79 protein-coding genes (2 of these 79 running past the window's edge) are annotated in these 52,565 nt (G+C 47.6%); 45 read left to right on the top strand and 34 right to left on the bottom strand.

All coding sequences use genetic code 11. The features are described from left to right. From IE064_RS00890 to IE064_RS00860, 7 genes are all read left to right on the top strand, one after another. Nucleotides 1-862, top strand: partial view of a beta-ketoacyl-ACP synthase III gene (locus IE064_RS00890; RefSeq protein ID WP_189615598.1) — the 3' portion only. It extends 98 nt beyond the left edge of the window; only the last 862 of its 960 coding nucleotides appear in the window; its start codon lies beyond the left edge, outside the window; it ends in the stop codon at nt 860-862. Between the two features lie 92 nt (nt 863-954). Next, nucleotides 955-1,881, top strand: a complete 927-nt coding sequence (gene fabD, locus IE064_RS00885; RefSeq protein ID WP_189615596.1) for an ACP S-malonyltransferase — start codon at nt 955-957, stop codon at nt 1,879-1,881. A gap of 10 nt (nt 1,882-1,891) precedes the next feature. Then, nucleotides 1,892-2,638 carry a 3-oxoacyl-ACP reductase FabG gene (gene fabG, locus IE064_RS00880; RefSeq protein WP_189615594.1) on the top strand — a complete coding sequence of 249 codons (747 nt, stop codon included), beginning with the start codon at nt 1,892-1,894 and terminating at the stop codon, nt 2,636-2,638. Between the two features lie 161 nt (nt 2,639-2,799). After that, nucleotides 2,800-3,033: an acyl carrier protein gene (gene acpP, locus IE064_RS00875; RefSeq protein WP_006081231.1), complete on the top strand. Its 234-nt coding sequence runs from the start codon at nt 2,800-2,802 to the stop codon at nt 3,031-3,033. A 167-nt stretch (nt 3,034-3,200) separates the two neighbouring features. Next, nucleotides 3,201-4,439: a beta-ketoacyl-ACP synthase II gene (gene fabF / locus IE064_RS00870; RefSeq protein ID WP_133037540.1), complete on the top strand. Its 1,239-nt coding sequence runs from the start codon at nt 3,201-3,203 to the stop codon at nt 4,437-4,439. Nucleotides 4,440-4,615: 176 nt separating this feature from the next. Further along, a complete protein-coding gene (locus IE064_RS00865) occupies nt 4,616-5,095 on the top strand; it encodes an acyl-CoA thioesterase (RefSeq protein ID WP_133037539.1) in 480 nt (159 codons plus the stop codon). 134 nt (nt 5,096-5,229) lie between these two features. Further along, entirely contained in the window at nt 5,230-6,108 is an 879-nt protein-coding gene (locus tag IE064_RS00860) for an NAD(P)-dependent oxidoreductase (protein ID WP_133037538.1), read from the top strand. A gap of 59 nt (nt 6,109-6,167) precedes the next feature. On the opposite strand, the gene cdd is transcribed toward IE064_RS00860, so the two are convergent. Beyond that, nucleotides 6,168-7,058 (bottom strand): cytidine deaminase, encoded by an 891-nt coding sequence (gene cdd / locus IE064_RS00855; RefSeq protein WP_189615592.1) that lies wholly within the window; start codon nt 7,056-7,058, stop codon nt 6,168-6,170. Nucleotides 7,059-7,097: 39 nt separating this feature from the next. Next, complete coding sequence (gene sbcB, locus IE064_RS00850; protein WP_189615590.1) at nt 7,098-8,510, bottom strand: exodeoxyribonuclease I; 1,413 nt, start codon at nt 8,508-8,510, stop codon at nt 7,098-7,100. Between the two features lie 153 nt (nt 8,511-8,663). Here sbcB and IE064_RS00845 point away from each other — a divergent pair, with 153 nt between their 5' ends. Beyond that, nucleotides 8,664-9,899, top strand: coding sequence for a tyrosine-type recombinase/integrase (locus IE064_RS00845; RefSeq protein WP_229799819.1), 1,236 nt, complete (start codon nt 8,664-8,666; stop codon nt 9,897-9,899). Here the strand turns inward: IE064_RS00845 and IE064_RS00840 are convergent. From IE064_RS00840 to IE064_RS00795, 11 genes are read right to left on the bottom strand one after another with little or no spacing between them, the layout of a single operon-like run. Beyond that, nucleotides 9,896-10,102 (bottom strand): helix-turn-helix transcriptional regulator, encoded by a 207-nt coding sequence (locus IE064_RS00840; protein WP_189615588.1) that lies wholly within the window; start codon nt 10,100-10,102, stop codon nt 9,896-9,898. The genes IE064_RS00845 and IE064_RS00840 overlap by 4 nt on opposite strands. Before the next feature lie 3 nt (nt 10,103-10,105). Continuing rightward, nucleotides 10,106-10,357, bottom strand: a complete 252-nt coding sequence (locus IE064_RS00835) for a hypothetical protein (protein ID WP_189615586.1) — start codon at nt 10,355-10,357, stop codon at nt 10,106-10,108. A 13-nt stretch (nt 10,358-10,370) separates the two neighbouring features. Next, nucleotides 10,371-10,829, bottom strand: coding sequence for a hypothetical protein (locus IE064_RS00830; protein WP_189615584.1), 459 nt, complete (start codon nt 10,827-10,829; stop codon nt 10,371-10,373). A 16-nt stretch (nt 10,830-10,845) separates the two neighbouring features. Next, nucleotides 10,846-11,160 carry a hypothetical protein gene (locus tag IE064_RS00825; protein WP_189615582.1) on the bottom strand — a complete coding sequence of 105 codons (315 nt, stop codon included), beginning with the start codon at nt 11,158-11,160 and terminating at the stop codon, nt 10,846-10,848. Beyond that, nucleotides 11,160-11,282 carry a hypothetical protein gene (locus IE064_RS18205; protein WP_268244716.1) on the bottom strand — a complete coding sequence of 41 codons (123 nt, stop codon included), beginning with the start codon at nt 11,280-11,282 and terminating at the stop codon, nt 11,160-11,162. The genes IE064_RS00825 and IE064_RS18205 overlap by 1 nt, the downstream gene beginning before the upstream one ends. Nucleotides 11,283-11,294: 12 nt before the next feature. Further along, the gene (locus tag IE064_RS00820; protein ID WP_189615580.1) at nt 11,295-11,480 is read right to left on the bottom strand and encodes a hypothetical protein; all 186 of its coding nucleotides are present in this window, start codon (nt 11,478-11,480) and stop codon (nt 11,295-11,297) included. After that, a complete protein-coding gene (locus IE064_RS00815) occupies nt 11,477-12,262 on the bottom strand; it encodes an HNH endonuclease signature motif containing protein (RefSeq protein WP_189615578.1) in 786 nt (261 codons plus the stop codon). The genes IE064_RS00820 and IE064_RS00815 overlap by 4 nt, the downstream gene beginning before the upstream one ends. After that, nucleotides 12,249-12,491, bottom strand: coding sequence for a hypothetical protein (locus IE064_RS00810; protein WP_189615576.1), 243 nt, complete (start codon nt 12,489-12,491; stop codon nt 12,249-12,251). The genes IE064_RS00815 and IE064_RS00810 overlap by 14 nt, the downstream gene beginning before the upstream one ends. Before the next feature lie 8 nt (nt 12,492-12,499). Beyond that, nucleotides 12,500-12,976: a hypothetical protein gene (locus tag IE064_RS00805; RefSeq protein WP_189615574.1), complete on the bottom strand. Its 477-nt coding sequence runs from the start codon at nt 12,974-12,976 to the stop codon at nt 12,500-12,502. A gap of 6 nt (nt 12,977-12,982) precedes the next feature. Beyond that, the gene (locus IE064_RS00800) at nt 12,983-14,062 is read right to left on the bottom strand and encodes a DNA-methyltransferase (RefSeq protein ID WP_189615572.1); all 1,080 of its coding nucleotides are present in this window, start codon (nt 14,060-14,062) and stop codon (nt 12,983-12,985) included. Beyond that, nucleotides 14,049-14,234, bottom strand: coding sequence for a hypothetical protein (locus IE064_RS00795; RefSeq protein WP_189615570.1), 186 nt, complete (start codon nt 14,232-14,234; stop codon nt 14,049-14,051). The genes IE064_RS00800 and IE064_RS00795 overlap by 14 nt, the downstream gene beginning before the upstream one ends. A gap of 12 nt (nt 14,235-14,246) precedes the next feature. Between IE064_RS00795 and IE064_RS00790 the strand changes: the two genes are divergently transcribed. Next, a complete protein-coding gene (locus IE064_RS00790) occupies nt 14,247-14,510 on the top strand; it encodes a hypothetical protein (protein WP_189615568.1) in 264 nt (87 codons plus the stop codon). 85 nt (nt 14,511-14,595) lie between these two features. Here the strand turns inward: IE064_RS00790 and IE064_RS00785 are convergent, their stop codons facing one another. From IE064_RS00785 to IE064_RS00685, 21 genes are all read right to left on the bottom strand, one after another. Then, nucleotides 14,596-15,117 carry an HNH endonuclease gene (locus tag IE064_RS00785; protein WP_189615566.1) on the bottom strand — a complete coding sequence of 174 codons (522 nt, stop codon included), beginning with the start codon at nt 15,115-15,117 and terminating at the stop codon, nt 14,596-14,598. Nucleotides 15,118-15,194: 77 nt separating this feature from the next. Continuing rightward, nucleotides 15,195-15,482, bottom strand: a complete 288-nt coding sequence (locus IE064_RS00780) for a hypothetical protein (RefSeq protein ID WP_189615564.1) — start codon at nt 15,480-15,482, stop codon at nt 15,195-15,197. Then, nucleotides 15,479-15,736 carry a hypothetical protein gene (locus IE064_RS00775; RefSeq protein ID WP_189615562.1) on the bottom strand — a complete coding sequence of 86 codons (258 nt, stop codon included), beginning with the start codon at nt 15,734-15,736 and terminating at the stop codon, nt 15,479-15,481. The genes IE064_RS00780 and IE064_RS00775 overlap by 4 nt, the downstream gene beginning before the upstream one ends. After that, nucleotides 15,733-16,485: a hypothetical protein gene (locus tag IE064_RS00770; protein WP_189615560.1), complete on the bottom strand. Its 753-nt coding sequence runs from the start codon at nt 16,483-16,485 to the stop codon at nt 15,733-15,735. The genes IE064_RS00775 and IE064_RS00770 overlap by 4 nt, the downstream gene beginning before the upstream one ends. Further along, on the bottom strand, nt 16,482-17,177 hold the full coding sequence (locus IE064_RS00765) for a hypothetical protein (protein ID WP_189615558.1): 696 nt from the start codon (nt 17,175-17,177) through the stop codon (nt 16,482-16,484). Before IE064_RS00765 ends, IE064_RS00770 begins: the two co-directional genes overlap by 4 nt. Next, nucleotides 17,174-17,497, bottom strand: coding sequence for a hypothetical protein (locus tag IE064_RS00760; RefSeq protein ID WP_189615556.1), 324 nt, complete (start codon nt 17,495-17,497; stop codon nt 17,174-17,176). The genes IE064_RS00765 and IE064_RS00760 overlap by 4 nt, the downstream gene beginning before the upstream one ends. Before the next feature lie 220 nt (nt 17,498-17,717). Then, entirely contained in the window at nt 17,718-18,371 is a 654-nt protein-coding gene (locus IE064_RS00755) for an ASCH domain-containing protein (RefSeq protein WP_189615554.1), read from the bottom strand. Nucleotides 18,372-18,378: 7 nt separating this feature from the next. Beyond that, on the bottom strand, nt 18,379-18,537 hold the full coding sequence (locus IE064_RS00750; protein WP_189615552.1) for a hypothetical protein: 159 nt from the start codon (nt 18,535-18,537) through the stop codon (nt 18,379-18,381). Nucleotides 18,538-18,547: 10 nt separating this feature from the next. Continuing rightward, the gene (locus IE064_RS00745; RefSeq protein WP_189615550.1) at nt 18,548-19,573 is read right to left on the bottom strand and encodes a hypothetical protein; all 1,026 of its coding nucleotides are present in this window, start codon (nt 19,571-19,573) and stop codon (nt 18,548-18,550) included. A gap of 74 nt (nt 19,574-19,647) precedes the next feature. Then, on the bottom strand, nt 19,648-20,163 hold the full coding sequence (locus tag IE064_RS00740; RefSeq protein WP_189615548.1) for a zinc-finger-containing protein: 516 nt from the start codon (nt 20,161-20,163) through the stop codon (nt 19,648-19,650). Nucleotides 20,164-20,172: 9 nt separating this feature from the next. Continuing rightward, entirely contained in the window at nt 20,173-21,045 is an 873-nt protein-coding gene (locus IE064_RS00735) for a transcriptional regulator (protein WP_189615546.1), read from the bottom strand. Continuing rightward, the gene (locus tag IE064_RS00730; RefSeq protein ID WP_189615544.1) at nt 21,042-22,283 is read right to left on the bottom strand and encodes a PD-(D/E)XK nuclease-like domain-containing protein; all 1,242 of its coding nucleotides are present in this window, start codon (nt 22,281-22,283) and stop codon (nt 21,042-21,044) included. The genes IE064_RS00735 and IE064_RS00730 overlap by 4 nt, the downstream gene beginning before the upstream one ends. 15 nt (nt 22,284-22,298) lie before the next feature. Continuing rightward, a complete protein-coding gene (locus IE064_RS00725; protein WP_189615542.1) occupies nt 22,299-22,730 on the bottom strand; it encodes a hypothetical protein in 432 nt (143 codons plus the stop codon). Continuing rightward, on the bottom strand, nt 22,730-23,065 hold the full coding sequence (locus tag IE064_RS00720) for a hypothetical protein (RefSeq protein ID WP_189615540.1): 336 nt from the start codon (nt 23,063-23,065) through the stop codon (nt 22,730-22,732). The genes IE064_RS00725 and IE064_RS00720 overlap by 1 nt, the downstream gene beginning before the upstream one ends. Continuing rightward, a complete protein-coding gene (locus tag IE064_RS00715) occupies nt 23,055-23,429 on the bottom strand; it encodes a hypothetical protein (protein ID WP_189615538.1) in 375 nt (124 codons plus the stop codon). The genes IE064_RS00720 and IE064_RS00715 overlap by 11 nt, the downstream gene beginning before the upstream one ends. Before the next feature lie 388 nt (nt 23,430-23,817). After that, complete coding sequence (locus tag IE064_RS00710; protein WP_189615536.1) at nt 23,818-23,997, bottom strand: hypothetical protein; 180 nt, start codon at nt 23,995-23,997, stop codon at nt 23,818-23,820. Between the two features lie 160 nt (nt 23,998-24,157). After that, on the bottom strand, nt 24,158-24,886 hold the full coding sequence (locus IE064_RS00705; RefSeq protein ID WP_189615534.1) for a DUF1281 family ferredoxin-like fold protein: 729 nt from the start codon (nt 24,884-24,886) through the stop codon (nt 24,158-24,160). 516 nt (nt 24,887-25,402) lie between these two features. Further along, complete coding sequence (locus tag IE064_RS00700) at nt 25,403-25,747, bottom strand: hypothetical protein (RefSeq protein ID WP_189615531.1); 345 nt, start codon at nt 25,745-25,747, stop codon at nt 25,403-25,405. Continuing rightward, on the bottom strand, nt 25,740-26,003 hold the full coding sequence (locus IE064_RS00695; RefSeq protein WP_189615529.1) for a hypothetical protein: 264 nt from the start codon (nt 26,001-26,003) through the stop codon (nt 25,740-25,742). The genes IE064_RS00700 and IE064_RS00695 overlap by 8 nt, the downstream gene beginning before the upstream one ends. 21 nt (nt 26,004-26,024) lie before the next feature. After that, complete coding sequence (locus IE064_RS00690) at nt 26,025-26,630, bottom strand: hypothetical protein (protein ID WP_189615527.1); 606 nt, start codon at nt 26,628-26,630, stop codon at nt 26,025-26,027. A gap of 11 nt (nt 26,631-26,641) precedes the next feature. Further along, nucleotides 26,642-27,301, bottom strand: a complete 660-nt coding sequence (locus IE064_RS00685; protein WP_229799818.1) for a LexA family protein — start codon at nt 27,299-27,301, stop codon at nt 26,642-26,644. A 118-nt stretch (nt 27,302-27,419) separates the two neighbouring features. Here IE064_RS00685 and IE064_RS00680 point away from each other — a divergent pair, with 118 nt between their 5' ends. The 36 genes from IE064_RS00680 to IE064_RS00505 all read left to right on the top strand — a co-directional run. After that, nucleotides 27,420-27,668 carry a helix-turn-helix transcriptional regulator gene (locus tag IE064_RS00680; protein ID WP_189615522.1) on the top strand — a complete coding sequence of 83 codons (249 nt, stop codon included), beginning with the start codon at nt 27,420-27,422 and terminating at the stop codon, nt 27,666-27,668. Beyond that, entirely contained in the window at nt 27,661-28,149 is a 489-nt protein-coding gene (locus tag IE064_RS00675; RefSeq protein ID WP_189615520.1) for a phage regulatory CII family protein, read from the top strand. Before IE064_RS00680 ends, IE064_RS00675 begins: the two co-directional genes overlap by 8 nt. A gap of 1 nt (nt 28,150) precedes the next feature. Beyond that, nucleotides 28,151-29,014: a hypothetical protein gene (locus IE064_RS00670; protein ID WP_189615513.1), complete on the top strand. Its 864-nt coding sequence runs from the start codon at nt 28,151-28,153 to the stop codon at nt 29,012-29,014. Beyond that, nucleotides 29,011-29,739, top strand: coding sequence for a replication protein P (locus IE064_RS00665; RefSeq protein WP_189615511.1), 729 nt, complete (start codon nt 29,011-29,013; stop codon nt 29,737-29,739). The genes IE064_RS00670 and IE064_RS00665 overlap by 4 nt, the downstream gene beginning before the upstream one ends. Next, on the top strand, nt 29,729-30,073 hold the full coding sequence (locus tag IE064_RS00660) for a hypothetical protein (RefSeq protein WP_189615509.1): 345 nt from the start codon (nt 29,729-29,731) through the stop codon (nt 30,071-30,073). The genes IE064_RS00665 and IE064_RS00660 overlap by 11 nt, the downstream gene beginning before the upstream one ends. Then, nucleotides 30,070-30,558 (top strand): hypothetical protein, encoded by a 489-nt coding sequence (locus tag IE064_RS00655; RefSeq protein ID WP_189615507.1) that lies wholly within the window; start codon nt 30,070-30,072, stop codon nt 30,556-30,558. The genes IE064_RS00660 and IE064_RS00655 overlap by 4 nt, the downstream gene beginning before the upstream one ends. Further along, nucleotides 30,555-31,028: a RuvC family protein gene (locus IE064_RS00650; RefSeq protein WP_189615505.1), complete on the top strand. Its 474-nt coding sequence runs from the start codon at nt 30,555-30,557 to the stop codon at nt 31,026-31,028. The genes IE064_RS00655 and IE064_RS00650 overlap by 4 nt, the downstream gene beginning before the upstream one ends. Beyond that, on the top strand, nt 31,016-31,492 hold the full coding sequence (locus tag IE064_RS00645; protein ID WP_189615503.1) for a DUF1367 family protein: 477 nt from the start codon (nt 31,016-31,018) through the stop codon (nt 31,490-31,492). Before IE064_RS00650 ends, IE064_RS00645 begins: the two co-directional genes overlap by 13 nt. A 153-nt stretch (nt 31,493-31,645) precedes the next feature. After that, complete coding sequence (locus IE064_RS00640; RefSeq protein WP_189615501.1) at nt 31,646-31,945, top strand: nuclease domain-containing protein; 300 nt, start codon at nt 31,646-31,648, stop codon at nt 31,943-31,945. A gap of 7 nt (nt 31,946-31,952) precedes the next feature. Beyond that, the gene (locus IE064_RS00635; RefSeq protein ID WP_189615499.1) at nt 31,953-32,480 is read left to right on the top strand and encodes a single-stranded DNA-binding protein; all 528 of its coding nucleotides are present in this window, start codon (nt 31,953-31,955) and stop codon (nt 32,478-32,480) included. A 39-nt stretch (nt 32,481-32,519) separates the two neighbouring features. Further along, nucleotides 32,520-33,212, top strand: coding sequence for a hypothetical protein (locus tag IE064_RS00630; protein ID WP_189615496.1), 693 nt, complete (start codon nt 32,520-32,522; stop codon nt 33,210-33,212). A gap of 15 nt (nt 33,213-33,227) precedes the next feature. Beyond that, nucleotides 33,228-33,803 (top strand): TIGR02642 family protein, encoded by a 576-nt coding sequence (locus IE064_RS00625; RefSeq protein ID WP_487391170.1) that lies wholly within the window; start codon nt 33,228-33,230, stop codon nt 33,801-33,803. Between the two features lie 352 nt (nt 33,804-34,155). Further along, nucleotides 34,156-34,677: a glycoside hydrolase family protein gene (locus IE064_RS00620; RefSeq protein WP_189615493.1), complete on the top strand. Its 522-nt coding sequence runs from the start codon at nt 34,156-34,158 to the stop codon at nt 34,675-34,677. Beyond that, nucleotides 34,670-35,260, top strand: coding sequence for a hypothetical protein (locus IE064_RS18345; RefSeq protein ID WP_189615491.1), 591 nt, complete (start codon nt 34,670-34,672; stop codon nt 35,258-35,260). Before IE064_RS00620 ends, IE064_RS18345 begins: the two co-directional genes overlap by 8 nt. Nucleotides 35,261-35,373: 113 nt before the next feature. Continuing rightward, the gene (locus IE064_RS00610) at nt 35,374-35,604 is read left to right on the top strand and encodes a phage holin family protein (protein WP_229799817.1); all 231 of its coding nucleotides are present in this window, start codon (nt 35,374-35,376) and stop codon (nt 35,602-35,604) included. 71 nt (nt 35,605-35,675) lie between these two features. Then, on the top strand, nt 35,676-36,293 hold the full coding sequence (locus IE064_RS00605) for a putative metallopeptidase (protein ID WP_189615487.1): 618 nt from the start codon (nt 35,676-35,678) through the stop codon (nt 36,291-36,293). Nucleotides 36,294-36,306: 13 nt separating this feature from the next. Next, the gene (locus tag IE064_RS00600; protein WP_189615484.1) at nt 36,307-36,765 is read left to right on the top strand and encodes a DUF2280 domain-containing protein; all 459 of its coding nucleotides are present in this window, start codon (nt 36,307-36,309) and stop codon (nt 36,763-36,765) included. Continuing rightward, a complete protein-coding gene (locus IE064_RS00595; RefSeq protein ID WP_229799816.1) occupies nt 36,752-38,038 on the top strand; it encodes a terminase large subunit domain-containing protein in 1,287 nt (428 codons plus the stop codon). The genes IE064_RS00600 and IE064_RS00595 overlap by 14 nt, the downstream gene beginning before the upstream one ends. After that, nucleotides 38,038-39,573 carry a DUF4055 domain-containing protein gene (locus tag IE064_RS00590; RefSeq protein ID WP_189615480.1) on the top strand — a complete coding sequence of 512 codons (1,536 nt, stop codon included), beginning with the start codon at nt 38,038-38,040 and terminating at the stop codon, nt 39,571-39,573. Before IE064_RS00595 ends, IE064_RS00590 begins: the two co-directional genes overlap by 1 nt. Beyond that, nucleotides 39,573-40,760 carry a hypothetical protein gene (locus IE064_RS00585; RefSeq protein WP_189615478.1) on the top strand — a complete coding sequence of 396 codons (1,188 nt, stop codon included), beginning with the start codon at nt 39,573-39,575 and terminating at the stop codon, nt 40,758-40,760. The genes IE064_RS00590 and IE064_RS00585 overlap by 1 nt, the downstream gene beginning before the upstream one ends. 99 nt (nt 40,761-40,859) lie before the next feature. Beyond that, complete coding sequence (locus tag IE064_RS00580; RefSeq protein ID WP_189615469.1) at nt 40,860-41,627, top strand: DUF6651 domain-containing protein; 768 nt, start codon at nt 40,860-40,862, stop codon at nt 41,625-41,627. Nucleotides 41,628-41,724: 97 nt separating this feature from the next. Then, a complete protein-coding gene (locus IE064_RS00575; protein WP_189615468.1) occupies nt 41,725-42,879 on the top strand; it encodes a major capsid protein in 1,155 nt (384 codons plus the stop codon). Between the two features lie 69 nt (nt 42,880-42,948). Next, on the top strand, nt 42,949-43,119 hold the full coding sequence (locus IE064_RS00570; protein WP_189615466.1) for a hypothetical protein: 171 nt from the start codon (nt 42,949-42,951) through the stop codon (nt 43,117-43,119). Then, nucleotides 43,119-43,529, top strand: a complete 411-nt coding sequence (locus IE064_RS00565) for a hypothetical protein (RefSeq protein WP_189615464.1) — start codon at nt 43,119-43,121, stop codon at nt 43,527-43,529. The genes IE064_RS00570 and IE064_RS00565 overlap by 1 nt, the downstream gene beginning before the upstream one ends. A 2-nt stretch (nt 43,530-43,531) precedes the next feature. Then, on the top strand, nt 43,532-43,909 hold the full coding sequence (locus IE064_RS00560) for a glutamate 5-kinase (RefSeq protein WP_189615462.1): 378 nt from the start codon (nt 43,532-43,534) through the stop codon (nt 43,907-43,909). Beyond that, the gene (locus IE064_RS00555) at nt 43,902-44,291 is read left to right on the top strand and encodes a hypothetical protein (RefSeq protein WP_189615460.1); all 390 of its coding nucleotides are present in this window, start codon (nt 43,902-43,904) and stop codon (nt 44,289-44,291) included. The genes IE064_RS00560 and IE064_RS00555 overlap by 8 nt, the downstream gene beginning before the upstream one ends. After that, a complete protein-coding gene (locus tag IE064_RS00550) occupies nt 44,284-44,682 on the top strand; it encodes a hypothetical protein (RefSeq protein ID WP_189615457.1) in 399 nt (132 codons plus the stop codon). Before IE064_RS00555 ends, IE064_RS00550 begins: the two co-directional genes overlap by 8 nt. Then, entirely contained in the window at nt 44,679-45,098 is a 420-nt protein-coding gene (locus tag IE064_RS00545) for a phage tail terminator-like protein (RefSeq protein WP_189615455.1), read from the top strand. Before IE064_RS00550 ends, IE064_RS00545 begins: the two co-directional genes overlap by 4 nt. Nucleotides 45,099-45,188: 90 nt before the next feature. Next, nucleotides 45,189-46,340, top strand: coding sequence for a phage tail tube protein (locus IE064_RS00540; RefSeq protein ID WP_189615453.1), 1,152 nt, complete (start codon nt 45,189-45,191; stop codon nt 46,338-46,340). Between the two features lie 58 nt (nt 46,341-46,398). Next, a complete protein-coding gene (locus IE064_RS00535; protein ID WP_189615451.1) occupies nt 46,399-46,893 on the top strand; it encodes a phage-derived protein YdaY family protein in 495 nt (164 codons plus the stop codon). Beyond that, nucleotides 46,890-47,126 (top strand): hypothetical protein, encoded by a 237-nt coding sequence (locus tag IE064_RS00530; RefSeq protein WP_189615449.1) that lies wholly within the window; start codon nt 46,890-46,892, stop codon nt 47,124-47,126. Before IE064_RS00535 ends, IE064_RS00530 begins: the two co-directional genes overlap by 4 nt. Continuing rightward, entirely contained in the window at nt 47,123-47,476 is a 354-nt protein-coding gene (locus IE064_RS00525; protein WP_189615447.1) for a phage tail protein, read from the top strand. Before IE064_RS00530 ends, IE064_RS00525 begins: the two co-directional genes overlap by 4 nt. Next, on the top strand, nt 47,473-48,171 hold the full coding sequence (locus IE064_RS00520; RefSeq protein WP_189615446.1) for a phage minor tail protein L: 699 nt from the start codon (nt 47,473-47,475) through the stop codon (nt 48,169-48,171). Before IE064_RS00525 ends, IE064_RS00520 begins: the two co-directional genes overlap by 4 nt. Before the next feature lie 4 nt (nt 48,172-48,175). Further along, on the top strand, nt 48,176-48,955 hold the full coding sequence (locus IE064_RS00515; protein ID WP_229799815.1) for a C40 family peptidase: 780 nt from the start codon (nt 48,176-48,178) through the stop codon (nt 48,953-48,955). 7 nt (nt 48,956-48,962) lie between these two features. Then, on the top strand, nt 48,963-49,547 hold the full coding sequence (locus tag IE064_RS00510; protein ID WP_189615443.1) for a tail assembly protein: 585 nt from the start codon (nt 48,963-48,965) through the stop codon (nt 49,545-49,547). 229 nt (nt 49,548-49,776) lie between these two features. After that, on the top strand, nt 49,777-52,565 hold the 5' portion of the coding sequence (locus IE064_RS00505; protein WP_189615441.1) for a tape measure protein. 103 nt of this gene lie beyond the right edge of the window; 2,789 of the gene's 2,892 nt are visible here — the first part of the coding sequence; the start codon lies at nt 49,777-49,779; its stop codon lies beyond the right edge, outside the window.

Below are 52,565 nucleotides of genomic sequence, written 5' to 3'. Positions count from 1 at the left end.
TGTTGAACGCACAGGTATTTCAGAGCGCCGTATAGCTGCCGGTGACGAAACCGTGGCGACCATGGGCTATAACGCTGCGGTCATGGCCATTGACATGGCTGGTATTGACGCCAGTGAAATCGATTTGATTATTTGTGGCACTACCAGTGCCTCTAATGCTTTTCCTGCTGCCGCCTGTGAAATTCAGGCCATGCTGGGTATAGCGCCGGTGCCGGCTTTTGACGTTGCCGCTGCTTGCTCTGGTTTTATCTACGCTTTATCGATTGCTGATCAATTCATCAAAGCCGGTACTGCACGCAAGGTGTTGGTCATTGGCTCAGACGTGCTATCACGCTTATGTCAACCGGAAGATCGTAGTACGATTATCCTGTTTGGTGATGGCGCTGGAGCAGTGGTGGTTGGTGCCAGCGAGCAACCGGGGGTGATTGCTACGCATTTGTTTGCTGATGGTAGTCAGGGCGATTTGCTTAAATGCTCATTTCCTCCTCGTGCCGGTGAATCGTCGGAAGCTGTTGGCTTTATGACCATGAAAGGCAACGATGTATTTAAAGTGGCTGTGACTCAGTTATCGCATGTCGTGACCGAGACCTTACGTCTTAACAACGTCGATAAATCAGAAATTGACTGGTTAGTGCCGCATCAGGCTAACCTGCGCATCATTACCGCTACTGCCCGTAAGTTAGATATGGCGATGGATAAAGTAGTGATAACCCTTAACAAACACGGCAATACTTCTGCAGCTTCGGTGCCTATAGCCTTGGATGAGGCGGTGCGGGATGGCCGTATTCAACCTGGTCAGTTGTTGCTGTTGGAAGCCTTCGGTGCCGGTTTCGCATGGGGCAGTGCGCTGATCCGTTTTTAGTTGCAGGTATCAATACCGCAATAGGGCAATCTGCTTACATTGGCGGTTGCCATCTATAATCAACCTGTTTTCAATTCAAAAGGTCAATAAATATGAACAGCGTTGCCTTTGTTTTCCCCGGTCAAGGTTCTCAAACCGTGGGAATGCTGGCCGATTTGCCAGAGCAATACCCAGTAGTGGCAGACACCTTTGCCGAAGCCAGCGAAGTGCTGGGTTATGATTTATGGCAGCTGGTACAGCAAGGTCCAGCTGAAACACTGAACGAGACTGATAAAACTCAGCCAGCACTGCTGACCGCTTCCGTGGCGTTGTATCGTGTCTATCTGGCGAGTGGTAAAGCGCTGCCACAAGTGATGGCGGGCCACAGTCTTGGTGAATATTCTGCACTGGTTTGTGCTGGTGTCATCCCGTTTAAGGATGCGGTAAAACTGGTAGAGTTACGCGGCCAATTAATGCAACAGGCGGTGCCTGCCGGAACTGGTGCCATGTATGCCATCATTGGTTTAGCTAATGATTCCATCGCCAGTATTTGTGCTGATTGTGCACAAGGTGCCGTGGTCAGTCCGGTCAACTTTAATAGCCCTGGTCAAGTGGTGATTGCAGGTGAAAAGGCAGCTGTTGAACGTGCCGCTGCAGCTTGTAAAGAAGCAGGGGCTAAAATGGCAGTTGCTTTGCCCGTGAGTGTGCCGTCTCATTGTGCACTAATGAAACCTGCGGCCGAGAAACTCGCTGACGCACTAGCCAACGTGACCTTTTCGCTACCCACCGTTAAGGTCATCAATAACGTTGATGTGGCTTGTCCACACGATGCCAGTGCCATCAAAGATGCCTTGGTTCGCCAATTGTATAATCCGGTACGCTGGACTGAAACGGTTGAGAAAATGGCGGCTGACGGTATTTCTGAACTGGTGGAAATGGGACCGGGAAAAGTGTTGACGGGTCTTACCAAGCGTATCAATAAGTCATTGGCAGCGCAGGCGGTTAATACTGCAGCGTCAATTGCCGCCCTGACGGAATAAGGAGTCGTTCATGAGTATTGCCATTGATTTATCTGGAAAAGTCGCATTGGTTACCGGTGCTAGTCGCGGTATCGGCAAGGCGATAGCCACAACATTGGCGCAAGCTGGTGCCACTGTCATCGGCACTGCCACCAGTGAGGGTGGCGCGGCAGCTATTAGTGCTTATCTTGGCGATAGTGGCTTTGGATTAGTGCTGAATGTCACAGATCCGCAATCTATTGAAGATTTATTTGCATCGATCAAAGAAAAAGTGGGTGATATTGATATTCTGGTGAACAACGCCGGTATCACTCGCGACAACTTGTTGATGCGGATGAAAGATGAAGAGTGGCAGTCTATTATTGATACCAACCTGACATCACTTTTCCGGTTATCTAAGCCTGTTTTGCGGGCAATGATGAAAAAACGCCATGGGCGCATTATCAGTATTGGTTCTGTGGTTGGGACAATGGGTAACGCTGGTCAGGTAAATTACGCTGCAGCGAAAGCCGGTTTGATCGGGTTTACCAAATCTCTTGCGAAAGAGGTTGCGTCCCGTCAAATTACCGTTAATGCTATTGCTCCTGGTTTTATCCAGACTGACATGACGGATGAACTGACAGAAGAACAGCAAAAAGCCATCATGTCCCAAGTTCCGATGGAGCGTTTGGGGCAGGCCCAAGAAATTGCCAATGCCGTATTATTCTTGGCCTCTGATGCTGCTGCTTACATTACTGGGGAAACCTTGCATGTAAATGGCGGGATGTATATGGTTTAATGGCGATTGCAAGGAACTGTCGCAAATTGGGTGGTGATCTGCAGTAATTGGGGCCTTAAATCGTGGTTAGACCACGAAAACGGGGCTTGCAATGTTGGTCAAATCTAATAAACTACTCGCAATCTTACGCAAGTGCGTAATTTGAATAGGAAAGAAAACTAATGAGCAACATCGAAGAACGTGTAAAGAAAATCATTGTAGAGCAACTGGGCGTTAAAGAAGAAGACGTTAAGCCAGCAGCTTCTTTTGTTGACGATCTCGGTGCAGATTCTCTGGACACCGTCGAATTGGTTATGGCTCTGGAAGAAGAGTTTGATACCGAAATTCCTGATGAGGAAGCTGAGAAAATCACCACTGTTCAGGCAGCGATTGATTACGTTTCCAAGAATCAGTAATACTGAATTCCTGAAAACAGGCGGCTAATATGCCGCCTGTTTTTGTTTATAGCTTTATCCCGTGAACTTGTCCTATGACAAAACAGGGCTTTTTCTGTAAAACCCGGTTCTAAGGGGTAAAATTACACCTCTTTCTCCAATTCGTTCACTAAAGAAAGGTGACTACCGTGACAAAACGTCGAGTCGTCATTACCGGCCTAGGGCTGGTTACACCTGTGGGTAATACTGTAGAAAGCAGTTGGCAGGCATTGCTGGCCGGAAAAAGCGGCATCGCCCCCATCACCAAGTTCGATGCAAGCGCATTTGCAACCCGCATCAGTGGTTCCGTCAAAGATTTTGATGTCGAACAGTATGTCTCCAAAAAAGACGCCCGTAAGATGGATCTGTTCATACAGTATGGCATGGCTGCCGGTATCCAGGCGGTTGAAGATGCTGGTTTGGATATGGAAAAAGAAGATCCAACCCGTGTCGGTACGGCGATTGGTGCTGGTATGGGCGGGATGTGGCTCATTGAACAGAACCACACTGCCTTGATGGAAGGTGGTCCGCGAAAGATCTCACCATTTTTTGTGCCCAGTACCATCATCAACATGATTGCGGGTCATCTGTCCATTCGATACGGTATGACCGGACCTAATTTTGCCATCACTACGGCCTGTACTACGGGAGTGCACAATATTGGTTTTGCGGCACGTACCATTGCTTACGGTGATGCTGATGTGATGGTGGCTGGCGGGGCTGAAGATGTGACGAGTCCTCTGGGAGTCGGTGGTTTTTCGGCAGCTAAAGCACTCTCTACTCGGAATGATGATCCTACAGCGGCTAGTCGTCCTTGGGATAAAGACCGCGATGGCTTTGTCATTGGCGATGGTGCTGGCATTATGGTGCTGGAAGAGTATGAACATGCTAAGGCTCGAGGCGCAAAAATATACGCGGAAATCAATGGTTTTGGTATGAGTGGTGATGCGTTCCACATGACTTCTCCTCCAGCTGATGGTGCAGGGGCGGCGCTGGCAATGGTCAATGCCATTAAAGATGCGGGTGTTGCTCTAGATGTGATCGGCTATATCAATGCTCACGGTACTTCGACGCCTGCGGGTGATAAGGCCGAGGCTGCGGCGGTTAAGTCGGTATTTGGCGCGTCGGCCTACAATGTTATGGTCAGTTCTACCAAGTCAATGACGGGCCATTTGCTCGGTGCTGCGGGTGCAGTAGAAGCGATTTTCACTGCGTTAGCGCTCAAAGATCAAGTTGTGCCACCCACCATCAATCTGGATAACCCAGATGAAGGTTGTGATTTAGACTTTGTACCGCACACAGCGCGCCAAACGAAATTGGAATATGCGTTGTGTAACTCTTTTGGTTTCGGTGGTACCAACGGCTCGTTGCTACTGAAACGAATATGATAAGTTTTGAAAGGAAGCGCCTGAGTGGCGCTTTTTTTATCACATTCTTATTAATTTGATGTTTGCTAATGCAATAAACCAGCTTGTTGGCGCTAACAATTTTCTAAAATGTATTTTTCGAATACACTCAGTTGCAGATGTTAATCGGAAGCTGTGATAACCGTGAGAGGATCATAATGGCGGGTTTAGATAGAGAGATTACCCTGCGATTTCTGGCAGAGCCAACAGATGTGAATTTTGGTGGAAAGGTGCACGGTGGGGCCGTGATGAAGTGGATTGACCTTGCCGCTTATGCCTGTGCCGCCGGGTGGAGCGGTAAATACTGTATTACGGCTTATGCGGGCGGTATTCGTTTTGTGCGGCCAATTCTGGTGGGCAACATGGTCGAAGTCTGCGCTAAGGTCATTTATACCGGTCGCACCTCGATGCATATTGGTTTGGAAGTCAAAGCCTGTGATCCCAAATTCTGCCAGCGTGAGACCACCACGCATTGTATCGTTATCATGGTTGCCGTCGATGAGGATGGACAGCCGACGCCTGTTCCTGAATGGGTGCCAGTAACACAGCGGGATATTGAATTACGCGATTCTGCGATGAAACTGATGGAGATGCGTAAAAAGATTGGTGCGGAGATGGAAGCGCATATCCACCCCTGAATCTGTGGACCTGTGCCTTTAACTACTTAGATGACCATGGCACAATGCCAGTCAGTCACTAAAAAACTCATTTCGGACAATAAGCCTGTTATTGTCCATTTATTGCTTATCATTCATTTAGTTAAGGAAGTCTAATGGCCAAGGTTGCATTTTTAGGTATGGGCGTTATGGGATATCCCATGGCGGGTCATCTGCTCAAGCATGGACATGAGGTCACTGTTTACAACAGAACAATGACTAAGGCTCAGGCTTGGGTGAGTGAATATGGCGGACGTTGTTGTGCAACACCAAAAGCAGCGGCAGAAGGGCAAGATATTGTCTTTGCCTGTGTGGGTAATGACGATGATTTACGGCAGGTCGTTGCCGGTGAAGATGGGGCGATTCACGGCATGGCTGCTGGTGCGGTGTTTGTTGATCATACCACTGCATCAGCCGATGTTGCTCGGGAGTTGGCAGCATTGTTGGCGGCAAAAGGTATCGCGTTTCTGGATGCACCGGTTTCTGGTGGGCAGGCTGGTGCAGAGAAAGGTGTGCTAACGGTGATGGTTGGTGGTGATGCTAACGTTTTTGCCGCAGTGAAACCTGTGATGACCGCATACGCTCGCAGTGCAGAGTTGCTCGGCGATACTGGTTCGGGGCAGTTAGCTAAAATGGTAAACCAAATCTGTATCGCTGGAGTCGTGCAAGGTTTGGCTGAGGCGTTGAGCTTTGCCAAGAATGCGGGGCTGGATGGTGAGAAAGTGGTTGAGGTGATCAGTAAAGGCGCTGCTCAAAGTTGGCAAATGGAGAACCGCTACAAAACCATGCTCAAAGGTGAGTATGACTTTGGTTTTGCGGTTGATTGGATGCGTAAAGATCTTGGCATTGCCCTTAATGAGGCTCGTCGCAACGGTTCGACGCTGCCACTGACGGCTCTAGTTGATCAGTTTTACGCAGAAGTACAGGCCATGGGCGGTAGCCGCTGGGATACTTCTAGCTTGATGGCTCGTTTGCAGAAATGCCAAGATAAATAAATGGTTACTGTAACCTAATTGGGATGACACTGGGCTACGTTACTGTAGCCCATTTGTATTTACAGCGGTGATACCACCACGTGCTCTAGTTCAACATTGGCTACCGCATGTAATGCATCCATACTCATATCCACCAAGGACAGCTTGCCTGCCGATGATTCCAGCAACATCGCCCGCTTGATATCGGCAAAATCGCGATTGTGGCGGATCAAATTAGCAAGAGCCATCTGCATTGGCATCATGGAAGGGTTAAATGCGGCATTTTCGGCATAACGACCGCAAAAAGTCACCCCATCGGTCATTTCTAGGACAACCGCACTGTGACTGAGACTGTAGGGCGCATAACTCAAGCTGGCATGATCCAAAGCTTCAATCACCATCGGATCACTACTCTCGAAAGCCAATTCTATTTGTTGTTTGGTCAGTAGGGGGAAGTTGATCCCTAAGTCTTTAGGCCCAAAACCGTAAGGTAAGTAATGCGCCAATGGCGCAGTTTGTTGTTCCGGTAAATGAATGCGAATGCTGGCACCGGCGACCAACTCGTTCATGAACTGGCGACAGTGGCCGCAAGGGCTGGCATTGACCCAAATATCGGTGATTTGGGTTTCACCACTTAACCACGCGTGGCTGATGGCATTCTGCTCGGCATGAACTGAGTGGCATAAAGCTTCCCCTGCCAACTCCAGATTAGCGCCCATGTATACTGCGCCACTCTGGCCTTTAGCAATTGCTCCCACATAAAAGTCACTGATAGGCGCGACTGACATGGCTGCTGCAATGGGAAGCAAAGCATTAAGCAACTGGGATTCATTCAGACCGCTGGCGTGTTGTAGATGGGCTAGCTGCTGCGCATCAAAATGACCAGCAAACGCTTCTCCCAGCATAGGTACCAGCACGCTGCTCAAAGATTGCGGCAAACGGTTTATGCCGCGGATAAATCTGTTTTGCATCCGTCTTTCCTATAGGTGAGCGGATATCGAATCATGCAGCTAAAGTGCCTGCAGGTAAAGTACCAAGGCCTTTAGTAACTGCTGTTTGCTTTCATTTGCAGCAGTTTCTTCCATTAGATTTTCTAGCCTGAGCACATAGTCAGGATCGCTCAGTCGCTGTTTACAAAATTCCCGCCAACGCAAACTCTCCTGATAGTTCAACAGTGCAGGGTAGTTACGTGCCCGATATCGGAATAGCATTTCCGGTAATCTTGCATCGTCGAATTGTAGGTCAAGTGCCGATAAATTCTGCGGTGCGGTATTGCGAATTATCTCCATCTTATTGCGGTCTGCATCGGAGAAAAATCCGCCGCTATATAACATGCGATCAGGGTCGGTGATGGACGCCTCATGTTCAATTTCATATAGCGCCACCAGTTTTTGGCGTAATTCTGATGATTGCCGCAGCTTGCGGAACTGTTCACGGGCAAAGGCTTTATCGATACCCAATGTTGCTGCACGGTCATCGTTGAGGGTTTTGGTGGGCGCAATAAAAGGGCACTTATTTAGGTGGACTAGCTTAACCGGAATGGGCAATTCATCTTCGCTCAGATCTTCTCTGGCAGTGTACATGCGCCGATGAATATCGTTAACCTCAAGCTCCAGCAGTGGACTGATATCCATATTGAGGTTAACGCAGATCACCGCATTTCGGTTGACCGGATGGTAAGTTACCGGCGCTATTAGCGTAGTACAGCCCTGAGTGGCGGGGATTTTGGAGCTGACATGTACGAGTGGCGTCATATTCAGCACATCTAGCTGATCTGCTACCGCAGTTTTTTTTCGTAGACCGAAATAGTAATCAAACAGTCGGGGCTGATGTTCGCGGATTAATCTCGCTAGGGCGATGGTGGCGTACACATCTGACATGGCATCATGGGCTTTTTCGTGTCCCAGACCATTAGCTAGTGTCAGATGCTCCAGTTTGAAACTGGGACTACCATCTTCTCGCTCTGGCCAGTTGATACCCTCAGGCCGCAATGCGTAGCAGGCACGAACTAAGTCAATGATATCCCAACGAGAGTTACCGTTACGCCATTCACGGGCATAGGGATCGATAAAGTTGCGATAAAAGCCATAGCGGGTAACTTCGTCATCAAACCGTAAGGAGTTGTAGCCAGCAACACAAGTATTCGCAACGCTAAAAATATTATTGATGCGTGCCATAAACTCGGTTTCTAACAACCCTTTACTGTTAACAAGTTGCGGCGTTATACCGGTAATAAGAATAGCTTCTGGTGCGGGTAAATAATCTTCGGCCAGACGACAATAAAATGTATCTGGCTCTCCCACAATATTGAGTTCCAGATCGGTACGGATGCCGGCAAATTGTGCAGGTCTGTCACGAGAAGGATTGGCCCCGAATGTTTCATAATCGTGCCAGTAAATAAAGTGCGATTCATTGTTTTTCATTATGATTCATTTCTCATTATTTTTTGTTTTAAAACCATGAAATAACTGATTATTTTTTACTATTACTAACCAAAACAATTCAATATCATTTAGTTTGCTACACATCGTTCTGTGTACATATCTGTGTACATCTTTCTATCTTGGCGCTATGCTTTGGTAAAATATGTACACAGGTTCTTTAAAATGTCCTTATCTGACACACAGTTACGCGCAATTTTTGGGAAACCATATTCAGGAAAACCAGAATTGGCCGATCGCGATGGCTTGAGTGTCAGGGTTACCCCAGCCGGAACAATCATTTGGCAATATCGGTTTAGATATGATGGACGCCCGGCGCGTTTAACGCTTGGCCGCTATCCAGATCTGAAACTGGCAGATGCTAGAAAGTTGGTGCCAGAGTTAAGGAATGCATTAGCCAATGGTATAGACCCGCGTGTTCACTGGCAACAGCGTAACTTCCAAACTGGTGCAACAGTGCGTGAATGTTGCGAGCAGTTCATGAAGGTCAGGGCCGCAGGACTTAAGCCAGGCACACAGGCAACTTACCTTTCTGCATTTAACGCCCACTTGTATGAAGCCTTTGAGAATAGAAGGGTAGAAAGCATCCGGCTTGGCGAGTGGATAGACTTCTTTGACAAAAAGGCCGTAATCAGCCCAGTTACAGCAGGCGCGATACTCAAGCAGTTAAAAACGGTACTCAACTGGTGTGTGCGCCGGCAAATGATCACCTCTGTCGATGTATTGCAACTGCGAGTTACCGACATTGGTGAAACGTCAGCCGTTGGCAACAGGGTTCTCACACTGATTGAGTGCGGTAAAATCTGGCGAGAGCTGGATAAGTCACGCGCGACTCCAACTATTACCAATGCTATTAAATGCTGTCAGCTTACTGGGGCCAGGATATCAGAATTACTCAAATCGAAGCGTACTGACTTTGATTTAGAGTCGATGATCTGGACTGTACCTATCGAGAACAGCAAAACCAACTTACCTATTCGGCGGCCAATCAGTGATGCTTTACTTTCGATACTAAAAGTGCAGTGGCGTTTGTATAGTTCTGAATGGACATTCCCAGCGCCTAACGACTTTACAAAGCATTTGGGTATTCAGTCAGTGAACAAGCTGGTGAGAGAGATTAAACCGCGGGTAGGTATCCCTGATTGGCGTATTCACGATTTTCGCCGCACAGTTTCGACCAGGCTATCTGAAGCTGGAGTATTGCCGCACGTTACCGAAAAAATGCTGGGGCACGTTCTCGGCGGCGTGATGGCAGTGTATAACAAACATGATTGGCTGGAAGAGCAGAGCAAGGCTTATCAGCTATGGTCAGAGAAAGTCTTATTGGCTGTAGATGGGGACAGCAAAATTGCTTTTTTGCATAGAGCCTAAGCGGCTCTTTGCTTCTGGTCCCATTCATCTAATTGCCTGCGGTCGTAATGGCGTCCGTTGTGGATCGGTTTTGGGAATCCCAATGTTTGGCGCCAGTTCCATAGCGTGGCAGCAGAGTTGATCCCATAACGGGCCAGTACTTGCTTGGTGTTCAAAAACATCGGTTCGTTTAAAGGTAATTGGTCTTGATTGACACCTGCCATAACTCACTCCAAGATTGAATTAAATTTTTGGTGAAACCTTTCGCGATCGGCTTTTGCTTCTTGAAGAAAAGGTTGAAACGCTTGCATAACAACGCTGAACAAAGTCCCTTCGTTATCAAATTCACCATGTTTATCTGATAATCCATATAAGCGCCATTTCCTGAATCCGATGCATTCAAGCTCTATTTTGGTGTCATTTTCGCTCATGAAATTCAGCATTGCCTGAACATCAAAACCACAATATAAACCCATCATCAGCTCCTATAACTCAATCCAAATTCGGTAATAGCGGCGGTAGTGAACCGCTGCTGATTGCGTGGTCAATGCCTGGTAACAACTGCTGTCCAATCGTGCGGCCGCCGGTGAGTACGATATCAGCCATAAATTCTTCATCGAATGTGCGGATTCCTACTTCAATCGCCTCCAATTTTGCTTTTATGATAAGAGACAGTGAACGGTACCGCTGGCGGCATGCTTGCTCCCATTCTTTGATTGCGGCTGATTCTACCCGGGCACGGCCAGTTTCTGTTTGCCGGAATTGCGGATCGTCTTTATTCGGCAGCGGAACGGCTATCCTGATTTGACGGTTTGCCATAGTGAAACAGACGGCAGCAGCATCATGCTGCCAGCCGTACATGAAACCGCTGGCGCCATATCGCATGAGTGTTCGTTCAATCTCGCTGATGCTGCCCATCTGCGAAACTTTGGTGTTTTCTCCGTAGGCCATTAGTCACCTCTTGAAATTAGAAAGGCGGTTGATTATTGAAAGTGCATTCTTTCCCGTCTTTATCGAATCCGGTGCCGCTGCAGTTCCAACAAATAGGCGAGACACATTTTCTTCCAGGAATGACAACCCACTCGTAATTCCAAGGTTTATTATTCTTAATCAATCCACGCCGCTGCATTTCATCTAGCGTATAGCATGCTTGGTTGTATCCAATGCGCAGGATTCTTTGAATATGTGTTGGACCAATGGCACCAACTCTTTCAGATATTTTTATCTTCGACAAAATAGCTTCTATGTTTCTGTCGATGCATTGCTCTGGTGTTAGTGACATCACTCACCATCCTTAAGAAACTGTTCTGGCGCTGCCGATAACATCGCATTCCATTGATGATCTGGTGACCACCCTCTACCATTCTCATATTCTTCATTAGCAATATGGAACGCTTCACGCATTTCTTCTGTTGGTTAAATCGGCACCAGCTTCCATCCATCAGGAACATTTCCAGCTATCAGTTGCTCGATTGTTTTCTGCATATCGGCTAACTTAACCGCAGCATCACGTACGCACTGGGCCTGAACTGTGCCTTCCATCGCTTGAAGCTCGTCAGCGATGACGTTAAGTGCCGTAACCATGGTTTTTGTGTCTGTCATAGGTTATTTCTCCGTTCTCTGGCCTTAATTCTTGTTTTGGCAATCAGTTGCACTGTTGTTTTATCTTGCGGAGCTGCTCGCCCAAGGCCGAATTTATTCGTTACGGCATTTTCTCCTTGGGTTACCAACATCAGATTCTCAATACTGCAATTTGTACGGTCGTTATCTATAAACCAAATCACATGACCATCTGGAAGCTTGCCGTTATGCTGCTCCCAGACAACAATGTGTTTAAGTCGCCATGTGCGTGGCTCTGCCACCTTTACCATCACATATCCATCCTTGGTGTCGATTCGCTCTGAACCAATAGGTTTATGATTAGCTGGGATATGTCCTTTCTTGAATCTGGTTTTCGCAGCGTTCCCGCCGGCACAGAAGTTGGTCCCTTTATTCCATGTCTCATGACCAGATTCAAAGCGGCCAGTTCTTCCTGATTTGATACTATGATTACGGGTGAAGGCACGTATTTGCTTTTCTGTTTTCGATGCGCAAAATTGAAAGTTAAATTCGGCGGTTAATGCACTAATCGACATCACACGATATTGTTTTTCAATCCACGCTTTTTGCTCATTAGTGAAACTTCTGAGCTTTCCTTTATTTATTTCGCCATGAGTGCGACCGCACTTGATAGAGTGATTTTTTAATGCTGACTTGATTTGTGCTTCAGATTTTCTGGTGCCAAAAGTGAAATTAAATAAACTGGTTGTATGTTCTAGGTCGTATTCAGTCCATGTCGCTCTTAGAAAACTCAGCATCGCTTGGGTATACTTAAACCTTGGCATCTTTGTTCTCCAGCATTTTAGGGAGTTGGCCTTCTCTCAGAGTGCTACCAATTGCCATTTGAGCATCGAGTGCTAAGCGGCCGTTAGATACTATCTGAGACGCTACCGAAGTAACGGCCTTGGTACGTTCGATTTCCTGCTTAAGCGCATCACCAGTTAGATTTTCGTCACCTAAACGTTCAATCTGAGCAAAAAGGTGATTATTCAGGTCCATCAATGTGTTTTTCATACTAACTCCTAAGCCGCTTTTAGCGACTGCAAACTGATATCACCAAAGCGCTGCATGATGTGGCGCTGGCAGGATGATTTAAGCGCGTTGAGATAGGGCACTGTTGCTGTTCGCATGCAGCGGTTGTCAGCGTCATATCCCTCTGGTATCCCAGAGCGGAAGTAGAATTCCCATGCGCAGCGCACGGCCTCACGCGCAGTATGGGAGTCGATGTAAAAAGACCGCCGGTAGCGGTCGATTACAATGCGTTGCTGTCTGGCTAGTTCGTGCAGCCTGTAGAGCAGTTGCTGGTCACCAATCTGTGCATGCAGTTTATGGCGCTCATTGAGCAGCAAATACATGGCTTTGTGCATCCAGAAATAGTCATCGATATTGACTAATCCGACACGCTCACCCACGTACTCACAAAGCACCGCTTCGGTTGCTAGCATCAATTGGTTGTGCCAAATGATCCGCAGCAGTTCTTCATCAGAAATTTTCATCATTACTCCTTAGGCGGCATCGCTATAGATGCTCTTGATGCGTGACGGCATCAGCTCGGCATATTCATTATTGAGTTCGCATAGGATGGCGTTGCGGCCATTTGCAAGCGCAACACCGGCGGTGGTGCCGCTTCCGCCAAATGGGTCAAGCACGGTTCCACCCACTGGACTGCCAGCCAGAATACACGGCTCGATTAGTGCCGGTGGGAAAGTAGCAAAGTGCGCCTCTTTATAGCCGCGTGTTGCCACATTCCAGACGCTGCGCTTATTACGAGTTGATAAATCCCATGCAGATTCTTCACGCTCATTGCGATGCGTCCCATAGTTCTGCCCAGGGATTTGTTGTTCTCGCTTGCTGCCTTCACGCTTGAACGAGTCTCGGCGAGAGCGGGTTCTATCCGCACGATTATCACGATGATCATTTTTGCTTGTTGTATTCCAGCCAACTCCGGTACCAATTGTTCTATTACTGGCAGCAGGCTCTTTGATGGCTTCATGATCGAAGTAATAGCGCTTTGATTTCGACAGCAAGAACATGTACTCATGCGCTTTTGTGCAGCGGTCACGAACACTTTCAGGCATTGCATTTGGCTTGTTCCAGATAATGTCCTGCCGTAGATACCAGCCATCTTCTCGGAGGGCGAAAGCGAGCATCCACGGAATACCAAGCAGGTCTTTTTCTTTGGTTCCTGCCGGCGGCTGTTGTTTTCTATCTGGAAGATGGTCAAGAGTCTTTAAGGTGTTACCTACCTTACCTGTGCTGCTGATGTTCTTGTCAGTACCTCCTCTACGGGCATAACTATCCCCAATATTCACCCAAAGTGTCCCATCATCACGTAGAACGCGACGAACCTCGCGGAATACTGCAACCAGCTTTTGAATGAACTCTTCCGGCGTTGGCTCCAGCCCAATCTGACCATCTACGCCGTAATCACGCAGGCCATAATATGGCGGGCTAGTAACGCAGCAATGGACAGACTGAGCCGGTAACTGCCGCATTTGCTCGATACAGTCACCAATCAGCACACGGCAGCCATCAACTGGATAATAGCCAAGTGGTAATTGATCTTGTCTTTCATAAATTTTCATATATGTACCTTAATAAATCGCAAGCATCGACACCAACAGCCACCAATCCGCAATAACCAAGTATCAAAATTGCTGATAGCAAGATTGCTGTTAGCGACCACTCGATTTTTCCGTCATCGTCTTGTTGCATGGCGTGTCCCTGTGCGTGATAAAGTTTGTCAAAAGCAATCATCGAGTCGGGTCCATGAGAAAGACCAAACCAATACAGGCGGAACTAATTGAGTTTCTGTGCGATGAATGCAAGCGCGGTTATATGCGGGTAGTGCAGGGTGGCCGGGTTATTCACAGCAACCCAAAGCAGTGGCAGCACCAATGCTCTAGTTGCGGTGAAGATGCGTATCTAACGTTTGCGTACCCGGTGATTAACTACAAAGGTGAAGATTTCATGCTGGCAAAGCATGTGCGGTTTCAAACAGAGATAATGCCTATGCAGATGAAAGATGATTAGGCCGCTTCCTTATTCATTAACCGCATCATCGTTTCACCATCCGCTTTCAACTGTTCGCGGCTGATATAGCAGTAGCTATTTTTAATCATTTAACATGACTCCAATTTATCCCTGCTCTTGCAAGTTCAATGGCTGACTTTGAAACACCCAATTCTCTTGCAATGCGGGTTGCTGGTTTTTTGCTTTCCCTGATGGCGATAACATCTTCTTCAGTAAGCTTTGATTTCCAGTGACGTTCACCTATCTGCATAGTTCCGTGAGCATACTTATCGTGGATATTTTCTTTTTGCGTGGAGTATTCAATATTTTCAGGTTTGTTATTCAACTTGTTACCATCAAGGTGGCGCACCACCATACCTTCAGGTCTATCACCTATAAATGCCAAGGCAACAGCGCTTGATATCCTTATGTAGGTTCTATTCCCTTGGTTACATAGAATGGCTTTTCTGTAACCATCCTTATCCAAACCGCCAATTAGATAGCGCTTTTTACCTCTCTTGAAGCTGATTAGGTTTCCATCACTATCAACAGCGTATGCTCCCTCAAAGCTAGGTATCCAACGTTCTGAATCATCTAATTCAGCAATTTTAGTGGCATACTCGCTCATGAATACTCCATGAAAGTTATCTGTTAAATGATTTATGCGTCCTGAGATTTAAATTTTACAAGTCAATTCAGGTGTGTTTACTCACCTGTTGCGCATGGTGATTTATATCCCCAGCGCGCCCACTCGATTTCTTTGTAGCGTTCGAGCTTTACGGCCACGGCTTCTAGCGATTTAACGGTTTTGCGAAAGTTGGCATCGTCCAGGCTGCGGGATTCGGCTGCGGTGGTTATCGGCCAGCCGTTAACGTAGTGGCGGTGTAGGGCAATCTTGTTGTCCTCGCTGGTGATATCAGTCAGCCCAATCAGAATGTCGATTTTCTCGGCGGGTTCCATGCCTTGGATAAGGGCTTTTTGTAACTCGCTCATAGTCCACCAACTTGTTCGATCATGTCGTCAAAAAAGTCAGCTAGTTTTTTTAGTTTGTCTCGTTTATCTATCCACAGTTGTAAATTGTCAGTTTCACCGTTGTATATATCTCGCTTTGCTATCTGCTGAAATGTTTCAGCTTCATCTCTGCAATGCTGTGCAAGTCCTTCAAACTCTGTGGCATCGACTAACGGCATATCAACGTTGATGCAGCCAATTGGTGTAATTCCAAGTGGTGTAGTTCTGGCTTTCATGCATCCTCCTTTTCCTTAAACTGGCTTAATATTTCATTGCAGGTAGCTGCAAAAGACTCTGCCTCGCGTGTTAATCGAGCTAGACGACCGTGGGTGCTTAGTACCCCTGTTGCTACGACTAGGTTAACAGCTTTAGCTGTTTCCTCAGCTAATCCAAATTTACTGATAGATAAGCCACTTACATCCTCAAATGTCTTAACTTTTTCTAGCAAATTTTCATATTTGGATTTAGCAGCTTGTATTGCACTTTCTATACGTTTGGCATCACCAGCACGGATTTTCTCTATTTGCTGAACAACTTTTGCCGATATTTCATCTTCATCTACGCCACCTGCTCTGCGTAGCATTGCAGCCATGAATTGACGAGTTACAGCAACAGATGCCAATAATGGTGCTGCCGTGATCTGCCGAATCGTTCCTGATTCGCTTACCTCGTACAACCCCCACGTAGGCGGTAGTTCTTCTGGTTTTACGATTCCCTTTGGTGTGATGATCCACCAACGGTCGCAATACTGCTGGACCTTGGCTGATTTCTCCGGGTTCTTGAGCTCGCGTGTCCAATCTGATCTGCTGACTTTTATCTCGAAGCCGTGAATTTCTAAACCGCGAGAAGGCCACATGTTCATTGCCACTGCATCAGCCCACCGGCGTTGATTTGTTCCAGTACCATCGCCAACTTCAAAAAATACAGCCCATTCAGGTGCACAGAAGCGGGAACGTAATGCTGCTTTTATCTCAGCTGTTCTCATGCTACCTCCTTCTTCTGATCTACATCTTGATGACCTGAGTGATTAACAAATTCTGGTAGTGAACGATCTGTATCATCCATGCGAATAGGCATCACCATGGCAACGATTTCATTGTCAAAGCCGGATACCATCACTGCTGCGCCATCGCTTTCACGAAACTGCATCACAGAAGCTGGTAATTTTGGATTGTTGGACAGTAGTTTTAGATCTGCAATGTACTGAGGATGGAACCCTGCAAGCGATACTTGACCAAACTTCAGGTTTTTAAATAGTGCCGCCACGTTAGGGTATGTACCATCGATAGGCGTTACAAACTCCATGAACTTGATAGGTGGAGTAATGCCGCCATTTAGCCAATCTTTCTGCACAAACCAGTCATCTAATCCGGTTATTCTCAGTGTGGTGCCTACAATCTCAATGCGTTCGCACTGAATGCCATAACTTCTTCCAGCAGACTTGGCAGCGGCATTTAGCTGAGTGCTGATAGGGTAGATGTACTCGCCGTTTGATTTACCTTCTTTATCGTGGATTGTCACTAACCGATGTCCGTCAGTGGCGGTTAGTACCACGCCCACCTGAGGATGCGGTTTAATGTGGAATCCGTTGAGGTAATATCGAATGTCTTGTTTGGCACAAAAGGTTGCAAGCATTGGCAAATACTTGCGTTGAAAAAATAAGCGTGGCTGCTTCATTGCTGGTACTCCTTCCACTCCATCTTTGGCTTGCCTGACTTTAAAAACTCGCCAGTTTCAGCGCGGTACATGATGGTCCACTGGCCTAAGTCTTTTACCAGCGCCGCAAAGTCATAGCAGATACTCGGCGTACTAAGGTCATGACTGAGCATCTTTGGCTTGCCGCAAGTCATTAGGCGTTTTACTTCGGCATCTAGTGCTTTTTGATACTCGATATCGCTCAGTTTTCTTTTATTTTTTCCATCTTTAACTAAGCGTTTAACAATGCGTCTGGCCCGTGCTTCTGCCATTGATTTGGTAATGCCAAATACTCTGAACATGTTTCACCTCACTTGCACCGATGCGGCCTGAACTTCCGCATGGTGCTGGTATGTTTGCGCTTTGACTGCTTGTGCGCTGGGGTTTGTCCGGGGAACTTACGGCGCTTCTGGTACGGACTGTAAGCATTGCGCTTTCGGAGACGAGAACGGCCAGTTTGTGGCTGGCCGTTGATGATGACGCTATGTCCTCCTAGCGCTAATGCACTAGCGAGGAATGAAATTATGCTTCGGCGCATTTTGCTGCCTCATTAGGTATTACACCGTTGGTGGTTAACACTTTGAACTCGATTACCCATACCCAGGGATTTGCATCCCAAGAGTCCTGGCCGTAAAGAGATTTCCACAGGCGGCGAAATCCCTCATGAAAGGAGTAGGCGGCCAACTCTGACGGAGTGTCTAGGTGTTCCTCTTGGCCTACGCCTTCAGCACACGCATCGTACTCGCCGATATCCTGTAGCCGCTCCACCCGAACATTAGTGATTTCAAGGATGATGCGGCATGCCCAGCGTGGCATGTGGATTGATGGCTTCCATCTGATTCCACCATCAGACCTGCACCAATCAGCCTTATAAATAGATGCACTGTCTTTATCTATTGGGCTTTTTATTTGAGTTACACCATCGCTGTGTGCATATGCTGTTTTTGGAACTATCGCAAAAGTCTCACGCACCCACAGATGATCACCAATGATGCCGTATTTACTGTTAGTGAGGTCGCCATTGTTAATTTCACCTGCTAGTTCGCATGGAGCCAGTTCTATCAACCAATCTTTGTCAATAACTGGTAGATTTACTGGTCTCCGTGTTTGCGTTTTTTCACCTGCTAGAATGGCGCGGATCATGTCGCCGTTGAAGATGATTGGACGTTCTTTCATGCTAACCTCACAGCTTAAACATGCGCTCTAACTCGAGCTGCTGGCGTTTATCTTCAATCTGGCGCCTGACTTCGGCGCGGCGCTTCATTTCGTCGGTGACTTTGGTATCTCGCTGGCGGTAACCGTCAGCGAACCGGTGTGGGTTGAAGGTGTTTGAGTCGATCATCGCCGTAACCTCAGTAATTCATTTGCAGAGCACCAAGATTTCCCTTGGCTGCCTTAATGATGATTAGCCGTGCGGTATCTTCATCGATACCGATTTCAGCCATCAGCTTTTGCAGAACGTCATTGTTAACAGCTTTGCGATGTTCAACATCGGCAGCGCGAGCAGTTTCAATTTCCTGCTGCTTCCGTTGTTCTTCGATAATGCGTTGACGTTCAGCTTCTGCGGCTGCAGCTTCGCGTTGTTTAGCTTGTTCTGCGGCCAGTGCTTTGGCTTCTTCTGCGCGGCGGTTGGCAGCTTCAATTTCTGCTTGCGCATCGGCTTTAGCCTTCGCTTCTGCCTGCGCCTTGGCTTGCTCAATTTCTTGCTGTCGCTTTTGCTCCGCTTCTTCAGCAAGGCGTTTCTGTTCTTGAATTTCTGCCTTAGTTCCGGCAATGCGCAGTTCGATTTTATCCAACGTTTCAGCCTTGGCGGCGGCACCAGCTTCCTGATATTGCTCATAGCTGGCATCAATTTTTTCAGCGGTCAGCGCAGCGTGAACACGCTCGAAGAACTGCAAACGCTCGGTGAGATTGTCCGGGGCGTTCTCCATCATTCCGGCGTACTCTTCAGCGAAATACGACACCTTGGCTTGCAGCATTTCCTGATGGGCTTTCTGTTCGTTTTCCCAGTCGGTAAGTGGCTTACGCACCATGTCGCGCAATTCATCACAGTCATCAACGAACTTTTTCAGGTTCTGCTCGATGGGTTTAACCACGGCCTTAACGTGTTTCAGGTAGGCGCGTCCTGGCTTTTCAATCGCCGTTTTGCTGCGGCTAACACTTGCGGCAAGTGACGCGATGCGGTCACGTCCTTTTACTGTGGTTAAATCAGGAACTTCGTTAACGCTGGCCTTGATGTGGTCAAAGTACGGCGTTAACTGTCCAGCATCTGTATATAGAACAGGCCCGAGCGTTACCGCCTTTTCTTCGGTGATTTCCTCAAATGGGACTGGCAGGGTATTGGTGACGGTATCAACTGATTGCTGTGCATTAGTCATAATGGTTTTCCTAGGCAAAAAGAAACCAACAGCGCACAGATATTGCTGGCGCCGGAGGTGTTGGGAAGGGTTAGTTAGGCGTGAATTTCGCCAGTACGGAGGTTTACTTTGACTTTATTTTTAGTGAAAAAATCTTCACATAAAGTACGCGCTTTCTCGCACATGTTTTCATCAAATAAACCGAAGTGGCATTTCGTTTTATCAATATCTAGCTTATTAGCTAACCAGATATAGGCTTCGTCACGACTCATAAAACCAAGTTGCCATATTTTGTTGAATGGTGGTTTACAAGATTTTCTAGCGTCACGTAGACATTTATCAGCTAGAGTGCCAAGCGGAATATCAGTATTAGGATGAAGTCCAACATACCGATCACAACACGTACAGTGGTAAACAAATGGCCAGTCACCATACTCTTTACCGTTATAGATGACGGAGTTCTTGCTCAGTATTACTTTCCCACCGCATTCGCATTTAGTTGGTATTGGCAACGCATCATCACCAACTCGCTTTAAAGCTTTACGGCTTATATATGGCAACGGACTCTGAGGAATTAATTTTTCCTTTGAAAAGGCTCTTGTATCAGTCATTGCCGCTCCTTATGCGGTTACTTCGCCAGTTTCGGTATCAACCTGCGGCTCTAACTTGGCCTTTCGGTTGTTGTAGATGGAACCCAAGTGCTTGCGCTCTGAGTCGTTCACCTTGCCAACCTTGACCGCTTCACCGATTGATGCGGCCACTTCGTTGAGTTCTTCAAGCGTGGTGCAGTCGTTGAGTGACAAGCTCAGAGTTTCGAATGGTGTTGGCAAAGCTTTCTGCTGTTCTGCGGGGTTAGCTTCGGCCTTATCCAATACCTGCTGGAGTTTTTCACCTGGCTGGTGCTTTGGATTAATTTCTTTCTCTGGTGGCATGTCTTGTGCCTCAGCATCAATCCAGATACCACGTAGACGGTCTGCATAAGCATCGCGCCCAGCGAACCCTAATGCTCGCCACTGTTGCTGTCTGCGTGGATACTGTGTCCAAGGACCTTGCTTACCCCATAATCCAGCGGTTTTCGCATCTTGGATACTAAAAGAGTTAGTAAACTCAACTACAGCACCAGATACAAGACGGCGCTGAATCATACAATGTGCCGTTTCAGTTTTTTCATCATACCATTCCTTAAAATCCATAAGGTCTGGGCTTCCTATAATCAAAGCCCTGAAAGCATCACCCCAAACAGAAGGACGGCCATTGATAACTGCGATATTTTGCAGCGATTGAAGCGGTTGAAATCCAAGTTCGGCACCCATAGCCATCGCAATAGCAATATCAAAAGGTTTGCGTTGGTAGTTCTTAGGCACCATCTCAGATTGAGCGAGCATTTCGGCAATCTGCATTGCTTCCTGAAAGTTGCTTGGTACCAGAAAACGTGCTGGCTGTTCTAGCTCAGATTTACGCATCTGAGTAACGTTTGAAATTTGGCTGTTCATGCTGCATTCCCATAGGCGGCGTTGCCACCGTCAAATTGTGCTTCCAGATCCTCAAGTTCTGACTGTTCCCAGCCGTTCAACTCGACATAAACCGGATCTGCTGTGTACGCTGTCCAGATACCTGAATCCATGCACTGTTTAATATCGTGCAGTGCTTTGCGGTACTTCAGATAACCAAGGCGCTTAACTGGTTGCTTCATAATGACCGGAGCGGTGATAACGAATGGCCGTTCTGACTCGATGACGAAAAAGCAGAATTCCTCTGCCTGTGCGATATCGGAGTACATGGCATCCTGGATGTGGTAACCGAGCTTTTTAGCTTTAGCACCGAAGAAGCGCGGATCTGCCGTGTCGCTAGTTTTTAGATCAACGATGATATTGCCGATGGTGTAATCCGGGCGGCATTTGATGATTAGGCCAGTTTCAACGTCGCGCATGAAAATACTGCGCTCCTGAACTCCGCCAGTCGATAGCGCCAGTGCAGTGCTGTTGGCTTCCAGCGACTGGCGCAACAGCGGAATATCTTCCCACTGTTGTGGTGTTAGAACTACTTTACCAGCAGTATCAGCGGCAGACTTAACCGAATCCCAAGCATTGCCACGGCGAACCTTGATATCATCAGGCTGTCTGCAATAGCGATCATCAAATGCCCACGGTTCCAACACCATGCAGTGCGCAGCTTTGCCAAAATCAAAGTAGGCCTTTTCTGCATTGGGTATCAAGCCATCAATGTACTTGGCCTTGTACTTCTGTGGGCACTCTAAGAACAGCTTCAACTTGCTGCAACTGATGCCATTTGAGCCGTGGTAAACATCATCAGGCAGCCCATCGATAATCAACCGCTCACCAGGTGCTAAGTGCTCTAGTCGCGCATTGAGGCTTTCGATAGTCCACGTTACAACGAACTGTGCGAATGGGTCATCGTCATTAGCTGCCGGTTCATCTGGCACAAATTCAGCATCAACTGGAATAGACTCACCGAAAATATCATATCTGGATTCAGCTACCATTGGCGGCTCTGGGTCTGGTTCCTGTTCTGGTTCAGGCGCTGGTTTTGGCTTGAACTCAATCACCTGCGCAGTTTTCTTAAACCACTTGCGACTATATCCATCAGCCTCCAGCAGTGATTCAGCTGCGCGTTCTGCGGCGGCTTTGGTGTCTGCTTCAACGGGGTAGGTGATGGTGATAGTGCCGGATGGCGCACTGGCCATCGGCGTGAAGGTTACTTTGAATTGCATTGTGAAAACCTCCCATTAGTCCGTATAGGCTATAAATTTGAAACGACCACCTTCGAAAAATTCAAATCTTCCACCAAACGTCCCGTTTACCTCTTTCCTAACTTCTTCCATCGTGGCACCTTCTGGGTAAACACCTTCTTTTATCATCGATGAACTTGAATGCATCTTGCATCGATAATCAATTTTTGTGTTGTCTAGAGGTTTTGGTTTATGTACAAGCATTGACAGACCAGGCGCAACAGGTACATAAGATTCATCGTTTACATCATCATCAAACCAACCACACTCGTCACAGTGAAGAACTTGACCAGTGCAATAACTGCATGGTGGTGATATGTGGCATGAGCATCCTCTATCCCGTATTTCTTTATCGGGATTTTTCCAATCAAGAATCCCTTTTTTGCATTCTGGACACTTGTCACCTTCTTCTAGATATCCGTAATACATCACACACCTCCAAACCGTTCTAACTCAGCATCCACCATTCCCGGGGCCAGCGTTTCAGCAATGCGGTTAATCTCTTTGTTAACCAGCGCCTTGAATGGCTCAAAATTGTTTGTGCGATACCCGGATATCAGCGCTGTTTCAGTGTCTTTTCTCACTAAAATGGCATCCATCACATCGCGCATGTTGAAGTGGCCGATTTCACCGCCTTCGCTGATGGTTTTGATAATCAGCTCTTGCTTGGCATCAACCGCTTCGTTGTAGGGGATTACGGCATCATTTGAAGCGGCGAGTTTTGCGGCCAAGTAGTCGCCGGCCGCGTTTGCATTAAGCAGCATCTTGCACCTCCACTATTTGAAAGTTTTCGATGGCTCGGTTTAGCTTCTCCATTTTCCAAGATCCGCGCCTGTCTACAATCTTGATTTCTGGAGGCTTACGGTCATTTGGCAAACAGTGAATACGGGCCATGCCGTTGACTATTTCCAGCATCGCCAGGCTTTGTTCATCGTGCTGACGTATCCCGGCGATAAATCCGAAATAACGGCTCATAAAGTCCTGCGACAACATCCCGAGCAATGCCATTTGCTCAATCATCACAAGCTGCTTTCTGACTCGCAGATTGCGATTAACATTTTCATCCGCTGACACCATCAAAATGGCAATAGCCAGCCGATGGAGCCGTGCGCGTTCTCCAGTAGTCATGATGTGTTTTCCTTGTTTTAAAGGGATGGATTTGCTTATTGAAAGGGGACCGCTTTGTCGCCACTGGCGCGGTTACCAGCAATGCCCGTGAACCCAAACGGCGGCTTGCACATTGTCCAGTGTCCAGAAGTCCTCGCGCCGAAGGAATAGCGCTCAAGCGGTACTCTGCTGCTTGCATGTGCCATACAGGTGGTGGTGAGTGGAAATTGCATTTGAATGGGTGCCGGTTACGTCATCCGGCGGCCTGAACCCGTTCGCGTCGCCGCAGCCGCTAATAACTGGTGCTGAACTTTCAGGCGTTTCAGCTGCTTTACCAGTGGGCCCTTTATTCATTAACCCTTACCAGATCCAAAGCTGGCTCAAGAACAATGCTCGACTCGGGGCGCGATCATGACACGCGCTTATAAGGGGCCGCTTCTAACGGCTTGTTAGTCACATTGGAATATCCTCGTTGTGGTTTCTGGCTGGATGCTGCCAGTAGCGTATCTGGTAATGCGATTGATGGTGCTGTCTTCTCTTGAACCAGCGCGTCACCTGCGCGTGTTTCCACCTCGGAATTTGTTAGCACGCGATTTCGTCCATCATCTGTTCTCGATGTAATCGCATTGGTGAAGTTGACTGGCAGGTCTCTACTCCTGCGGCTCCGATAACACGTCCATATCACGTTGGCCTAACATGACAGTCAATCACCTTCCCAATGCGCCCTGTGTCAACAGGGTGCAAATAAGCTATGCAGATTTATTTTCTTCGTAATATGCGTTTTCAACTTCTTCGTCATATTCAAAGTTTTCGTTATAGCCGTATTCGCGAGGGTCAACATTTGGATGTCTAAGGCGGAAGGCAAACTCTCTAAAGAAACGCTTTTGCTCATCAGTCTGTTCAGACCACGATGGGGCGATATTTTGCTCAACTATTTCGCCATTCTTTATTGAGTAAGTACCACAATTTGAACCAGTATCTTCATCTGCGTACTTGACGCTGATTACTTCATCAGGAAACTTCTTAGAAAGAGCTTCGATTACTGGATAAGGATGTGACCATGCAGTATCGAAGCGTACCATTGTCTCTGAATTTTCTTCAGATATCTGGTTGTAGGCATTCCACTTTGTTCCCCAAGCTTTTCTGGCATATTCCATTTCGTGGTAAAAACCGTGATTGCGTTTATTGCGCATCATCTTAACGAACTGCTCAAACTCATGATCATTCATTTTTATGGCATTAATGCGAGAACGGTTAAGTAGCTGCAATTGACTAATTATGTCGTTTTCACTCACTGGCTCATTACACATCATTTCGGCAGCAGATTCTGCTGCTGCTGAAATTCCCATTGTGTTATCTAACGTTAAATCTTCATGGCATGGAATGATAATGCAAAAATCAACAAGCTTATCTTCGTTCAGCATTGAAGCAATAACGTTATTGTTGGCTTCGATAATATTAGTTACATGGTTAGGCATATCTAGTTCCTATCAGTTGGCTTTATCGCTGACTCTCGCGAAGTAGGTGCGAAAGAGCCAGCTGTAAAACCTGTTCCTACCTAACCGCCGGAACTGGGCGGGGCCAATGGCAAAACGGGTCATTCACACGGTTAAGGCATCCACCACATATCAGCCGCCACAGTTCTCTGTAACGTTGTTTACCGCCAAGGCAATCTGATACCCGGTCGCCGTTTGAAGCCATTGGGTCTATTTACGCAGATTTCTGTCCTCCGCTGCGTGTTCCTCGGAGTGACCTAGTTTGGCGCCCTCATTGGTGAGGGTGCCAAAGTTAGTCGTTTATGGGCCTGTTTGTTAAAGAGCGTGGCGTGTGCCTATGGATTTAAATGTACGTTATGTATATTTGGGTGTCAATACAAAATGTACATTAATTTTTATGGGGGTAAAAAATCCGGCAATGTCCGGGCGGTATGGCGGGTGGAAGTGGTGGATTAGGCAATAAAAAACCCGCCGAAGCGGGTTTGTTGGATGGGGGTGTTACTTAGGTAGTGCGTGTAAAATAGGTGATAGGTATTGCTGCACAATCCACCATCCTGCACTAAACACAGCAATAACAGCAACAAGTGCATAAGCTGCAGCCATGCCTTTGGTAAACATGTTTTTCTCAATATAGTCGAGACGAGTTTCTATCTTACCAACAGAGACTTTTATGTCGGTTACATTTTCCTCAAGCCTGGCTACTCTTGATTCCATATTGCCTCCCCCTCCACCAGTACTATTGGTACTAATAGTATCAGATATTTTATGAACTTTACCATGTTCACGACCACCTGAAACTAGAGTCAATACGGCATTATGATGATTGGTATATAGTTCAGTCATTTTTATCTGTAGCTCTCAGCAATAGATTTGCCAAGTTTTTAGCCTGACTTCTTGTCATAGTAAAGCTGGCTAAAACTGTTTGAACTACTTCAAATGCGCTTTCATCTGTTTGCCTTTCGGCATCCTTAGGCCAAACCTGATCAACAGAAAACGATATTCCAATATCATTTCCTGTTTTTGTATCAATATTAGAAACAATTGCTGTATCTATATATCCTGATATGAAATTTTCAGACTTTAATAATTTATCTGCCATAATTCTTCCTTGAATAGTTAGTTAATACTTTGAAAGTATTGATTCTTTTTCTGACTTTAATCTATCAATATTTTTATCAATATCATTTAGTCTATTTTTATCTTCTACAGTTATTTTCTTTTTGTTTTTATAATAATCACATGCTGATAATGTATCCTTTGAAAAATTTGTGAAATTTTTCAAATCTACTTTATAATCAATAACTTCAGATGAATCCTTGTTCTTTACTTTTATTACAACAAAGTTGCCAGAAATCATTTGCTTTATTAATTTAGTAATATATTTACTATTGTAATCATCTGATCTAACATAACCAGAATCATATGAGTTTGAATATAGTTTTGACTCTAGATATATAACATCATTTTCATCAACCTTTAGATAGAAATCTACTTCAGAATTAGGTACATTTATTACTTTTTCAAGTGAATAAGTAACCATTAATCTCTTAACATTCCCACTGATATCACATCTTAAACCTACAGAATTATTCTGATAATAATCAGTTCCAGTAACACTTAATGTATGGACATTAGTTATAGTATCTGTGTTATTTGTTTTATCCCAATCTGCATATGAAACACATGGGTAAATGAATAATAATAAAGAAAAAGCGAATCCCTTCATAAAGTTAACTCCTAAAAAATCTTTATCTTCGCATCTACCACCACACCAATGATCCGGCAGTTGCCGTTGATAGGCAGAGTTGGATATGAGTTATTTAGTGGCTTCAAGAACTTCTGCCCAGCGTCAACTACCAGCTTTTTAAATGTGGCCTCATTAACATCGGTTAGCTTTGCAACCACAAATGATCCGCTTTGGTGATCACGCTCGGTATCTACCAGAATTAGAGTTCCCTCTGGGAAGCTGATGCCAGTAGGAGCCGTCATTGAGTCACCATTCACCCGCAGCCAGAAACAGTTTTTGCTGGTGCGTTCTGTGGTTTCATACCATTCGTCAGAGGCAATTGCTGGAACTGGCTCAACGGCTTCTGTCCACATGCCAGCCTGCACCGCACTAATCACTGGGAACGTTCTCTGGTAACTTATGCTGTTTTCAACAGGCTCCACGTTTTCCAAAGCTCCTTTTGGATACTCAAGCATTCCATCCGAATGCAGGGTCAATGTATCTAATCCCACAATTTTAAGAATACTAGCGATCTGTGATAGAGAAGGCTCCCTTCTCTTATTTAGCCAATGGCCCATTCCTCCCGGCGTCACACTTGCGCGCTCAGCAAGAGTTTCTTGGGTCATACCAAGTTCTTTCATTCTGGTTTTAACCAGATCTGTCCAATTCATTTTCATTCCATAAATGTACGGTTTGTACAAATTCAATCAACAAACAAAATGTACATTTATTTTCTGTTATGATATACATTACGTACATTTGTCTATTTCGTATTTTGCAGAGGTGTTAATGCAGCAAATTCGACAGGAAAGAGAGAAGGCCGGCATCTCAGTAAAATCACTGGCTGAAGTTATCAATACTGAGGTTTCAACCGTTTATCACTATGAAACTGGCCGACGAACACCGGACTTCAACCAGTGCTGGAAAATCGTCAATGCACTGAATCAACTTGGTGCCAACTGTACCTTTGATGATGTTTTCCCAAATCCTTTGAATCATCAATCTACCGATACACAGGATACCCAATGCCATGCTTAAAACTACATTAAAACATCGCCATACCGCATGTATTGAGCCGGAAGACGCGGCCCATGTGGTCGGTTTAGAACACGGTACAAGAGAACTGGCTGAGCAGATGAATATCAGGCCGGCGGTATTGGCCAACAAACTAAACCCGGACAACGAAACCAATCAGCTCTATCTGCGTGATGCTGTTTTTATGACGGAGCTGACCAACGACAACCGCATATTGGAAGCCTGGTGCGCCAAACGCGGCGGCGTGTTTGTCCAACTGCCAGAAGGCATTCAGAGCGACGAAGAATTTAGCGACCAACTGCTGGACGTCATGGCGGTTGTCGGTGACGCAATGGCAACTATCAAAGAGTCGCGGGCTGATGGGATCGTGACGCCACAGGAACGGCAGCAGATTGGCTTACACCTGCGTAAAGCAGTTACTGAATTGCTGAAGCTTGACTCTGCTGTTGATGGGCAAGTAAGGCATTTGCCAAGCAGAGGTTGATATGGCTCGCATTAGAACGGTTAAACCCGACCTTTTCAGGCATGAAGATTTATATGAGGCTGAAGTTGAAACAGAGTTGCCGCTTCGACTGGCATTTATTGGCCTGTTTACCTGTTGCGATCGTGAAGGGCGTTTTGTATGGAAGCCTCGCCAACTGAAACTCGATGTTTTGCCATGGGATAACACTGACTTTTCACGCGTGCTTGACGCGTTAATGACGCGTGGTTTTATTCGTAAGTATTCAGTTGGTGGCGTGAATTACGGTTGCATACCTTCATTTACGCGTCATCAAGTAGTTAATAACCGGGAAAAAGCAAGTGATATCCCTGAACCACCAGAATATATCGAAGAATTGCCAGCAAACACTGATTCTATCGCATTAGACAACGATGAAGATTCACGCGTCAACCACGCGTCAACCACGCGTCACGGTAATTACTCAGGGGAAGGGAATGGGAAGGGAAGGGAAAAGGAAGGGAATAAAGGATCTTGCGCCGAGTTAAAAAACTCGCCGCCACCTACTGAAGAAAAAACCGTGATTGTTTTGCCGCTAACGGCGAAAGACGGTGAATACCACGTTCCAGAGTCTGACCTTAAAAAATATCGTGAGTGTTTCCCAGCGCTGGACGTCATGCAGGAACTACGGCAGATGCTGGCATGGCTGGATGCAAACCCCACTAACCGCAAAACACGCACTGGCATCAAGTCGTTTATCACGCGCTGGCTTAGCAAATCTCAAAACAAGGCACCTGCACAGCATAACGGCGGATCCGGCGGATACCGACCGCCAGACATCGACTGGGACGACACCAGTTGGGCTGACGGCCTTGTCATCGAAATTCCAACTGGAGGACAGCACCAATGACTGTGAAATCACTGAGTCAAATCTCCGGAACAGCGATGCAGCAGATTGGCGCTGCGGAGGTATCACGCGTTGAACTGGCACAGGATAACCCTGTAGTAAAAATTATCAGCGACACGCTGGAACGCCTGAAAGCCTGCAAGCCTGCGTGGCGAAACAGCCTGAGCAGCAGCCGCGAGGTTGTTGCTTGGAAGCGCGAATGGACGCAGGCCATTGCCAGAGCTGGCGTTGTTGAGAGGTCGCAGCTTGACCGTGGCATTGCCGCTGCCCAGCAAGATCCTAAACCGTTCATGCCGTCAGTAGGGCAGTTCATCCAGTGGTGCCTTGGCACTGAATCCAACGACGACCAGATCCGCGCTGCTTTCGACCGCTGCCGCAACAAGCAACCCTATGCCGACGATGTTGAGTATGCCACTTGGCTTGACGTTGGTTTCGAGTGCCGCAGGCTGCCAATTGGCAAGGACTTCGACCTGTTCAAGACCGTGTATCTGCGCAAGCTGGCAATGGACAAGCGGGGTGAACGTTTGCCGAGTCGTGACGTGAAGATGATCGCCAACGAAGCCCCCAGCGCCAGAGATTACGTCGAGGACGAAATTAACAAGCGCCTGGCCGATGGTAATCGTCAACTGACGAGTATTGAACAACGCATGGCAGCACTGCGGCAGCAGAATCGAACACGCGGTAAGTCCGAATCGTTCAAGTACCGGAGGTCCGCAAATGCTCGCTAAACGTTTGCCAGCCGATGCGCCGGACGGATTTGAGTTTTTGCAGGCCGCAAACAGCCCAATTGGTGCCGCCAACGATGACGCTACCATCGAGGTTTTCCCGCTGCCGTCATACGTGGGAACACTATCACCGCTGAAAACAATGCCGATCATGTATTTCTGCCGTGGTGGAGTATCGGACAGACATTGGATAGCCAAGCGGATGCGTTGCATTCCTGAGCACTTGAAACACTTTGCAGCAGAGCAGTACGAGCGGATTTATTGGGATGGCAGTGGCCGCGAGCAGGCTAACAGATGGTTGGATGCCGTAGCGCGTAAGTATCGGGGTGGGTTATGAGTAAATCCAGTAAGCCACACAAAACCCTAGCTAAACGGTATTACAACGTTGCTCGGGCATTACTGCGTGATTTAGTCGTTGTGTTTGTTGCCGGGAAGAATGACAGCAAAGTGCAGGTGTGGAATCGCAAGCGAGGAAAAATAGAGTTCATTGGTAAGCCTACTGCGTTGGCGATTTCTGATACGCCGATGCCTTGGAGCGTTCTCTGTGCGGTAACCTGCCGCCGACAGGACGGGCAGCAGTACATGCGTACTGAAGAGCTTGCTGCGCCTCACCCAATCACCCAAGCGCAGATAGCCAAACACTGCAACGAGCTGCACATGCAGTTGCTAAAAGCATGCAATCCAATGCACCGGTTAACCGCCGCATGGATAGCCGTTCCGACAGGCGAAGAACTGCCTATGGAGGAAGTGGACCGCATTATCACCGTATTGGGCGCCTATGAGTTTTTAGCACAATGGGAAGCTGACGAGGTGGCCGCATGAACTACGTGATCGGCATTGACCCGGATGCTAGCAAGCCTGGTTTCGCGTTAGTCCACGGAAAAAAAATTATTGAGATGCGCAGCATGCCGCAGCCAGAACTGATTGAGTACATCGTGGGCTTGGCCGCTGCGCACGAAATCATCGTAAAAATCGAGGATGTAGAGGCTTCAAAACCAACGTATGTAAGACCGGGTGCCGGTAGCGCTGAAATGCTGAAAATTGCTCAGAACGTTGGGCAGGTTAAGCAGTCTTGCAGGGATGTTGTCGCGCAACTAAAAAGCAAAGGTATTACTCCAGTCATGGTTAAACCGCTACGTGGGCCAGTAAAAAAACAGGCTAAAGAAAACCACGCATATTTCTGCAAGTTGACAGGTTGGAATGGCGGTCCAAAAAGCACGAACCAAGACAAACGCGATGCCGCGATGATAGCTCTCTGGGGTAATGCTGAGGTGAAGTCATGGCGGAGTTAGCACTAATCAAAACCGCTAACGGCCAACTGGCGCCACTGGCGGCCAATGATGCCGAACTGATTCAGCAGAAGCTGAAAACCGGTGATGTTGTGCGCGCTGACTTCAAGAAAGCGCGTAACGGGAAATTCCACCGCAAGTACATGGCGCTGCTCACAATGGCATTTGACTATTTCGAGCCGCAACCAGTGCAGTATCGCGGCCAACAGTTAACTCCAGCGAAAAACTTTGACGAGTTCCGCCGCTGGGTAGCCGTTCAGGCCGGATTTTATGACGTAGTGGGGTACCCAGACGGCAGTGTGCGCGTCCGGGCCAAATCAATCAGCTTTGCGAGCATGGACGACATTGAATTTGATGCACTCTACAGCGCCAGCATCGATGTGCTGTTGCTAAACGTGCTGTACGGAAAATTCAAGTCTGCGCAGGAAGTTGATAGCGCAGTTGAACAGATATTGAGGTTTGCATGATGAAGCAGGAAAAGAAATACATGCCTAAGGGAAGTATGTGCATGAGTTGCGTAAAGCGTCCGGATAATTGCGCAAATCTAAACTTCAGGTCCATGCGTCCACACTCTGAAGTCGATGGCATTGTTTATGTGATTTGTCGGGAGTTTGTCAGCTATGACCGCGCGTAGCAAACACATTACCGATAGCGCTAAAGGCCAGTCATGCACCGTGCGGCTTCCTGGTATCTGCAATGGCAACAATGAAACCGTGGTATTTGCGCATATTGGTCATCGGCGCGGGATGGGGATTAAGTGTGCTGATTACTTTGGCGTGTATGCCTGTGAAGCATGCCACTCAGAAGTGGATCGCAGAACTCGACACATGAGCGTTGAAGATTTGCAGCCTGAACTACTACGGGCATTGGAAGAAACACAGGAACGGCTGTTTGATGCCGGATTATTGATAGTTGAGTGAGGTTGGTATGGCTAACGATTTAAATCAGTGCAATTTTATCGGGCGACTGGGTAATGACCCTGAGGTGCGGTATCAGCCATCTGGTGATGCAGTAGCTAATATATCGCTGGCAGTTGGCAGCAAGTGGAAGGATAAACAAGGCCAGCCGCAAGAGAACACTGAATGGGTACGGCTGGTGGCATTTGGCAAGCTGGCAGAAATTATCGGTGAATACTTGCGCAAAGGTTCGCAAATCTTTGTCACCGCAAAATGTCGCACTCGCAAGTGGAAAGACCAGCAAGGCGTAGACAGATACACAACAGAGTTTGTTATTGAAAATATGCAAATGCTTGGTGGTCATCAGTCAAGTGACGCTCAATCAAATAACGGTTACCAAGCCCAGGCGCACCAAGGACAACATCGGGTACCGCAACAACAGCGACTGGCACAGAATCAACCTGCGCTGACACAGCAAAACCAACCAGCGCAATATCAAGCGCCACAAAACTACACGCCAGATTTGGACGATGACTGGCAGGATGATATCCCGTTCTGAAATACACCAATTTTACTTTTTTTGCTAATGGAGTAAGCCATGAAAGAAACATACAAACACGAGTTTAACTGGTGGCAGCGGATATTGGCTAAGGTAACAACTATGTGGCGCATTAATAGTGACTCTATAGATTTTAAGTGGGGCTATTTTGCTCCGCGTTTTGGATTGGAGTTAAGAGTCAATCAAGGTGGATATTTCGATCCAAGATACTCGTTTAGCTTCTGTTTTATATGGGGCGTGGTTCACATAGTTTTGCCATTAAAAACGAAAAGAGAACTATCTTGCGAATGTCCAACTTACGGATTTTACGTTTTTGAAAATAGCATTATATGGAGATGGAATTGGATTTATAAATCTTGGGATGCACCATTTGTGAGTTACGTGTTTGAGTTTTATAAAGTTCTAAATAAAGATGGGAAATGGGAGGACGGTAGCGGCTCTTTGGATAATGAAAATATAGATCGCCAAGAGTTTGATTACACATATCAGCTCAATTCTGGTGATATTCAAAATAGAAAAGCCACGTGCTTCATCGAAAAGCGCCAATGGCATAGAAAGTGGCTACCTTTTATAAAAATGACATGCACACAACTCAGTGTTGAGTTTGACGGAGAGGTCGGAGAGAAAACAGGAACATGGAAAGGTGGCTGTATAGGTTGTAACTATGACATGCTGCCAAAAGAAAGCGTTGAGCAATGCCTCAGACGTATGGAAAAAGAGCGTGAGTTTTAACTCTTGGGGGTAACGATGATTTCTATAGCCAACTTGTTTTTGCTAACAGCTCCGCGCGGAATGCCGTTGCAAGTTATCAGCGGTCGCGGTGTGTTTACCAAGGATGATGCGCTAAACCTTATCGCTCAGGCCCAGGGTAAGTTTCCAGTTGGGATAAAGGTGCTAGAGGCAAGGATTGGTGGAATCGAACCGGCCGCTTTCACTCTGAGAGAAACGTTGACCTCTGCTCTGCTTCAAGATGATGTAGAAACGCAGGAAGCCAAAGCGCTAGCACGAATGGCCGTTGATGAAGTTTGCGGTACTCGCATCTGTCAGAAGTGCAAAGGCCGCGGGTACAACATCAGCAACTGGAATGGCTCGGCAAAGCAAGTGTTGTGTAAGCGGTGCTATGGAGTAGGTCACATACTGAAAACGTCACTTGAGCTTGCTCAGACGATATCTGTATTACTCAAGCGTGAAGTCACAGAGGATGTATTCACTCAGATGTACTATGACCAGTACATGGACTGCGTTAACCAGCTATGGCAGGAGTCAGGAGAAGCAGAACGCGAGTGCAAACGGTTGATGCGACTATGGCGTGAGGTAGCATAATGCAGCAGTACATAAAAACCATTATCAGAATAGGACTAACGGTAAATGTAGGCGTTTTCTCAGCTCTAGGCATATGGTTTCACCAAGTTGAATGTGTGTACTTGGCTTTCTTGTGTTGCGCCATGTTGATTTACTTTGAATATCAAATTTAATTTGATGCCCATCACATAACAGACGGCTAGACTGCCATTGACTTATTAAAATCAGTTGTTGACACAAAACCTCTACAGTGATTGAATATTTCTAGGGTGGGAAAGTACCACCAAATACATATAAACCGCCTTAATTGAGCGGTTTTTTCGTTTTCAGGCCTCAGCACTCGCTGGGGCTTTTCCGTTTCAGGGGATAGCAAATGCGCAGACTAGCAATCGGCGGAATCAGTCTGTCAGCTGCAGGGTTCATCGCACTGGTTGTTTCTGAGGGTTGGATTGATGTTGCTAGTCCCCCAGTTCAGGGCGACAGGCCAACGGCCGGGTTTGGCTCAACGTATCACATCGACGGAACGCCGGTTAAAGCCGGGGACAAACTGACCCCGGTTCAGGCATTGCAAACCGCGCAGTCCCATATCTCAAAAGACGAACAGCGCTTCCGCGACTCGCTTCCCGGTGTCGAAATGACACAGGCAGAATACGACAACTACATCGACTGGGTGTACCAGTACGGCATTGGCAGGTGGCTTGACTCACCTATGCGATTCAGTTTGATAAACGGTAATCACGCTATCGCATGTGATGCGCTGCTGCTGCCGCAGTATCAGACTGTCGCAGGATATGACTGCTCAACACCTGGTAACAAGCGCTGTTATGGCGTTTATACCCGCAACTTGAAACGCCACAAAACGTGCCTTGATGCACAGGAGAAAACCGATGATTGAATTTTTAAAAGGGAAGGCCACGGCGCTGCTAGGTATTGCGCTGCTTGTAATGCTTGGAATGTTCCTGATGGTCAAAGCTGACCTGTCAACCACTACCACAGCATTGACTAACGCTAACGCTGCAAAACAGGTTTTACAGGACGACTCCAACAAGCTGTCTGCTGAGCTTAAAGCCGCAGTGACTGAAACTCAGGACGCTATCGCCGAGCGTGACGCGCTGGCCGCAGCCATCAAAAATAACGAACAGTCGAAATCACAGCTCACCGCAGCAAACACGCAGTTGCAGCAGCGCATCGACAAACTATTGCGGGATTCAAACGATGATCACACTAAAAGCTGGGCCGCTGATTACGTGCCTGATGATGCTGTGCGGCTGCTCGTCAACGCCGCCAATTGTGCGCAACATCCCGACACCGCAGATTGTTTACGTACTGACGCCGGAAGCATTGATAACGCGGTGCCACGTAACCATTCTGGATCCGCAAGTAATCCAGTGCCTACAGCAAAGCTCAGGCCGCTGTCTTTCAAACCCAGCAATGCTGTCGCTGATATCGAATCTGTATGCGGATCTTGGCAGATGTAATCTGGGCTGGCATGCATTAGAGCAGTGGCAGTCGGGAAAGAAAGCTGAGTTAAAGCAACATTGAACACTGGCCACCACCGGAGGCCGCAACTATGAGAATAGTCGAGAGAATTATGGATAAATCAACGCCTTTTTGGACGTATGTGGCATCGCTATCAACAGCAATCGGCGGTTGGTTATCAGTAAATAATGTAGCGGTGCTAATCGGCATCGCTGTTACGCTGATTCTCGGAGTTGTTCAGTTCCGCCGCTGGCTTACTGCGATCAAGTTGGACAAAGAGCGGCTACGGATGGATCAGGAGTTTCATGCTGCGCGGATGAAGCAGCTAAACACTGGAAGTTAACCGCCGGGGCCGCGCTGTGAAGCGCCGCTGCTGGATGCACCCGGCACCAATTTTTATCAGCAGGTAATCAGATGAATCGACCAACGCCACCACAATCACTGTTGGATGCCGAGGCCATTCTATTCCCTGTTGTTGCGCCAGCACCAGAGCTTAAGGCGTGGGCCCACGAAACATTCCTCGCCGAAACTGGCGAGCTGCACAATCCACAGCATGCACACCTTATTGATTCTGATATCGAGTTCATGTGGGCGTCAACGGCGTTTGAAAAGAAAGGTCGTGTAGTTTTAGGTCAATGCGAACAGGTGATGCTACGCGCCGGCGGATGGCATAAGGTAAGACTCGAACAGCAATATCGCGAATGGTTTGGTCGCGTTCCGAAATTCTTAATCACTGTAGCAGCAGATTACAGCGCCGAGTGCTCAGATACTGACTTTTGCGCGTTGGTTGAACATGAGCTGTATCACATCGCTCAGGCCGTTGATATCGATGGTGAGCCGAAATTCAATGATGAAGGCATGCCAGTGCTGACGATGCGCGGACACGATGTTGAGGAATTTACCGACATTGTGCGCCGCTATGGTGCCAGCGCAGGCGTTGCAGAAATGGTCGCAGCTGCAAATAAGCAGCCGACAGTGGCTAAATCAAATATCGCGCGAGCGTGTGGAACCTGCATCCGCGCTGTAGCGTAGGAAAGGCAGGACGATGAAAAGAGCGCTACCGGCAGAAGTTAAAGTGTTCATCGTCCAGTGCGTGGCATGTTATGACACCCCCGCTATCGTTGCCAGAAAGGTCAAGGAAGAGTTTGGACTCGACATGATACGTCAGCATGTAGAGCAGTACGATCCCACTAAAAAGATGGGTAAAAACCTATCTAAGCGGCTGTGCGACTTGTTCTACGCGACCCGCAAGCGCTTCAACGACGATATCACCGATATTGCCATTGCCAACAAAGCATATCGGCTGCGCGTTCTTGACAGAATGGCGGCTGACACAGAGGGCCGCAAGAACTACAAAATGACGGCCGCATTCTTGGAGCAGGCTGCGAAGGAAGTTGGTGATGCTTACAGGCGTAAGGTGGTAGATGACGAAGAAGAGTCGCTGCCAAAGCCCGTGAAAGTAGAAATCAGCGTTAAGGATGCGCGGATCCGTGACGACGATTAATCCAAGTCTTAATATGCCGCAAGCACAATTCCTAGCGTTGCCGCACAAGTTCAGAGCTTTCGTCGCTGGATTCGGCAGCGGAAAAACTTGGGTTGGATGCGGATCGTTATTCAAACACTCTTGGGAGTGGCCTGGTGTTAACGCTGGATATTTTGCGCCGACATACCCACAGATCCGCGATATTTTTTATCCCACAGTCGAGGAAGCGGCTTTCGACTGGGGGCTGAATACAAAAATTAATGAGGGTAACAAAGAGGTTCACCTTTACAGCGGACGCAAGTACCGCAACACGATTATTTGCCGTTCGATGGAAAAGCCAGCCTCAATTGTTGGTTTCAAGATAGGGCAGGCGTTAGTTGACGAACTCGATGTTATGGCCGCGCATAAAGCCGAAATGGCGTGGCGAAAGATTATCGCCCGTATGCGTTACAAGGTTGATGGGCTCAAGAACGGTATTGATGTAACGACAACCCCTGAAGGGTTTAAGTTCGTTTATCAGCAGTTTGTTAAGCAGCTACGCGACAAGCCAGATTTAGCAAAACTATATGGCCTTATTCATGCAAGCACGTATGACAACGAAGCCAATTTACCAGATGACTATATTGATTCGTTGATGGCGTCTTATCCGCCTCAACTGATTAAAGCCTATCTGAAAGGCTTGTTCACTAACTTGGTGAGCGGGTCTGTATACCCTGAGTTCAGCCGATCGCTAAATCACACTAACGAGACTATCAAACAGAATGAAGTGCTTCATATAGGCATGGATTTTAACGTGTTGAATATGACCGCTGAAATAAGCGTTATTCGAGATGGGCGTCCGTTCACGCTGGCCGAGTTAACGAAAGTTCGAGATACGCCTGAAATGGCCAAGCGCATCAAAGAAGAGTTTAAAGATAAAGGCCATCAAATAGTTGTTTATCCAGATGCAAGCGGACAGAACACCAGCACTAAAGGTGCTAGCGTTTCTGACTTAAGCATTCTGCAACAGGCTGGATTCAGTATCGTGGTAGATGGTGTTAATCCGGCAGTGAAAGACCGTGTTAATGCCGTGAATGGCATGATCCTCAACAGCAATTTAGAACGTAGGTGGTTGGTTAATACCGACAATTGCCCAACGCTTACAGAATGCCTTGAGCAACAGCCATACGACGAAAGCGGTGCTCCAGATAAGAAAGGCGGTCTTGACCATCCAAATGATGCGGTTGGTTACTTTATCGCTAAGCGCTACCCAATCATCAGGCCGACAACATCACAAACCGCACTGAGGATGTAATGAGCATAGAATCACCAGATACCGCCATTGAAACGGTTAATAAAATGGATCGCGACTGGCAGATTGTTCGCGCATTGCTGGGAGGCACCCGTGCTATGCGTGATGCTGGCGTTAAATATCTGCCGAAGTGGCCGAAAGAAGAGGATGAAGCATACAAAGACCGTTTGTGTCGCTCAACGTTATTCCCAGCCTTCGCTGAAACCGTTAAGAACATGACCGGGCGCGTTTTCTCTAATGGCATTGCGCTCGGTGACGATGTGCCAGCTAACATTGCTTTGATGTGTGACAACATCGACCAACAAGGCAACAACCTGGCGGTTTTCTGCAATGAATGGTTTAAGCTAGGACTGGCTTTTGGATTGCGGCATGTACTGGTGGACTTCCCTCCAACAGAAGGCATTACAACTCAGGCAGAAGAAAAACAGGCTGGTGTGCGTCCGTATGCAGTTGGTATTCACCCGGATAACATTCTCGGCTGGCGCTTCACTAATGGAGTATTAACTCAGTTCCGATTCAAAGAAAAAATTGAAACAGATGATGGTGAGTTTGGAACAGCTGTTGTTGATCAAATCAGAGTGCTTGAGATTGGCAAGTGGCGCACGTTCCGTAAGGATGAAGGCGGCAGTTGGACGTTACATGGAGAAGGCACATTTTCCATGAACCACATCCCGTTGGTTCAGTTCTATTCAGGTGAGCGCTTCGGCGGCATGGGTGCTGTTCCTCCATTGATGGAACTTGCGCATCTAAACGTAACTCACTGGCAGAGCCAAAGCGACCAGCGCAACATTCTTCACGTAGCCAGGGTACCAATTCTGGCGGCAGTAAATGCTGGAGATACAGTAAACCCAGCGACAGGTCAACTCGTCCCATGGGAAATGACAGTTGGTTCATCTTCAGCGGTTCGCATTAATGGCGATGGCGCTGATTTAAAGTTCGTTGAACACACCGGTAAGAGCATTGAAGCAGGGCGTCAAGACTTACAAGACCTGATTGATGAAATGCGTATGGCTGGGGCGCGTTTGCTGTATCGCGAAAGCAATGCAGTTAAGACCGCAGCGCAGGCAAACGAAGAGGCCAACGAAAAAACTAGCCCGCTCGAAACGATGGGCAATAACTTTGCTGATGCGGTTTCGATGATGCTGCAGTTCTTCGCCGAGTGGACGGGGCAGACAGAAGGTGGGCATGTCACTATCGATGGTAACTACGACATTGACTATGCACCAGAGGTCACACTGCCCGTGCTGAGAGGCATGGCCGACAATGGACAAATCAGTGTTGAAACACTTTTCGAAGAAGTACAGCGCCGCGGCGTACTTTCTGACTCGATCAAGTGGGGAGATGAAGTTAAGCGCATTAATGAACAGCGCTCACGTTTAGATCCGCAAGTGCTGTCTGCGCTAATCACAGCCAAGACCGCTGGCGCTATCAGTCCTGAATCGCTGTGGGGCTACATCGTCAAAGGCCAAGTGCCTGATGGCGATTGGACGTCTGAATCAGCTAAGGTGCAAAACCCAACTGATTATAGTGGTGTTTAATGGCTACAGAACAAGAATTGCAGGCTGTTGAGCTTGCGATAATCGCCGCGCTTGATATCCACAGCCATTATCAGCATCGAGCCGCAAGCGCCGTTGTGAATGACATTAATAAGTCACTGCAAAAAGTTGGTAACTCAACCGCAAAAGAGCTGTTAGCTATTCTCGATGAACTCACCGACTTTGAGAAAAGCAGATTTCTTTCTGGCAACTTCACAACTGCTAGATTGCGAGAGCTGCGCGACATTATCGACGGTTACGCCAGCGGTGCAGGCAATGCGCTTAATGACGCATGGACGGCCACAGCGTCAAGCTATGCTGCTTATGAAGCCAGTTATATGGCTAGTGTTATCAGCGCTGTGTTCGAAGATGCGCCAGAAGTTCCTGATACTGATTTTTACCAGTTAGCTATCAGTAAGCCGTTTAGTGGCGGTAAGCCTTATGGCGGAAAGCTGATGAATGAGTTGCTAGCCGATTACACAACTGACCAACGCGCATTGTTGCTTTCTACCGTCAGAATTGGCGTTTCATCTGGCCTGACAACCTCTGACATTGTGAAGCAAGTGCGCGGTACCAGCGCATTAAACTTTCAAGATGGCATCACTCAGCAGGCGCGTAACAGCGCTGAAATGCTGGTACGTACTGCGCGTGAACATCTGAGTAGCCAAGCGTACAGTAATATCTATCAGATGCTGGGAGCGCCCTACGTTATTGATGTAGCTACGCTCGATGGCCGCACATCGAAATACTGCGCAAGCATTGATGGTAGCCTACATGATGCAAATCAGCCGCATCCTGAGCCACCTTATCACCCGCATTGCCGCACAAAGCAAATACCGTCATACGATGGTGAAATTGAAGGAAATCGACCGTTTGTAACCGCGCTAAAGGTCAAAGGACGCGATGGTGTGAGCAAGTTCCGCAGCATTGGCGATATGACAAAGAATCAGCGTGAAAAAGCTGGTTTGGAAGTAGGGCAAGTGCCTGGATCTACCACCTACAGCAAATGGTTTTCAGGTCAAGGCACAGACTTTCAGCGCGAGTGGTTAGGAAATACCCGTTACAAGCTCTACACCGAAGGCAAGTACACGCTGGATCGTTTTGTGGACCCGCAGAGCGGGCGACAATACACGATTGATGAATTACGCATGCGGGACGCTGATACGTTCCGGCAGATATTTGGTGAATAGCACCAATCACATAACCCGCTTAGGCGGGTTTTTTATTGCCTGAATCCGGATGGACACAGGCGCACTGGGCCGGATGGCTCAAACATCGGAGCAATACCAATGAAATTGAAACTTGATGAAGCAGGTCACGTAGTTGTTGTTGATGGCAAGCCAGTTTATGTACATGACGATGGCAAAGAAGTGCCGTTTGATGCTGTTGGCACTGTAGCGACAATCTCGCGCTTGAATGCAGAGGCTAAGACTCATCGAGAAGCCAAAGAAGCCGCTGAAACAAGCCTGAAGCAGTTCGCAGGTATCACCGATCCGGCAGCAGCATTAAAGGCGCTTGAAACTATCAAAAATTTTGATGATAAGAAGCTGCTTGATGCTGGAGAAGTCGAGAAAGTTAAAGCAGAAATGAAGCGTGTATTCGATGAAGAAAAAACAACGCTGACTTCTGAAAATGAGAAATTGAAAGGCCAGATCAATGATTACCTGATAGGTGGTGCTTTCAATAGCTCCAAATTCATTGCTGAAAAGTTTGCTGCACCTGGCCCGGCTGGCGTTGAAATTGCTAGGTCACTGTTTGGAAAAAATCTCAAAGTCGAAGATGGAAAAGTCGTCGGCTACGACAACAACGGCCAAAAGATTTATTCACGCGCCAATCCTGGTGAAATCGCATCACCAGATGAAGCCATCGAGTTGGTTGTTGGCGCGTATCAGTTTAAAGACCATATCCTGAAAAGTTCTGGTGCGAGCGGTAGCGGCTCCAATGGGAATAACGGGGCAGGCGGTGGCGCTAAAACCATGACCCGTCAGCAATTCGGATCTCTGGACGCTCACGGTCAATCTAAGTTTATGCAAGAAGGCGGATCTCTTACCGAGTAACGCTTACCAAATCTGCCGCTAGTTGGATGACTGGCGGCGCGTGGGTTGGATGGCCCGGAAAATCTAACTGTTAATCAATTTTTGAATGGAGCTAATCATGGCTAACACTTTAACCGGGCTGATCCCGACTATGTACAACGCATTGAACGTTGTATCACGCGAGCTGGTAGGTTTTATTCCTGCTGTAACTCAAGACATGACCTATGAGCGTGCTGCTGTAGGCCAAACCGTTAAATCACCTGTTGCACCTGCTGCAACTGCAACTGATATTGCACCAGCGGTAACTGCGCCTAACGATGGTGACCAAGTTATCGGCTCTATCGATATGGTGATCTCCAAGTCTCGCCGCGTTCCTATCCGCTGGAACGGTGAAGAGAAGAAAGGCGTTGACAACAACGGCGCTCAATTCAACGTGATTTTCCGCGATCAAATGGCACAGGCAATGCGCACATTGACCAACGAAATTGAAGCTGACTTGGCCGCGCTGCACCTGAAAGCGTCTCGCGCTTACGGTACTGTCGGAACAACTCCTTTTGCTACCAATACCAAAGAAGTGTCTCAGGTTCGCAAGATCCTTGTAGATAACGGATCGCCTACTGGTGACCTGCAGTTGGTATTAGATACCGATGCAGGCGCTAACTTGCGTACTTTGTACGGCATCAGCACCGACAAGGACTGGTCAAAAGTGCCTGTTGGTGAAGTTGGTGTGCTGGCAACTCCTCACGGCATGAGCATCCGCGAGTCAGGCCAAATTCTGATGCCTGCAGCTGGATCTGCTGCTGGAGCTACCACTAACGCTGCTGGTTATGCCAAGGGAGCTACCGTGATCACCTTGGCGTCTGCTGGTACCGGTGCCATCCTGTCTGGAGATATCATCACTTTTGCTGGCGACAGCAACATGTACGTTGTTGCCTCTGGCGATGCTGACGTATCAAATGGCGGCACCATCACTCTAGCAGCTCCAGGCTTGCGTGAGGCAATCGGCACTGCGGCTGCCAACATCACTGTTGTATCTGCGTCACCTCGCAGCATGGGCTTTGCCCGTTCTGCAATCGCACTGGCAACTCGTGCTCCAGCACTGCCAGATCAAGGTGACTCAGCTGCTGACAGCTTCATGTTGACTGACCCAGTGAGCGGATTGAGCTTCGAAGTGCGTATGTACAACCAGTACCGCCAAGTGCAGTACGAAGTGTCCATGGCATGGGGTTGCCAGATGATCAAGCCTGAGCACTGTGCTCTGTTGCTTGGTTAATCAAGTGCTGATGTTTAACTGAAAACGCCGGGGTTATTCCCGGCATTTTTTTACAGAGAGATTACCGTTATGCCAAAAGTAGAAACCGTAAAAATCAAAGCTGCTCACGAAAGTCAAGGTGAGTTTGTCGTCATAAACAAAGCTGACTTTGACTCTGATAAGCATGAGTTGTTTGAGCAGGCAGAAGCGGAAAAGCCTACTCGCGCTCGCAAAGCTAAAGCTGCTCAGGACGCTGAATAATGATCACTTACATCACTGTTGCAGATGTTGACACGCATCTAGGATCCACTTGGGCGACTGGCGATGCTGCTAAAACTCGCGCAGTGATGATCGCCAATGTCTGGCTAACCAATCTCGGATTGCCAATGGATACTGGCTATCCAGATTATCAAACCTACCCAGATGAAGCATCTTATCCAGACGAATGGATTCAAGCTGGTGCCGAAATCGCTAAAGATGCTGCAAGCGGCAAGATATTCGGTGCGCGTGAAACTGGCGTTCTTAGCAAGACGGTTAAAGCTGATACTGTATCGAGTGCTAAAACCTACTCACAAAGTACCAAAACATACTCTGCTGGTGAGTCACTAGCATATGCGATGCTAGCGCCTTGGTTGCCAAATCCTAATCAGATGAAGGTATCTAGGAGTTAACTATGGGTTTACGCGACGACCTGCAAGCCGATATTGCAGAAGCCTTTGATGACGATTTGGCCGATGCTGTAACGGCGTTTACTGGGGCAAGAACAGTGGTTACTGGCTATGATCCGGTAACGGAAACACCTACCAAAGAAATTATCAAATTTTCAGGCCGAGGCGTGTTTGGCAGCTACTCAACAGATATTGCCGATGGCATCAACATCCTGCTGACAGATACCAAACTAACTGCTTTGCAGAATGAAGTAGTTGATGCTGATGGCGTAGCTTTCACGCCTGCTATCGATGACATAATCAATGGGCTGAAGGTTATCAGCGTAGGAAAGGATCCTGCTGGCGCATCCTGGTCTATTCAGTTAAGGAAAGTTAATGGCTAAGTACCGTCCTCATATTTACCAAACACCATTTGATCATGTGCTTTATGCGTTGGCACGTAACCAAAAGCAGTTGAACCAGATAACTGGAAACAATCAAGAAAAGTTTTTGGATGTACAAGCAGATGCTTGTGTGACGTACTTTGAAAATGAAAGCAATAAAGCATTGTGCATTGTGCAACTGCCAGATGTCGCTAATAAAACAATAGTGCAAATTCATGGTTTGTTACTGCATGAAGCCGTTCATATTTGGCAGAAGTTGAAGAATAAAATGTACGAGGATTCCCCAAGCATTGAATTCGAGGCTTATTCAATACAGCGTATTGCGCTTGATTTGTTTGAAGCGTTTCACGATAGCGATCGCGCGGGTGGCGTAGATGCCTAAAGGCGGTTGGTCTAATCCTCCTTCTGGATTTATGTCAGAGGTGGAAGGGTATATTAATGGATTCCAGCGCCGAATAGCCACGGATGCGCTATCGATGGTGGTAATTGGTTCCCCGGTTGATAAAGGCGCTTACCGTGGCAACCATCGGGTAACGATTAACAGCATTGATATCAGTTACTCGCTGGATGATGTTGATAAGTCCGGGCAGGAAACCATTAGCCGAGGAACAAGCGTGATTGATGGTGCCAAACTGGTTTACAAAGAGATCGTTATTCAGAACAACCTGCCATACGGAGAGTCTTTGGAAGTGGGGCACTCACAGCAAGCACCGCAAGGAATTTATGGCCCAGCAATGGCAACTCTCGCAGCAAAATATGGTGGCAAGCAATGACATTCGAAGAAATCCGCCAAGCCATTGTTGGACGCATGGTGTCGTTTACTGGCATTGATCAATCACGCATTGACTATCCAAACCAGCCACAACGATTTACGCCGCCTGAAACTGGCCTTTGGTGCCGACTTAGCATTCAGCATGGAACATCATTTTTTACTGGGGTAGGTGACAAACCCTGTACGCGCCGCCCAGGTAATATCGTGGTGCAGTGCTTCGCCTATCTGCAATCAGGGACAAAAGGGCTGAATCAGCTAACGGACAGCCTAGTCGATCATTTTCAATATTGGTCAAGCGGTAAGCTTGAATGTTGGGAAGCCAGCCAGATAGATATCGGCAGCGATGCCTCCGCCGGTGATACCGCTGGCTCAGGTTTCTATCAAATCAACGTATCAATCAGGTTTGTAGCCGATTAACAATCAAATTAATTCACAACAAGGTCAGCCATGTGCTGGCCTTTTTTATTGCCACGCCGAGAGGCGTTTACTCTCAAAGGAGATAAATCCATGTCTAGTGGAGCTAAAGTCATTTCTCACATTGCGCGTGAGCAAAGCCCCGGTGTGCTGCCAGCGTTACCGACTTGGCAAGTCATGCGACTGAGGAGCAACGCGCTAACACCAACCGTTAACACCAGCGAATCAGAAGAAATCACTGACACTCGTTTAGGTCAGGGTAGTTCTGCTGATAGCGTTGATATTGGCGGGGGTCTGGCTGGTGAGTTTTCATTCTCAACATTTGACAGCTTATTGGCTGCTGCGTTCTACAACGAGTGGAATAACGACCAGTTAACCATAGGTGAAACACGGATTACTCACTCGATAGCCAAGGGGTACAAGGACGTTGGCGTGTATGCCATGTTCAAAGGTGCCCATGTATCAACTTGGGCGCTGGATATCCCGGAAGAAGGTAAGGTGACTACCACATTCACCATGTCATGCCTCGATTATGAGGATGCAAATACCGTGATTGTGGCGTCTGCTGATGCAGCAACCGATACTCCAGTTATGAGTTCTCTGAGCCTTGGAACTGTAAAGGTTGATGGGCAAAGTCTGGAAGGAGTTGCCTGCGTTTCAGCAATGAGTCTGTCTCTTGATAACAATTTGCAAACTCAGCGCTGTCTAGGTTCTGGTAAGTTGGGCCCTGGAGCACTGATTGAAACAGCGGCTAACTTCACTGGCTCTGCTACTCTGGCATTCTCAGCCAAAGCGTGGGAAATATGGAAAAACCAGTTTACCCGCGCAACTATCGCTATTGATTTCCCAATCGTTGACAGCTTGGGAAATAGCTACAACATCAGCTTGCCGAAGTGCGAAGTTGACGGCGATCTGCCAAGCGGAGGCCGTACTGACATTCTGCAAATTGACTTAAATCTTACCATCGCCAAGCAAAGCCCGGTGATCACCCGTATTCCGGCACCGACTGCGTTAACCATTAGCGGCGGTTCAACCGTTGCAGCATCTGGCACTTTGCAGTTGTCAGTAACGGCTACCCCATCTAACGGCAACACCGCGGTGACTTGGGCTTCTGACAATGAAGCCGTGGCCACAGTGAGTCCAACCGGGCTAGTTACCGGTGTATCTGCTGGCACCGCCAATATCACTGCTACCAGCTCAGTATTAAGCACTATCACTGACAGCGTAGAAATCACCGTATCTTAATAACTCCCCCAAGCTTGCCCGGTTAATAGCCGGGCTTTTTTATTGGAGATAGCCAATTATGGGTTTATCGCTTGCTAACCATGATCTGATCGCCTCAGGAATCCGCTGGGTTGATTACGACAAAACCACGCGCATTAAAATTGCGGGTGTTGATGATCAGAAATACCAGATTGCTGCCGACCGCGCACGCCGCCTTATTTCCCAGTCTGACGCCAGACAATCGCTGCACAATATTTCCGTTTCCGATGCTGATGCCACTGAGTTTGATATCCAGTGCCAGCTAATGAGCCGTTACATTGTGCTGGATTGGGATGGGGTGACAGATGAAGACGGAAACAAAACCGAATTTAGCCCGCAAAAGGCCGAAAAGCTGCTTAAAGGCAATGCTGCTTTCTTCGCGTGGGTGCTTGAACAGGCAACAAAAGTCGCCATCGACAAAGCAAAAGAGATTGCTGATGCGAAAAAAAAGTCATTGAACGCTTCAATTGGGAGCGTGAGTGGCGCGGCAGGTCGGAAAAGAAAGCCATCATCTACAGAAAACTTGGAAGCGTGATACCTGACGAGCCAGAAAGCGATCCACTCACTGATTACATCATTGGCCTGTTCTGGCAGCTTGAAGCGGGGCGGCGGATTGTGGTTTCAGCTACAGCCGTTGTGCCTTGCCGAATATCCATGCCTGAAATATCCGGAGTTGTGGAGGTTATCGGTGAAGTAATGGCACGGCCAGCGCTGGATAGCATCATTTTTGCCATGGATGGCGAGTATATGGAGTCAATAAAAAAATGACGGAAACGTTTAATTGGCCGGTGAACGTGGGGGCCAATGGCGAGGTAACCCACAAGATCCTCAAGAATGAGTTTGGCGATGGTTACACCCAAGCCTTTGGCTTAGGCATTAACAGCCGTTCATCCAGCTATAACGTGTCAGTTACTGGCTTTGTTGACGGTCTACGAGAGCCTAACATAAAGCCGATTATCGATTTCTTAGATGCCAGAAAAGGCTATGAGTCTTTCTACTGGACGGCGCCGGATGGGAAAACAGGCCTGTACCGGGTAGAAAGTTACTCGCCAACTAATGACTCTCAGAACGGCAAGACAACTGTCAGTTGGACGATGCAGGAGACATTTCAGCCATGAGCATGGAATCTGATGTTCAAAAACTAGAGCCAGGAAACCTTATCCGCCTGTTTGAGTTGGACTTAAGCAACTACAGCGGCGGTATTCAGCGATTCCACGGCCATATGCAGCAAGGCGAAATTATCTGGCAAGGTGAAACCTATTCGCCGGTTAATGTCGATGTTTCAGGCATGGAAATGAACGGCGGAAAGACCGTGGCACCAACACTCACCATCGGCAATATGATTGATGGACAGCGCGGAGCAGTTTCAGCACTGTGCCTGTACTTCAATGACTTTGTTGGGTCAAAACTCACCGTCCACGAAACCTTCGCTCATTACCTTGATGCAGCAAATTTCCCAGAGGGGAATCCAACAGCATCAGATAGTGAGGCCACTAGTGAGTGGTATATCGAACAAAAGACCAGTGAAAACGTTCAGCAAGTGCAATTCGAAATGGCATCACCTGCCAGCTATGCCGACATGCTGATCCCCACACGGCAAATTACTAACCGCTGTACCTGGTGTGTGCGTGGCGAGTATCGCGGCGACTCTTGCGGATACACCGGAGGTTATGTGGATAAAGACGGTAATCCAACTGCTGATCCAGCGTTAGACAAATGCTCTGGGCTTATCGATTCAGGGTGCAAGGCAAGGTTCGGTCAAGATGCAGAATTACCGTTTGGTGGGTTCCCAAGCGCCGGACTATTGAGGTAATACCATGATTAAAGTACCTAATGCGGTAATGACTGAAATATTTGCACACGCCGCCGAAGTGGCTCCACAAGAATGCTGCGGACTGTTAGTCAAGGTCGGTCGAAAAGTGCAGTATCACTGCTGCCGCAATGTCGCTGACGATCCGCTGAATAATTTCCAGCTTGATACCGATGATCAATGCGCAGCAGAAGATGCAGGAAAGCTATTGGCGATTGTCCACAGCCATCCTGATGCATTGCCAAAGCCATCCATTGTTGACCGTATCGAGTGCGAAAAACACGAATTACCATGGCTGATTGTTGGCCGTGATAATGAATTTGAATGGCTCGAGCCAACGGGGTATACAGCGCCACTGCTTGGCCGCCAATTCGTCCACGGTGTACTTGATTGCTATCAAGCAATTTCTGATTTTTACGCGCGCGAGTTTGGCATTTTACTCGGGCACTACGACAGGAATGATCGCTGGTGGGAAAATAAAGACGGGCCAAGCCTATATCTCGACAATTTTGAGAAAGAGGGATTTACCCGCGTAGATACACCGCGCCGAGGTGACATTCTCATTATGCGCATCAAAACACCCGGTATGCCGTGTTACCACCCAAATCATGCCGGGGTGTTCCTTGGCGATAATCCGTTACTGAAAAGCGAGTCAGGAGCAGCGTTATATGGAACTGGTCCGTTCTTCTATCACCACCTGTATGGACGTCTAGCCAACCGTGAGATTTACGGCCACAGTTGGGCTACACGTACCGAATTAATCCTGCGCCACGAATCAATGATGTGAGGTCACTATGGCACTGCGTACTGTGCGCCTTTATGGCGTGTTGGGATCAACATTTGGGCGAGAATGGAAGCTAGACTGCAAGTCACCGGCGGATGCTGTGCTGGCGCTTTGTCACATGGTGCCTGGTTTTGAAAAGTTTATGCGTGAAGCAGAACAGCGAGGATTAGTTTTTTCTGTATTCAGCGGGAAACGAAACTTGTCAGAGGAAGAACTGATATTCCGTGGCACTGAGCATGAGGCGATCCGCATTGCTCCCATCATCAAAGGAAGTAAACAAGGCGGGCTATTTCAGACGATTCTAGGTGTCGCATTGGTTGGCATTGGTTTTTTTGCGTTTGGAACAACTTCAGCTTGGGGATTAGGACTAATTGCTGCTGGTGCCGGAATTGGGCTTGGTGGAATAGTTCAAATGCTCTCACCAATGCCTGAATCAGCAGGAGTTGGGGAACAGGATGGAAATAACCCTAGCACCGGTTTCGGCGGACCAGTAACCACCACATCCATGGGTCATCCAACTCCACTTATGTATGGTGAATTTATGGCAGGAGGAGCGCTGCTCTCTGGCGGCATATACACCGAAGACAAAGCCTAATTATCATCAATATCGTAACCGCCATAAGGCGGTTTTTTTGTGCCACATTCCGTGAGGAACCACATTAATGGCCTATGAATCAAGACTGTCGATCACTATCGATAGCCGCACTGCTGAGCAGAAAGCAGAAGACTTAAACAAGGCGCTAGATCTTCTCACCGCTGCCGGGGTACGCCTCACCAACAATAACCAAAATGTCAGCGATAGTTCCAAGAAAGCAGGTGCCGCGATGGGTGATGCCGGCAGTCGCGCAAGAAAATGCGCTTCCGGTATTGATAGCATTAACAAATCGCTTAAGGAAACTGATAGCGCAGCAGCGGCAGCAGCGGCCACCATTCGCCGGACATTGATTGGTGCATTCGCTGGCATTAGCGCCATGAACATTATCGACATGGCGGACCAATGGGGTCAGTACGATAACCGCATTCAACGTGCGACCAAAAGCACAGAGGAATACACCTACGTTAACGAGCGCCTACAGCAGTCAGCAAAAGAAACATTCCGGCGTATTGACGAAACCAAAGAATCATTCATAAACCTGTCTCCAGTGCTGCGTGACATGGGGTTAACCCTGTCGCAGTCAATTGATGCTGTAGATGCATTCTCAGGATTGCTCGTGGTTAACGGTGCTAATGCAGAACGCGGGGCCGCAGCTATCCAAGCGCTGGCTAAGTCTATGCAGAAAGGCAAAGTTGATGCGGATGCGTGGCTGACAATCTACAGCACTGCCGACAGTATTGTCGATGCATTGGTGATCAGCACTGGTAAAAGTGCCGAGGAAATCCGTAAGCTCGGGGCAGAAGGAAAGATAACTGGCGGCCAATTGGCAAAGGCACTTGCTGAAAACTACTCCACCATCATGGATCAAGTGCGTGGGATGCCGACCACGGTTCGTGATGCCTTCAATAACATGAACACCACACTGTCAGAATACATAGGACAGCAAAATAAGGCGTATGGTGTTACTGCGACATTTGTTGAAGGTATAAACGCACTATCAGATAACCTAGATGTTGTAGCAAAGGTTGCTGGTGTGGTAGGCATTATCATAGCGTCAAGAATTACCGGTCCTCTGATAGCTAATGGTATTGCCTTTGCCGGGGCAACATTAGAAGCTGTAAGGTACCAATCTGCTTTAGCGACTATGGCTGGAGTTAGTAAGACAACTGCTGCTGGTATTGGATTAATAACCGTTGCTTCCAGAGCTGCATCTGGAGCTATGGCATTACTGGGTGGGCCAGTTGGTATTTTGATTGCTGCCGCATCAGCAATGGCATATTTTGCACTGAAAACTGACTCTGCTACTGAATCTCTAGATCAGATGCAGCAACCTCTGTCAAAAATCAGAGAGGAATTTTCAAAACTCAACTTTGATCAGCGCCAAGCGCAGATCGTAAAATGGTCAGATGCAGCAGCTTCTGCAGCACAAAATGTCTCAGATGCCTATGCTGATTTGCAGGGGAATATCAGCAGCGGGATGAATGCTGCCGATGGCAGATTTATGGGTTTTTACTCTGGTGAACCAGAGTTCATTACGAAGTTAAAAGCAGCTATTGATGACGCAAGAAAATCTGGTGATGATCTTGTACCTGTAATCCAGAAAATCGGCAAAGAAAATGGAATTCCACAGGAAAATATTGATAGGTGGATAAAACTTGCATCAGCTGTTTCAGATGCTGAAGGTAAGCTAACAAATGCTAACAGCGTTATTTCAGCATTAAAAGATACTAGCGCAATCGTTAATAAAGAGCTTGATGACCTAGTTTCAGGACCGCTATTCGGATTATCTTCAGAAACAGTAAATCTTAATGCTACCACTGCAAAACTGGATAAAACATCTCAGAATCTGCTCCAGTCTCTACGTGATGAATATGCCGAGGTAACGCTTGGTAAAGAGGCACTTAAACAGTACAACGCTGAAAAAGCTAAGGCTGAAATTGCGTCATCAAAACTCACAGATGCGCAAAAACTTGAAGCTGAAATGCTGGTGGACGAAACTCAGAAACGTAAGGATGCCAAAAAGGCTCTTGAGGAACAGCGACAGGCGGCCCAAGAGTACGCAGCTATTCAGCAAAAGCTAGCAGTATTCCAAGAGCAACAGAATCTATCAATCACTGGCATGGGCCGCGGAGATAAATGGCGGCAGCAGCAAGAGCAGGAACTACAGGTAAGGCAGCAATCAGCTAATGCTATATTGGCGTTAGAACAGGCTCAACAAGTCGAATCTACACGCATTAGTGACGCCGCTTACAAACAACGACTAGCCAACATTCAGTACCAAGAAAGTCAGCAGATAGAAGCCATACGCAATGCTGCAATGCAAAAGGCTGCAGCAGAACAAAACTGGATGACTGGTTCAATGGAAGCATGGAGGAACTATGCTGACGCTGCCAAAAACACTTACCAGAATGTTCAAGACGCCACCGCTAATGTACTGAGTGAAACCACATCTACACTCAGCAGCAGCCTTTATGATTTGGCAACAGGCGCTGAAACACTCAGCGGATCTTTACAAAACATGATCTCAGGGTTTGCTTCATCAATGTTGAAGGCGCTGACTGACTTAGCGGCTCAATGGCTAGTATACCAAGGGGTACAATTAGCTGTAGGTACAACGACTAAAAGTGTCGCTGCTTCTGGAATGGTTGCTAATGCCATAGCTTCGCAGCAGATGGCAGCTTTGAATGCTTATGCTTCAACAGCGGCTATTCCTATTGTAGGTCCGGCAGCAGCTCCAGCAGCAGCCGGTATTGCTTTGGCATCTACTGCGCCATTTGTAGCTGCAATAACATCCTCTGCTTTTGCAGGGTTATTCGACAGCGGTGGTACTATTCCATCAAACAAATGGGGAATTGTTGGCGAGTACGGTCCTGAAATTGTGTCAGGTGCCAATGTTACCAGTAGGCAGACAACTGCTGATATTTTGAAGCAGGCTGGATCATCAGGTGGCAACAATATCAGCATTTCCGTGGCAGTTAATGCTGAAACAGGACAGACAGAAGTTACTGGGGATCAAAC

This window comes from Shewanella fodinae, assembly GCF_014651955.1.
In the GTDB taxonomy this organism is placed as follows: Bacteria; Pseudomonadota; Gammaproteobacteria; order Enterobacterales; family Shewanellaceae; genus Shewanella; species Shewanella fodinae.
Note: the sequence above shows the minus strand (reverse complement) of the source record. Positions and strands in the feature narration are given on the sequence as shown.

Excerpts from the sequence above, each read along its gene's own strand:
- IE064_RS00660 (WP_189615509.1), top strand. The coding sequence starts at position 29,729 with ATGCTCGCTAAACGTTTGCCAGCCGATGCGCCGGACGGATTTGAGTTT.
- IE064_RS00645 (WP_189615503.1), top strand. The coding sequence starts at position 31,016 with ATGGCGGAGTTAGCACTAATCAAAACCGCTAACGGCCAACTGGCGCCA.
- fabG (WP_189615594.1), top strand. The coding sequence starts at position 1,892 with ATGAGTATTGCCATTGATTTATCTGGAAAAGTCGCATTGGTTACCGGT.
- sbcB (WP_189615590.1), bottom strand. The coding sequence starts at position 8,510 with ATGAAAAACAATGAATCGCACTTTATTTACTGGCACGATTATGAAACA.
- IE064_RS00650 (WP_189615505.1), top strand. The coding sequence starts at position 30,555 with ATGAACTACGTGATCGGCATTGACCCGGATGCTAGCAAGCCTGGTTTC.
- IE064_RS00835 (WP_189615586.1), bottom strand. The coding sequence starts at position 10,357 with ATGATGGGTTTATATTGTGGTTTTGATGTTCAGGCAATGCTGAATTTC.
- IE064_RS00765 (WP_189615558.1), bottom strand. The coding sequence starts at position 17,177 with ATGAAGCAGCCACGCTTATTTTTTCAACGCAAGTATTTGCCAATGCTT.
- IE064_RS00540 (WP_189615453.1), top strand. The coding sequence starts at position 45,189 with ATGTCTAGTGGAGCTAAAGTCATTTCTCACATTGCGCGTGAGCAAAGC.
- IE064_RS00510 (WP_189615443.1), top strand. The coding sequence starts at position 48,963 with ATGGCACTGCGTACTGTGCGCCTTTATGGCGTGTTGGGATCAACATTT.
- IE064_RS00735 (WP_189615546.1), bottom strand. The coding sequence starts at position 21,045 with ATGAACAGCCAAATTTCAAACGTTACTCAGATGCGTAAATCTGAGCTA.
- IE064_RS00800 (WP_189615572.1), bottom strand. The coding sequence starts at position 14,062 with ATGAAAATTTATGAAAGACAAGATCAATTACCACTTGGCTATTATCCA.
- IE064_RS00625 (WP_487391170.1), top strand. The coding sequence starts at position 33,228 with ATGATTTCTATAGCCAACTTGTTTTTGCTAACAGCTCCGCGCGGAATG.
- IE064_RS00755 (WP_189615554.1), bottom strand. The coding sequence starts at position 18,371 with ATGAAAGAACGTCCAATCATCTTCAACGGCGACATGATCCGCGCCATT.
- IE064_RS00640 (WP_189615501.1), top strand. The coding sequence starts at position 31,646 with ATGACCGCGCGTAGCAAACACATTACCGATAGCGCTAAAGGCCAGTCA.
- IE064_RS00565 (WP_189615464.1), top strand. The coding sequence starts at position 43,119 with ATGATCACTTACATCACTGTTGCAGATGTTGACACGCATCTAGGATCC.
- fabD (WP_189615596.1), top strand. The coding sequence starts at position 955 with ATGAACAGCGTTGCCTTTGTTTTCCCCGGTCAAGGTTCTCAAACCGTG.
- IE064_RS00720 (WP_189615540.1), bottom strand. The coding sequence starts at position 23,065 with ATGCTGCTTAATGCAAACGCGGCCGGCGACTACTTGGCCGCAAAACTC.
- IE064_RS00600 (WP_189615484.1), top strand. The coding sequence starts at position 36,307 with ATGAAAAGAGCGCTACCGGCAGAAGTTAAAGTGTTCATCGTCCAGTGC.
- IE064_RS00605 (WP_189615487.1), top strand. The coding sequence starts at position 35,676 with ATGAATCGACCAACGCCACCACAATCACTGTTGGATGCCGAGGCCATT.
- IE064_RS00745 (WP_189615550.1), bottom strand. The coding sequence starts at position 19,573 with ATGACTAATGCACAGCAATCAGTTGATACCGTCACCAATACCCTGCCA.
- IE064_RS00570 (WP_189615466.1), top strand. The coding sequence starts at position 42,949 with ATGCCAAAAGTAGAAACCGTAAAAATCAAAGCTGCTCACGAAAGTCAA.
- IE064_RS00550 (WP_189615457.1), top strand. The coding sequence starts at position 44,284 with ATGCCTAAAGGCGGTTGGTCTAATCCTCCTTCTGGATTTATGTCAGAG.
- IE064_RS00515 (WP_229799815.1), top strand. The coding sequence starts at position 48,176 with ATGATTAAAGTACCTAATGCGGTAATGACTGAAATATTTGCACACGCC.
- IE064_RS00680 (WP_189615522.1), top strand. The coding sequence starts at position 27,420 with ATGCAGCAAATTCGACAGGAAAGAGAGAAGGCCGGCATCTCAGTAAAA.
- IE064_RS00830 (WP_189615584.1), bottom strand. The coding sequence starts at position 10,829 with ATGGCCTACGGAGAAAACACCAAAGTTTCGCAGATGGGCAGCATCAGC.
- IE064_RS00750 (WP_189615552.1), bottom strand. The coding sequence starts at position 18,537 with ATGATCGACTCAAACACCTTCAACCCACACCGGTTCGCTGACGGTTAC.
- IE064_RS00670 (WP_189615513.1), top strand. The coding sequence starts at position 28,151 with ATGGCTCGCATTAGAACGGTTAAACCCGACCTTTTCAGGCATGAAGAT.
- IE064_RS18345 (WP_189615491.1), top strand. The coding sequence starts at position 34,670 with ATGATTGAATTTTTAAAAGGGAAGGCCACGGCGCTGCTAGGTATTGCG.
- IE064_RS00545 (WP_189615455.1), top strand. The coding sequence starts at position 44,679 with ATGACATTCGAAGAAATCCGCCAAGCCATTGTTGGACGCATGGTGTCG.
- IE064_RS00535 (WP_189615451.1), top strand. The coding sequence starts at position 46,399 with ATGGGTTTATCGCTTGCTAACCATGATCTGATCGCCTCAGGAATCCGC.
- IE064_RS00630 (WP_189615496.1), top strand. The coding sequence starts at position 32,520 with ATGAAAGAAACATACAAACACGAGTTTAACTGGTGGCAGCGGATATTG.
- IE064_RS00760 (WP_189615556.1), bottom strand. The coding sequence starts at position 17,497 with ATGTTCAGAGTATTTGGCATTACCAAATCAATGGCAGAAGCACGGGCC.
- IE064_RS00705 (WP_189615534.1), bottom strand. The coding sequence starts at position 24,886 with ATGCCTAACCATGTAACTAATATTATCGAAGCCAACAATAACGTTATT.
- IE064_RS00840 (WP_189615588.1), bottom strand. The coding sequence starts at position 10,102 with ATGGCAGGTGTCAATCAAGACCAATTACCTTTAAACGAACCGATGTTT.
- IE064_RS00655 (WP_189615507.1), top strand. The coding sequence starts at position 30,070 with ATGAGTAAATCCAGTAAGCCACACAAAACCCTAGCTAAACGGTATTAC.
- IE064_RS00620 (WP_189615493.1), top strand. The coding sequence starts at position 34,156 with ATGCGCAGACTAGCAATCGGCGGAATCAGTCTGTCAGCTGCAGGGTTC.
- IE064_RS00685 (WP_229799818.1), bottom strand. The coding sequence starts at position 27,301 with ATGAATTGGACAGATCTGGTTAAAACCAGAATGAAAGAACTTGGTATG.
- IE064_RS00785 (WP_189615566.1), bottom strand. The coding sequence starts at position 15,117 with ATGAGCGAGTATGCCACTAAAATTGCTGAATTAGATGATTCAGAACGT.
- IE064_RS00520 (WP_189615446.1), top strand. The coding sequence starts at position 47,473 with ATGAGCATGGAATCTGATGTTCAAAAACTAGAGCCAGGAAACCTTATC.
- IE064_RS00865 (WP_133037539.1), top strand. The coding sequence starts at position 4,616 with ATGGCGGGTTTAGATAGAGAGATTACCCTGCGATTTCTGGCAGAGCCA.
- IE064_RS00675 (WP_189615520.1), top strand. The coding sequence starts at position 27,661 with ATGCTTAAAACTACATTAAAACATCGCCATACCGCATGTATTGAGCCG.
- acpP (WP_006081231.1), top strand. The coding sequence starts at position 2,800 with ATGAGCAACATCGAAGAACGTGTAAAGAAAATCATTGTAGAGCAACTG.
- IE064_RS00700 (WP_189615531.1), bottom strand. The coding sequence starts at position 25,747 with ATGACTGAACTATATACCAATCATCATAATGCCGTATTGACTCTAGTT.
- IE064_RS00580 (WP_189615469.1), top strand. The coding sequence starts at position 40,860 with ATGAAATTGAAACTTGATGAAGCAGGTCACGTAGTTGTTGTTGATGGC.
- IE064_RS00715 (WP_189615538.1), bottom strand. The coding sequence starts at position 23,429 with ATGACTACTGGAGAACGCGCACGGCTCCATCGGCTGGCTATTGCCATT.
- IE064_RS00790 (WP_189615568.1), top strand. The coding sequence starts at position 14,247 with ATGAGAAAGACCAAACCAATACAGGCGGAACTAATTGAGTTTCTGTGC.
- IE064_RS00770 (WP_189615560.1), bottom strand. The coding sequence starts at position 16,485 with ATGAGAACAGCTGAGATAAAAGCAGCATTACGTTCCCGCTTCTGTGCA.
- IE064_RS18205 (WP_268244716.1), bottom strand. The coding sequence starts at position 11,282 with ATGCGTGAAGCGTTCCATATTGCTAATGAAGAATATGAGAATGGTAGA.
- IE064_RS00825 (WP_189615582.1), bottom strand. The coding sequence starts at position 11,160 with ATGTCACTAACACCAGAGCAATGCATCGACAGAAACATAGAAGCTATT.
- IE064_RS00725 (WP_189615542.1), bottom strand. The coding sequence starts at position 22,730 with ATGTATTACGGATATCTAGAAGAAGGTGACAAGTGTCCAGAATGCAAA.
- IE064_RS00525 (WP_189615447.1), top strand. The coding sequence starts at position 47,123 with ATGACGGAAACGTTTAATTGGCCGGTGAACGTGGGGGCCAATGGCGAG.
- IE064_RS00635 (WP_189615499.1), top strand. The coding sequence starts at position 31,953 with ATGGCTAACGATTTAAATCAGTGCAATTTTATCGGGCGACTGGGTAAT.
- IE064_RS00795 (WP_189615570.1), bottom strand. The coding sequence starts at position 14,234 with ATGATTGCTTTTGACAAACTTTATCACGCACAGGGACACGCCATGCAA.
- IE064_RS00820 (WP_189615580.1), bottom strand. The coding sequence starts at position 11,480 with ATGACAGACACAAAAACCATGGTTACGGCACTTAACGTCATCGCTGAC.
- IE064_RS00560 (WP_189615462.1), top strand. The coding sequence starts at position 43,532 with ATGGGTTTACGCGACGACCTGCAAGCCGATATTGCAGAAGCCTTTGAT.
- cdd (WP_189615592.1), bottom strand. The coding sequence starts at position 7,058 with ATGCAAAACAGATTTATCCGCGGCATAAACCGTTTGCCGCAATCTTTG.
- IE064_RS00815 (WP_189615578.1), bottom strand. The coding sequence starts at position 12,262 with ATGCCAAGGTTTAAGTATACCCAAGCGATGCTGAGTTTTCTAAGAGCG.
- IE064_RS00695 (WP_189615529.1), bottom strand. The coding sequence starts at position 26,003 with ATGGCAGATAAATTATTAAAGTCTGAAAATTTCATATCAGGATATATA.
- IE064_RS00665 (WP_189615511.1), top strand. The coding sequence starts at position 29,011 with ATGACTGTGAAATCACTGAGTCAAATCTCCGGAACAGCGATGCAGCAG.
- IE064_RS00805 (WP_189615574.1), bottom strand. The coding sequence starts at position 12,976 with ATGATGAAAATTTCTGATGAAGAACTGCTGCGGATCATTTGGCACAAC.
- IE064_RS00690 (WP_189615527.1), bottom strand. The coding sequence starts at position 26,630 with ATGAAGGGATTCGCTTTTTCTTTATTATTATTCATTTACCCATGTGTT.
- IE064_RS00780 (WP_189615564.1), bottom strand. The coding sequence starts at position 15,482 with ATGAGCGAGTTACAAAAAGCCCTTATCCAAGGCATGGAACCCGCCGAG.
- IE064_RS00590 (WP_189615480.1), top strand. The coding sequence starts at position 38,038 with ATGAGCATAGAATCACCAGATACCGCCATTGAAACGGTTAATAAAATG.
- IE064_RS00585 (WP_189615478.1), top strand. The coding sequence starts at position 39,573 with ATGGCTACAGAACAAGAATTGCAGGCTGTTGAGCTTGCGATAATCGCC.
- IE064_RS00860 (WP_133037538.1), top strand. The coding sequence starts at position 5,230 with ATGGCCAAGGTTGCATTTTTAGGTATGGGCGTTATGGGATATCCCATG.
- IE064_RS00575 (WP_189615468.1), top strand. The coding sequence starts at position 41,725 with ATGGCTAACACTTTAACCGGGCTGATCCCGACTATGTACAACGCATTG.
- IE064_RS00730 (WP_189615544.1), bottom strand. The coding sequence starts at position 22,283 with ATGCAATTCAAAGTAACCTTCACGCCGATGGCCAGTGCGCCATCCGGC.
- IE064_RS00610 (WP_229799817.1), top strand. The coding sequence starts at position 35,374 with ATGGATAAATCAACGCCTTTTTGGACGTATGTGGCATCGCTATCAACA.
- IE064_RS00775 (WP_189615562.1), bottom strand. The coding sequence starts at position 15,736 with ATGAAAGCCAGAACTACACCACTTGGAATTACACCAATTGGCTGCATC.
- IE064_RS00810 (WP_189615576.1), bottom strand. The coding sequence starts at position 12,491 with ATGAAAAACACATTGATGGACCTGAATAATCACCTTTTTGCTCAGATT.
- IE064_RS00555 (WP_189615460.1), top strand. The coding sequence starts at position 43,902 with ATGGCTAAGTACCGTCCTCATATTTACCAAACACCATTTGATCATGTG.
- IE064_RS00740 (WP_189615548.1), bottom strand. The coding sequence starts at position 20,163 with ATGACTGATACAAGAGCCTTTTCAAAGGAAAAATTAATTCCTCAGAGT.